Raw genomic sequence first — 57,671 nt, 5'->3', positions numbered from 1 at the left:
TGCGGCAAAGTTCACTCTCGTCGTCCACTCGGTTTGGTATCGAGAGTAACTCATACCCAGTATAAGGATGAGCACTAACAGTAAGTGAGAGAGGAATAGGGTTTGCTTTATCGAGAGTCTTTGTAACATCGTCTTCACTAATCTTAGTTGCTACTGTCGGACTGATAGATAGAGAGAACAGGCTCTGCGCAGGTGCCGTTAATGCAGACATCCTTGTAGGTGTCATGGCAGCGTTGGCAAAACTCTGCTTCAAGAGTGGGGTGCATGCCGCTGATATCTTGCCCTTCTCGGTTATAGCTTCCGTAAATCGGTAAGCCGCCAAAATGTTCTGTCACCCATATGATCCCTTGTACTTCAGACACACCGACGGCAGTAGGGCCATCCGTATATGGGCCGTGGGTTTTGTACTGTTCGAGTTTATCTGGGTTGACGCGAATGGTAAGTGGAGAGCCTTCGCCATTATTTATCCAAGAGTAGGCATCTACCGTCTCTTGGATAAACAATGTGGTGTCGGAGGGCAGAATGGTATTTGAAGGTAAGCTGACTGTTTCTTTGACGACGGGCCAGTTTTCCCAGCCTTCAGGGTAACTAGCAATGGATTCGGACGCACTTTGCGTACTAACGAAAGTTAGAGATGATATGAGATAAAATGAATAATAACGTTTCATATGGTGGTCCTAATTATTGAAGCGCAGAAATAATAATTAAGCGCTATCTATGTATCATAATTGCTACTTATTTTTTATAAATAATAAACATATCAATAATTGGGATTAAATCTATTTGTTAGATCGATGTTGTTATTTTCAATTATCGGGTTTGAATAATGGATGTTTTGTTCTATGGGTTTTTTATTGGTGGGATTTTTTCAATTAAAACAAAGTGTTTGGCTGGGTGTAATATTTTCATTGTTTGGGTCTTAATATTGATACAGCTCCACGTATCTGTGCTTTAATAATTTATAATATTCTTATAAAACGTGTGGAATAGGTTATTTTAAAACAATAAAAAAGCCTGTTCTACTGAACAGGCCATGACATTTATTTACTTCGCGACCTTGCCTACTTCGCGACTTTGCCGAGCTTAGTCCAGGTATCCACTACGGTATCGGGGTTCAGCGATACAGAACTAATGCCTTGTGCCATCAACCACTCCGCCAAATCATCATGATCTGACGGGCCTTGACCACAAATACCGACGTATTTGCCTGCGCGTGTTGCTGCGTCAATCGCCATTTTCAGCATGGCTTTCACTGCGGGGTTGCGCTCGTCAAACAAGTGCGCCACATCGCCTGAATCGCGATCCAAGCCCAGCGTTAGCTGTGTCATGTCGTTCGAACCAATCGAGAAACCGTCAAAGTACTTTAAGAAATCATCCGCAAGCACGGCGTTTGATGGCAATTCACACATCATGATGACTTTCAGACCTTGTTCGCCACGGCGGAGATCGAACTTCGCCAGCAAGTCATTCACTTCTGCCGCTTCACCTGTGGTGCGAACGAATGGGATCATGATTTCAACGTTCTTGAGCCCCATCTCATTGCGCACGCGCTTAATGGCTTGTGTTTCCAATTCGAAGCAATCTTCAAATACCGGAGAGATGTAACGCGATGCGCCGCGGAAGCCCAACATTGGGTTTTCTTCATGCGGTTCGAATTCGCTACCACCAATCAGGTTACTGTATTCGTTCGATTTGAAATCCGACATACGCACGATAACGCGCTTCGGCCAGAACGCGGCTGCGATGGTGGCAATCCCTTCTGTCAGTTTGCTCACGTAGAAATCGACAGGGTCTTTATAGCCACGAATACGCGTGTTGATTTGTGCTTTCAGCTCGTCGCTCTGCGCGTCAAAGTTCAAGAGGGCTTTCGGGTGAATGCCGATCATCTTATTGATGATGAACTCTAAGCGTGCAAGGCCAACGCCTTCGTTTGGAATTTGTGCGAAATCGAACGCGCGGTCAGGGTTGCCGACATTCATCATTACTTTGGTGGGCAGCAAGGGCAGTTCATCAACCGCAGACTGGCGCACCACGAAATCGAGTTTGCCGTCATAGACATAGCCGGTTTCGCCTTCTGCACACGAAATGGTGACGTCTGCGCCGTCGCTCAGTTTGCTGGTGGCATCACCACAACCCACGATGGCGGGAATGCCCAGTTCGCGGGCAATGATGGCGGCGTGGCACGTTCGGCCGCCGCGATTGGTGACAATCGCTGCCGCTTTCTTCATCACAGGTTCCCAATCAGGGTCTGTCATGTCGGTGACAAGTACGTCGCCTTCTTGCACTAACGACATTTCATCCAGCGAAGCGACAACGCGCACGCTGCCACTGCCGATGCGTTGGCCAATGGCGCGGCCTTCAACCAGCACACCGGCTTTGTCGTTCAATTCATAGCGTTCGATGATGTTGCCGTTCTTCTGCGAACACACGGTTTCTGGGCGCGCTTGCACAATGTAAAGCTTGCCGTCGATCCCGTCTTTCGCCCACTCAATGTCCATCGCACGTTGGTAGTGCTTTTCGATGATCATGGCTTGTTTTGCCAATTCTGCGATTTCATCGTCAGTGAGTGAGAATTGGTTTTGTTCTTCTGGAGAGGTATCAACGATCTCGACCTGTTTGCCAATCACTTGGCTGTCGGCATAGATCATCTTGATAAGTTTTGAGCCAAAGGTGCGCTTAACCACGGCGGGCGTGCCTGCTTCAAGCAGCGGCTTGTGCACATAGAACTCATCAGGGTTAACCGCCCCTTGCACAACCATTTCACCCAGACCCCAAGAAGAGGTAATGAACACCACTTGGTCGAAGCCAGATTCGGTATCCAGTGTGAACATCACACCAGAAGACGCTTTGTCTGAACGCACCATGCGCTGAATACCCGCTGAAAGCGAGATACCACGGTGATCAAACCCTTGGTGAACGCGGTAAGAAATGGCGCGGTCGTTAAAGAGTGACGCGAAAACATGTTTGGTGGCTTCAATGACCGCATCAATGCCTTTCACATTGAGGAAGGTTTCTTGTTGGCCTGCAAACGACGCATCGGGTAAATCTTCCGCGGTCGCAGAGGAACGCACAGCGACGGAAAGCTCAGAATTGCCGTCAACTAACGTTTCATAGTTATCTCGAATGTCTTGTTCAAGATCAGCAGGGAAGGGGGCATCTAAAACCCATTGGCGGATCGTAGAGCCAGCTTGGCGAAGGGCGTCTACGTCTTCAACATCAAGTTCATCAAGTATCTGATGAATGCGCTCGTCCAGCCCTTCAAAATCAAGGAATTGGTTAAACGCATACGAGGTGGTTGCATACCCATTTGGCACGGATACGCCCGCATTGGCGAGGTTTGACACCATCTCGCCGAGGGACGCATTCTTGCCGCCGACTTTGTCGACATCATCCATTGATAGGGAATCGAACCACAGGGTGTTCTTTTGCATTTCTTTCTCCAGAAATAGTGCAGCAATTGGGATTTTGTTGGCAACCTTGGTCTTGGGCGAATAAAACTACAATGAGTTTCAAAAGCTGTAGAAAGACACATGGCTTACCGGGCGTTGTTATTGTTATGTTTATATCCTATGAAAATTTTGCGAGAAGATTAACCATCTATGCATAAAGATATTCAAAGACGAGACGTCTTCTATGTTTCGGATGGGACAGCCATCACATGTGAGACGTTAGGACATGTCGTACTGGGACAATTTGCGTTCGACGTGAATGAGAAAACCTTTCCGTTCGTCGAGACGGAAGACAAAGTCTGCGAGCTGATAAAACACATTCAGCATGCGTATGAACGTGATGGCGTGAAGCCCTTGGTTTTCTTTTCGATGGTGGTGCCAGGCATTCGCGAACGCTTGTTGGAAGCGCCTGCGTTTTTCTACGATGTGTTGGAAAGTGTGGTGCAACGGGTCGCGGAAGATACGTTGATGAAACCCAAACCAAAACTGCAGCGCTCACGCAGTGTCGGTAAAGATTCAGATACCTATTTTGACCGCATTTCGGCCATCGAATACACGCTGGCGCATGATGACGGCGTCTCGCTAAAAGGCTTAGAGCACGCGGACATCATTTTGTTGGGCGTATCACGCAGCGGCAAAACCCCCACCAGTTTGTACATGGCGATGCAGTTTGGCTTACGTGTGGTGAACTATCCATTTATTGCCGAAGACATGAAGATGCTTCGCTTGTTGCCGGAGTTTGAGTTTCATCGTCATAAGCTGTTTGGCCTGACGATTGATCCTGAACGCCTCACGCAAATCCGTGAAAATCGTCTGTCAGGCAGTGAATACGCCAGCACAGAACAGTGCGAACAGGAAGTGAACACGATTGAATCGCTGTTCCGCAGAGAAGCCATCTCCTACATCAACACCACCGCGCTGTCTGTGGAAGAAATCACGACGCGTGTACTGGAAAAAACAGGGCTGAAACGCCGTTTGTTCTAACAGTCTTACTGTCTGAAAAGCGCCGTGGTCTGAACGGGCTCTTATTCAGCGCAGAAACCGATTCAGCGCAAGGCGCGAGAAATCTCAAGGCCCATTTGTGTTTTTGACGCGCAGGTGGGCGTTTTGTTTTTAGGGCGCAAAGGGTTTGTGTTTGCCGTTCACGTCTGCGGAAATCAGTCATGTCGGCGAATGCCTGCCCTACCCGCGAACTTGCTTTACTAGCGAAACCCAGCGATGGGTGCATAAATTCCGCGTGCGTTTAGGGGAAATTGCACATAACCCTCATGACATTGCGCAAGAATAGAGAAATGACGCACGATCTCTCAGTACACTTTCTAGTATCAAGCGCGACCTGATTTCGCCTTATACGGTAAACAGGTCTGCGTATTACAGATAGGAAAAGGATTTTAATTAACATGCTGAAACTATCAGGGTCTCTTACCCATTTCTCAAATCCTCTTGCGTCTGCCGAGCACGTTTACAGTGCAGAGCAACGCTCGGTGTTAAATGTTGAACATGCGCAAACCGCGATTCGAGACATTACTCGTTGGCCGGGATATGCGCCCACACCGCTGCATGATTTGAGTACTACGGCCAAAACGGCGAAGTTGGGTAAACTCTGGTACAAAGACGAATCTCTGCGTTTCGGTTTGAAAAGCTTCAAGGCGTTAGGCGGCGCGTATGCGGTAGCCAAACAGCTTCAGCTTGTGCTGCAAGCGCGTCATGGCGAAATGCCCACCATGGACGATTTACTGGCGGGGAAGTGGCAGAAAGAAGCCGCAGATGTCGTCGTGAGTTGTGCGACGGATGGCAATCATGGGCGCTCAGTGTCTTGGGGCGCACAAATGTTCGGCTGTCAGTGCATTATTTATGTTCATCGTGATGTGTCAGAAGGCCGCAAACAAGCGATGGAGTCGTTTGGTGCGCAGGTAATTCGCATCACGGGTAACTATGATGAGTCGGTGCGAACCGCTGATACTGAAGCAAAAAAGCACGGCCGCGTTATCGTGTCGGACACGTCCTACGAAGGGTACATGGAGATCCCGAAAGACGTGGCATTAGGTTACACCGTCATGTTGTCTGAAATCGTCGAACAACTGGATGGTGAGATCCCAACGCATGTGTTTGTGCAAGGTGGCGTAGGGGGCTTGGCCTCTGCGGTGTGTGGCTATTTCTGGGATATCTGGGGAGAAGCACGTCCTCGATTCGTTGTTGTTGAACCAGAAGAAGCGAATTGCCTTCAACAAAGTGCCCAAGCAGGGAAACCCGTGGCTGTATTGGGTGACTTAGAGACCTTAATGGCAGGGCTCGCCTGTGGTGAAGTCTCTAGCTTAGCGTGGACGATCCTCTCTAATGGCGCTGATGATTTTATGACCATCAGCGAAGAAGCCATTCCTCAAGCGATGAGAATATTGGCAAAGGGCCGAGAAGCCGAACCTGCGATCGAAGCGGGCGAATCGGCGGTGCCTGGGTATGCCGCGGCAATCATCGCAAACCATTCACCTGAGTATGCAAACAAACTGGGTTTAGACAGCACCAGCCGTGTGCTGGTGTTAGGCACTGAAGGTGCAACAGATCCTGAGCTTTACCGAGAACTTGTTGGCTAAGGGTTAGCCAAATAATGACGAGACATTCACGTCAAAAAGCGGCGCGTTTTCGCGCCGCTTTCTTTTAAAAAACAGGAAAATGCTTACTCTGCGTGCTCATCAATCGGCACGGATAGACCCACTTTGACAGGGTCCATCACCACATTGGTTTGAAAGCTTTTGATGTTCGCGTTATCAAAGAAGGCTTCTCGGGTGAAAGTGTCGTATCCTGCCATATCTGCCGCGGTCACAATCAGAATAAAATCCGAACTTCCCGTCACGTAATAGCATTGCTGCACCGAGCGATTGGCTTTCATTTCCTTTTTAAAATTGTGCATCAAATCTACACGCTCTCTTTCGAGCGTGACTTGCACAACAAAGGTCATGGCATAACCCAAGGCTCTAGGGTCAACCACTGACACATCCGCTTGAATGATCTTCTGCTCTCTTAGCCGCTTTAAGCGGCGTTGTACTGCGGCGGGTGAAAGCCCCACTTGGTCGGCTATGTAGTCAGATGTTGCACGATTCGACACTTGAACAATGTTCAGTATTTTTCGATCAAAGCTATCTATCGCTGTGGTGGAAGAGTGCGCCATACCCGTTCGTCCTTTGAAAATAGGTGTTAATCATGGAAGCGTTTTATGCCCGTTTTTGAGACGAAAAGTGGTTGCTAACCCCTTGTTAACGCCTTTATTTCTTATTGGTACTAAAAAACCACTATAGCGCATAAAAAATGCGGATTTTCTTCATTCAATGACATCTTTATTAGGAAATTCTTCAAACTCTTCGGGAGATTATTGCACTTGTGAAAAAAATGTAACGAACAAACCGGCGTGCAGATTGAAAGAAGTGGATGAGATGAAGGTTGAAACCTTAGTACCTGCGTATGCATTGGAGCACCTTGCACCATTAGGGCGGATCGGCGTGATTGCGCTCGCGACAGATTTCAATATCGAGCAAGACCTTAATCGCTTGTACCCGAACGATGTTCGCGCCTTCACCAGCCGAGTGAGAAACGTCAACCCGCTCACGGTTGAAAACCTCCGCACCATGGCGCCAGGCATCAGTGCGGCGGCAGACGCGATTCTTCCTAATACTGATTTGGACGTGATCATCTATGCCTGCACGTCAGGCACGGTGGCGATTGGCAATGAACGTGTCACGGCGCTTGTGCATCAGACGCGCCCAGACGTTGCGGTTACTAACCCTGTGACTGCCGCATTGAATGCATTTGATGTCTTGGGGGCGAAAAAGTTATCCATATTGACGCCCTACACTGACGCCGTTAACCGCGAGATGGCCGCTCTATTTTCAGCGCAGGGGTATGAGGTGCTCAACATTGCGGGGTTTGGCTTTGAAGATGACACCGCCATGACCTACATCTCGCCGGAAGACATTGCGCAGGCGGCCATTTCACGCTGCGACCCCGAGGCGGATTTACTCTTTATCTCATGCACCGCTTTACGTGCTACTTCAGTGTTAGCGCGTGTTGAAGTGGCACTTGATAAGCCCGTGGTGACCAGTAATCAAGCGTTGGTCTGGGATTCATTGCGTTTACTGAAATACCCAAAGCCGATTGAAGGCTTTGGCGTGTTGCTTGAACAGCATCTCGCGCAATAGCGCATCTGTTTCTATTGTCTGAAATAAGGATGTTTTTTTAATGACGGAATACGGAGCGCACACCATGTCATCGTCTTCTTCTGAATCACCTTCTTTGAGTTCAGCGTCGTCTTTGTCGCCGCAGTTGATTGCGGACATGACGACATGGCGTCAGCACCTGCACCAATTTCCAGAATGTGGGTTTGATGTGAACCTTACGGCGGATTTCATTGCTGAAAAACTCGAAAGCTTTGGCATTCAGGTCGAGCGAAATATCGGGAAAACGGGGCTGGTGGGCATACTTAAATGTGGTAACAGTAACGCCAGTATTGGTCTTCGTGCTGACATGGATGCGCTGCACATTCACGAACAAAACACCTTTTCACACTGCTCTAAACACGATGGAAAAATGCATGCGTGTGGTCATGATGGGCATTCAGCCATGTTACTTGGTGCGGCGAGTTATCTCGCGCAAAACCCGCAGTTCAACGGCACAGTGTATTTCATTTTTCAACCTGACGAAGAGCATGGCTGTGGGGCGCAAGCCATGATTGATGATGGCCTGTTTACGCGCTTTTCGATTGATGAAGTGTACGGCATTCATAATTTCCCCGGTCTTGCGGAAGGCGAACTCATGGTGCGCCCAGGGTCACTCATGGCAAGTGAAAGCAGTTTTGAAATCACCATTAAAGGTATTGGCGGCCACGCTGCATTGCCGCATCAAGGCATCGACCCAATGGTTGTCGGTGCGCAAGTTATCCTCGGGCTGCAAACCATTGTGTCCCGAAATCTCAGTGCAATCAGCGACACTGCTGTGGTGTCTGCGACCGAATTTATTACAGATGGCACCGTCAATGTCATTCCCACCCAAGTGACCATCAAAGGGGATTGTCGATGCTTCACAGAAGCGACGTTAGCCCGTATTGAAGAAAGCATGGCGCGGATAGTGGCAGGGATATGTCAGGCGGCGGGGGCAAGCCAAGCATTTACGTTCACCAACACGTTTTACCCCACCGTGAATGCGAAAGCGCAAACCGTTTATGCCATAGAAGCTGCGCAGAAAGTGCTGGGGGCTGACAAGGTGAATGCCGAGTGTGAGCCGCTGACCATCTCAGAAGATTTTTCTAGCATGCTGCGTGTTAAGCCTGGCTGCTATGTGTTGTTGGGCAATGGCGTGAACTCTGTTGGCGGCTGTGCGCTTCATAACCCTAAGTATGATTTCAACGACCGTATCCTTCCCCTAGGTGCGCGTTATTGGATCCAACTGGTCAACGATCGTTTGAGTACTGCCATGGTCGATTGAATCAGTCCCATGCTGCGATAAAACGCAGCCATTAGCTAACCACCTACATCACGATGTCTTCAAGTGACATGTCTCCAAGTGGCCTCTTCCACTTGGGTGCATCAGTGCGGCGAAAATTCGGTGAAGGTGATTTTTGGATAGCGAAAAAGAAGGAAGAAAGGATGAAGCGATTTGGCGTAGCTCTACTGAGTTTAGGCATGATGTTCAGCGCACAAGCTGAAACATGGAAGTTTGCCTCAGAAGAAGACAAAACCGATGTGCAGGACATTTACGCGCAGAAATTTGCCGAGGTAATGAAGAAAGAATCGGACGGTGATATTCGTGTTCGTATTTATTACTACGGCCAGCTGGGCACTGAAAATGACATCGTTGAGCTTGCAGCAAAAGGCACCATTCAGTTTGTGTCTGTTGGCTCGGGGCATTTGGGCTCGTACGTGCCAGAAGTGCAAGCGGTGAGCCTGCCGTATGTGCTGGGTACGGACGAAGAAGTGACGCACAAGGTGCTGACGACCAGCCCAACCATTTACAACGAACTCGCGCCGAAATTTGAGAGCGTGAATTTGAAACTACTTTCCATGATGTCTGAAGGCGAAATGGTCTGGGGTGCAAACAAAGCCGTGCGTTCACCAGAAGATTTTGCCGATCAGAAAATCCGCACCTTTACCTCAACCATTCCCGTTGAAACGTACAAAACGTTTGGCGCGACACCAACCCCTTTGTCTTGGGGTGAAGTGTACGGTTCGCTTCAGCTCAAAACCATTGATGGCATGGTGAACCCGATTTACTTCATCTACAACGCCAAATGGCATGAGGTGCAGGACTTCCTGATGTTCCCTGGTCAGCAACCTTATGTGAGCACAGTGTCGACCAACAGCAAGTGGTTCAGCGGTTTGTCTGAAGAGAAACAAGCCATGATCCGAAAAGCGATTAAGGCGGCAGACAAAGCGGCGTATGACTACCAAATCCGCATTAACAGCGAAAACATGGAGAAAATCCTGAAAGAGCGCCCTGACATGCAAGTGGTGGTGTTAACGGAAGAAGAGCGCAATCGCTTCAAAGCGTTGAGCGAAAACCTCCACGGCACATACTACGATGTGGTCGCGAACGCGTATCCGGATGATCAAAAAGCAGCCGCGCGTGCAGGCGCTCAAAACATCCTTCAACGCTTACTGAGTGAAGTCGACGCGGCGTCAGGCGGGAAATAACCGCCAGCCTTTGTCTTCGGTGATGCGTCGGACATTCCTGTATGGAAGGTGGCGCATTTACCTGTTGAGTCAATAACATCAAACGTGGTCGGCAATCGGCCAAGCACAGCTTTTTGTGAATGGCTGGAATGTATTGCCGATACGCGTGTAGGACGTGTTATGAAAAACTTGTTGAAGAAGATAAGCATCATGACGGAGAAGCTAGAACGCTTTCTGATCATGGCAGGCATTCTCGTGATGATGGCAAATTCGACGGCGAATGCCATTGGTCGCTACGCGTTTAACAAAAGCATCTTCTTCTCTGAAGAGCTCAATCAGTTCCTCATTGTTGGTGTGACCTTTGTTGGCTTTGCGTATGCGGTGCGAAAAGGGCGGAACATTCGCATGACCGCTGTGTATGACTCGCTCAGCCAGCGCGCCAAAAAAATCCTCACAACAGTGATTGCACTCACTACCTCGTTGCTGTTGTTTTATCTCGCCTATTTGTCGGTGTTTTATGTGTTAGAGCTCAAGAGCATCAACCGTTTAAGTCCTGCGCTGCAAATGCCGGTTTACTACATTTACGCCATTATCCCTGTTGGCTTTGCCATGGCGGGATTGCAGTACGCCATGAGTTTTGTGATGAACCTGCTACACAAGGAAATCTATGTGTCTTTTGATGTCACGGAAGATAAAACCGACAAAGGGAGCGCATTGTAATGAGCGATGTAATGCAGTTTTTTGGCGACATTATCGCCGGTGAACTCGATATCTACGTGATCACATTTACGCTTGTTTCTGTGATGATAGTGCTGCTCTTTTTGAGCTTTCCGATGGTGGTTCCGCTCGCAGTTGGGGCACTGATTGGCTTGATTCATTTCTCGCAAGTTGACCCTGAAGTGTTGATTCAGCAAATGGTCACGGGCATTTCTCCGAATGCGCTGATTGCGGTGCCCATGTTTATTTTGGCCGCAGACATTATGACGCGCGGACACACGGCGCATAACCTACTTGGTTTGATTCAAGCGTTTGTTGGGCACTTGCGCGGCGGCTTACCGATCACGACGTGTATCAGCTGTACCTTATTTGGCTCGGTGTCTGGTTCCACACAAGCGACCGTTGTGTCGGTGGGGCAGATCATGCGCCCTAAGCTGTTACAGGCGGGCTATAAAGACAGCTTTGTGATGGCGTTGATCATCAATGCTAGTGACATCGCTTTTCTTATTCCCCCGAGTATTGGCTTGATTTTGTATGGCACGTTAGCCAATGCCAGTGTGGGTGAGCTGTTCATTGCAGGTATTGGTCCTGGCATCGTGTTAACGGGTTTCTTCGCGATTTATAGCTATCTCTACAGCGCCAAGCATGCGGATTCCATCAGCTTGGTGGAAGAAACCAATACCGCAGAAAAAATCGAAGCCATCAAAAAAGCCATTTTACCTTTGGGTTTTCCTGCGCTCATCATCGGCGGGATTTACTCAGGCGTGGTAACACCGACGGAAGCGGCATCTTTTGCGGTGCTTTATGCCATTATCGTCGAATGTGTTTTCTATCGAACGCTGGGTGTGAAAGACATCTGCGACGCTGCATTGAGCACAGGCTTGATCACGGCGGTCGTGTTTGTATTGGTGGGTGTTGGACAAGCGTTTTCTTGGTACATCTCGTTTGAGCAAATCCCTCAAGAATTACTCGCGCCACTGGATTTAAGCAGTGCATCCCCTGAGTACATTCTATTTGTTATTGCCTTGGCGTTTTTCGTCGGCTGTATGTTTGTCGATTCGCTAGTGGTGCTGTTGATCCTAACGCCTATCTTCATGCCGATCGTCAATGCGGCGGGGCTGGATCCCATCCTTGTAGGGGTGTTGATTACCCTGCAAATGGCGATCGGTTCGGCGACGCCACCCTTTGGTTGTGACATTTTCACGGCAATCGCGATATTTGAGCGTCCATATCTGGAGGTTATTCGCGGGACATTGCCGTTCTTTCTAATTCTTTTACTCATGTCTGCATTGTTGATTTTCTTCCCGAGCATCGCATTACTGCCAAGGGACATATTATTCAGTTAGACCATACTTAATGACGTATCAATAGAAGGATAGGGACATGCCAACATCGCCCTTAGTGGCGCCGCTTCGCGGCTTCGCATTGGTTGAATATGAAAATAGAACATTGCAATTGCAGATGCGCATGTGCGAACAGCAAATCGATGCGGCGTTCTTCACAACGGAAGCTGAGTTTCGATATTTCAGTGGCTTCAAATCCCAGTTTTGGGAGAGCCCTACGCGTCCCTGGTTTCTGGTGGTGCCCGCGGATGGTAAGCCTATTGCGGTGGTGCCAGAAATTGGTGTGTCGGGTTTCGACCAAACATGGATTGATGATGTAAGAAGCTGGCCTTCGCCACAGCCGGAAGATGACGGTGTCTCTTTGTTGGCGACAACCTTGGCTGAGGTCAGCAGTCGCTTTCGTCGCGTGGGCGCCATGTTAGGGCCTGAAACCCATCTCCGTATGCCTGCGCATAACTTTGCTGCATTACAGCAGATTCTGGCACATCACGAACTGGTCGATGTGTCGACCAGTGTTCGAGATATTCGCAGCATCAAATCACTGGCTGAGATTGAAAAAGTCCGCTTTGCCTGCAATGTTGCTGCCGCGGGCTTTGAGTATCTTCGTGGACACCTTTCTACAGGTATGACAGAACGAGAAGCATGCAAAGCCATGCATCTTGAAATGTTGCGTTTAGGGGCTGACAACTGCCCGTATTTGATTTCAGCATCGGGGCTGGGTGGGTATGACAACATCATAATGGGGCCCACCGATCGCGTGCTGAATGACGGCGATGTTTTGATCATCGACACGGGCGCGAATTTTGATGGCTATTTCTGTGATTTTGACAGGAACTTTGGCTTTGGAGAGGTAGAGCCCGATCCCCTCCGTGCGTATGACACCGTCTATGCCGCCACGGAAGCGGGACTGAATATAGCAGCGCCGGGACGTACCACGGGCGATGTGTGGCAAGCCATGTGGGCAGAACTCGAAAGGGGGGGCGCACTGAGCAACAACGTGGGCCGAATGGGGCATGGGCTGGGTATGCAGCTTACCGAGTGGCCTTCGCATGTGCCGAATGGCGACGTGGAATTGAAACCCGGTATGGTGTTGACGCTTGAGCCGGGAATGGCGTTTGCGCCCAACAAGATGATGGTGCATGAAGACAATATTGTGATCACCGAAACGGGCTGCGAATTGCTGCATGAAAGAACGTGGCAAAGCATGCCGATTATTAGACAGTGATTGTGCGGTTGACGCGATTTGATGTCGACATTAAATGCCTCTCTGTCTTGTCATCTGCGCAAACGTCGTGAAATTGGCTTCCTATACTGGCTAGATTGTTTTCTTTCATAACAGCCAACTCTTGAACATACACCTTCAAATGTGGAGCCGCTTGGTATCGAGTTGGCGATACCTTCGCCACTTTCTCGTTGCTGTGGCCGTTTTCTTTAACGGCCTACTTATTCTGCGCTCTGTATGGGGGCAGCCGATTGATCTTATCGAACTGTTCAACATCAAGAGCTTCACCAACATCAATTGGGCGGATGCCGTTAATGGCCCGTGGTTGCTGCTCGGTGTATTCCTCATGTTCAATGCGATCGGTTTGCTTTACCGAGCCCGTATTGCTTGGGCTGTTAGCATTATTTTGCTGGCCATCGTGTTTACCTTTACATGGCATTTTTTTCCGCAATTGACACGGCATTTGTACTGGAGCGGTGGCGCTATTTTACTCTTGATGGTGATGGGGAAAGATTTCAATCACTCCAGTGCTACCGCAGGGGGAATTGCCTCTTTTATCAGTTTTGCTGTGTTGTTGTTTTATGCCACTTATGGGGCGCTGTATTTCGGTGCAGGTTTTCAACCTGTCATCCATGATTTGATGACGGCGTTTTACTTCGCCATGGTCACCATGACCACCGTGGGTTATGGCGACATTATTCCTCACAGTGAGCCTGCTCGTCTGTTTACCATTTCCGTCATCATTGCGGGTATTACCGTGTTTGCCACTTCTGTGACCACGGTGTTTGGGCCTGTGATCCGTGGTGGTTTGAATAAGCTTGTGAAAGGAGTTCAAAAACCCATGAATCGAAAGAACCATTTTATTGTTTGCGGCACATCAGTACTGGCAACCAGTACCATTGCTCAGTTGAAAAAGCGTGGGTTCGATGTGACGGTGCTGACCTCGGAGGATGAAGAGAAATTTCCGGCGATTGAACAGCGCATTGGTAGCAAACTGGATATTCTCTCTGGTGACACAACCGACAATACCTTGCTGAAAGAAGCCGGCGCAGAACAATGCAAAGCCGTGCTCGCGCTAACGACTGATGATGCAACGAATGCGTTTATCGTGCTGTCAGTGAAAGAACTGTCTGCAGACATCAAAACCGTGATTGCGGTAAATGATGCAAAGAACATGAACAAAGTGAAACAAGTAAAAGCAGATGTGTTGCTGTCGCCGCAACTGTTCGGCAGTGTGGTGCTGGCGAGTGTGTTATCAGGTGAGCCGCTCAGCCATGATGATCTACTGAATATGCTGCTCACCTCTGGGGATGGGTTGTTCGATAAATCAGAAGAGTGATCGGCAAGGGACGCCTTGATCATAACACCAGTAAAGTGCGTTTAATCCTGCATCTTCAGGTTGCTAGAGCATATACGAAACACGGGGGAATGCATGCAATCACCTAGAGTCTGTCTTTTTGTATGAAGGTTGTGAGGTTTACACTTCGCTTCTCAAACTTGGCATTGCCTTGTTATTGCGCTATCAAGAAAGAGGTGTTGTGATTAACAACACTCGTCTCACAAAAGTCACCACACCAACAGGATGTAATCTATGGGCGCCGCTTCTAAAACGTTTGAACTCGATAGCCTCATTGAAGCCTGCCAACACGCATTAACGACAGACACTCCCCAAGAGGCAATTAGGAATATTGTTTCTGACATGATTCAGGACCATCACCAGGTCCGACAGGCGTTAGGGCAACAAAACGTGGCGAGTGTCGAAAAGTTATATGCATCCGAAACACTCTCTATTGTTAACTTCGTTTGGGCACCACACATGACCATGCCAGCACACAATCATAATATGTGGGCTGTGGTGGGGGTGTATGAGGGGCGAGAAGACCATATATTCTGGCGTCGCAAGAAAGATGCGGGCGAAGGGGAAATTGAAGCGGCTGGGGCGGCATCTATTTCTTCGGGGGAAGTGATCTGCATGAATATCGATGCCATCCATTCTGTTACGAACCCCACCAATTTGTTCACGCGAGCTATTCATATCTATGCGGGTGATTTCTTTGAAATCGAACGCAGCGAGTGGGAAACCTTGTCGTTGACGGAAAACCTGTTCGACCCCGAGAAGAACCGGGAAAGGTTTGAGTCTGAAAACAGGAAGTATCAAGCCATAAAGGGGCGTTGAATATCAAACATGGTGTTCATGACAGTATCACTGATACCTGAATAACTTGCTCGAGACTTCAGTGAGATGGGCAAACTGTCTCGCCATTTCTCGGTTTAACCACAGATACCCAAAGTAACTGATGTCACTGTCGTCATCACGCAGTTCGTCATGGCCTTTTGGGATGAGCTGCAACAACGAAATGTCTTCCAACAACACTGCATTTACTGATTTGTTGGCGACCTGTTCGGCGAGTTGTTGAAACTGCAGCGCGAGGGCTTCTTTTGTCTCCATCAACCCCGGCATATCACTGATTTTATCTTTGCCTTGTTGTGCATCCCAATGTGTACTGATGAGTGCTTCTAAATCCGCATATAAACGCTTTTCAATCAGCAAGATATTGGTGTAGAGATTGCTGTGTGCTTGCGTTTCTTTCTGCACATGAGGCAGCAAATTTTGTTGTTGATCTATGAGTGCGGAAAGTTTGTCTGCGTGCAATGGTTCAAAGGGTGTAGACGGGTCAGGGTTGCCGTTCGGATGCATGTATTGATTATGCTGGTGATAGTATTTGGCACTTTGTTGCAGGAATTGTTCGAGCATATACAGAAAGTGCGTTGTTGCTCGTGAAGGAAAGATAAACACGCTTGATAACACACTGAATACCGCCGCCCAGGCGACGTTTAAAATACGCCACGTTGCCGCATCAAAATCAGCCGGCCCACCACCAGCGACAACCACAATGGTGATCGCAACCATTAACGCAGCATAGGCGTATTTCTCTTGGGTGAAATACATTGCCACCAGCAAGGCTCCAAGAAAAAGCACATGGTGTGTCCAATGATATTGCTCGGGAACGAGAAACAACGCGAGCCCAACAGCACCCCCAATGACGGTACCCCATACTCGCTGATTGGCTTTTGTCAGCACGCCCCCGATGAATGGGATTGTACCAAGAATGGTGACGGCGGTGATTAAAGCCCAATAGCCATAGGGTAACTCAAACACGCGCACGATCAGCAAAATAGCGGTCATCACAAAGGAAATGCGGATCATGTAAAACAGACGGGTGTGCTGAATGGCAAAAGCTCGGTATTGGCTCATGAGTCACTTTGATATCAAACGTGGAGTGCTAGAAGCTTATGAAACGTGCGGGAAACATTTGGATGTGAACGAAACAAATCCAGAGAACTTGTCTCGTTTTCTCATAAACGGCAGGTGTGTCTATTTCGTATAACGCGAAGAGAATGCAGGCAGAGTAGTCTGTTTAATGGTGTGCAATGACGGTGTTGCGCTCAACCACCGTGGGTTCAAGCTCCACGACTTTTTTCTCGCTGTCGCTATCGCCAATTCGTGCAATCAAGGCATCCACCGCGGCTTTGCCGAGTCGATATTTCGGTTGGTGAACCGTGGTGAGTGACGGGGTCATGAACTTGGCGATGTGGATGTCATCGTAACCGATGATCGACAGGTCCTCTGGCACCTTGATGCCTTGTTCGTGGGCGCTGTTCAACACACCCATCGCCATCATGTCGTTACAGACAAAGATAGCGCTCGGTTGATGCGCGTGTTGCTGCATCTGTACAAAGGCATTTGCGCCGCCTTCACATTCGAAGTCTGATTCAATGACCCACGCCGGATTGATCGGCAACTTGGCTTCTTGCATGGCGCGTTTGAAGCCTTCAAAACGGGTCTGAGCTTGGCTTTTTACCAACGGCCCTGTGATACAGCCAATCTCGGTGTGGCCGTTATCAATCAGGTGTTTGGTGGCGAGATACCCGCCGTGCAGCGAGTTATCTTGGATTTTGTCGCACGCAAACGAGGTTGGGCCCCAATCCATGATCACTACGGGAAGATTGCCCATGCGATCGTAGATTTCATCTTGCTCACCTTCGAGCGTTGAACACATCAATATCAGCCCATCGACACGTTTTTGCATCAGGGTTTCAATAGAGGCTTTCATGCGGGTCGCATCGCCTTCTGTGTTGCAAAGAATCAGGTTATAGCCAAGGTGGTAGCAACTGCGCTCGACGCCTTTGACCACTTCGCCGAAGAAGGGGTTGGTGGAGGTGGTCACTAGCATGCCAATGGTGTTGGTGCGATTGATTTTTAGGCTACGCGCCAGGGCGGAAGGGGCATAATAGTGCAGCTCTTTGGCTGCACCATTTACGCGTTCTGCAATTTCGTCACTGACAAATCGGGTTTTGTTGATCACATGGCTAACGGTGGAGGTGGAGACCCCCGCAAGCTTTGCAATGTCTTTCATTGTCGCCATGTGATGCTCCGATTATTGCTGGTCTGCCAAAAAGGTATCAACCTCTGCGCGGCTTGGAATAGACGTTTGTGCACCGAAGCGTGTCACCGAAATGGCAGCAGCAGCGTGGGCAAACTTAATCGCTGATTCTAAAGGCATTGCTTCCAATAGACCAGTGACGAGTGCGCCATTAAAGGTATCGCCAGCGGCTGTCGTGTCAGTTGCTTCCACGCGGAAACCGGGAATGATTTGCCCTTTCTCTTCGTTTTTCTGACTCACCCACACACCCTTCGCTCCGAGGGTGATCATCACGGTTTCAATGCCTTTTTCGTGCATTACAGTCGCTGCTTGCTGGGCGCTAGCATCGTCGGCAACTGCAATGCCCGTCAGCAGTTCGGCTTCGGTTTCATTCGGGGTGATCATGTCCACGCGCGCCAGCAGTTCATCGGATAATGGGAGGGCAGGGGCAGGGTTGAGGATCACTTTGGTGTTGCTTTCTTTGGCGACTAACGCCGCGCGTTCAATGCCGTCCATTGGGGTTTCAAGCTGCATGAGTAAGTAGCTTGCTTGGCGAATCGCCTCAAGATCAGACTCAATGGCGTCTGCGGTTAACTTGGCGTTGGCTTCAGCCGAAATACAAATGCTGTTCTCGCCGCTATCTGCCACTTGGATCATGGCGATACCTGTCGGCGTGCCAGCCTCAATTTTCACCCCATCAACGGCGATGCCGTCTTCTTTGAAGCTCTCGCGAATGTTGATGCCAAACGCATCGTCACCCACACAGGCAATAAAACCGATGTCTGCGCCTAAACGCGCCGCTGCCACTGCCTGGTTTGCGCCTTTACCGCCTGGAATCACTTGGTAATTGCGGCCATGCAAGGTTTCACCCGGACGCGGGAAAGAAGGCACCTGAAGGACATGGTCTGCGTTAACACTACCAAGGACGACTAACTGATTCATTGTTTGTTCTCCGACGCTCAAGCGCCTATTCGTTATTTTTCGTCACGCGACACCAATGCGTTTGCTACGGTGACGTAATCAGATAAAAAAAGAGCATTGGGCTTTCGTGGGCCACGCGCTAATCCCTGCCCATTTTTCTTCTTGAAAAGTGGAGGGGACTAAAAGCACAGTGCTGTTTTTTCTCTTGTTTTCTCTATTCTTATTTCCGGCAACATCGTTACGCTTTTTCTCAAATCTCAAATCTCAAATCTCAAATCTCAAATCTCAAATCTCAAATCTCTAATCTCTAATCCATTCCCTCCACCGTTCAGTAAAGGGAATAGATTATGCTGTCCCTGCGTTTATTCCTGCGTAATCACTTTCAGTGGCACAGGAATAGAGGCCTCAACGTTTTCACCTTTCAATACCTTGGCAGCAGTTTCAACACCGATAGCGCCGATCATATCAGGTTGTTGTGCAATGGTTGCGCCAAGCTTTCCGCGTTTGACCGCCGCGATGCCATCATCTGTACCATCAAAACCAACAATCAGCACGTCTTTACCTGATGCTTGAACAGCGCGAAGGGCACCCAGTGCCATTTCATCGTTTTGTGCGAACACAGCTTGCACATCAGGGTTTGCCGCCAGCATGTTTTCCATGACGTTCAGACCTTTAGTGCGGTCGAAATCCGCAGGTTGGCTTGCCAGCAACTCCATGTCGCTGTTGTTCACGGTATTCATGAAACCTTCACCACGCTCGCGGGCTGCAGATGTTCCCGCAATGCCTTCAAGCTGAATGACTTTCGCCGTTTCGCCCACTTTTTCTTGGATGTAGCGACCTGCCATTTCACCGCCAGCCACGTTATCAGAAGCAATGTGGCTCACCACGTCGCCGCGTGCTGCACCACGGTCAAGCGTCAGCACAGGAATGTTTGAACGGTTAGCGATACGAATCGCGTTCGAAACCGCGGTGGAGTCGGTCGGGTTGATCAGGATGGCTTTGACACCACGCACGGTTAAATCTTCCACGTTTGACAGTTCTTTGCTTGGGTCATTTTGAGAATCAAGCACGATCAAGTCGTAACCCAGTTCTTGTGCCTTGGCTTCGGCGCCGTCTTTCATGGTGACGAAAAATGGGTTGTTCAGGGTCGACAGGACAATCGCCATGGTGTCTTGCGCGTGCACCGCCATTGACGCAGTGGAGGACAGCAGGGCAGCAGAGATGAGCATTGAGAGTTTTTTCATGTCACTTTCCTTTAGTTTTGTTTGCGCGTCTTGCCGCGGGGACGGCAAGCGCGCTTTCTACACGTTTTTGGATTGGTTTTCGTCTTGCAATGAAAATGGGTATTTCGGTTTACTTGTTTTTGTTATCTACCATGACGGCCAGCAGAATCACGACGGCTTTGGCAATCATTTGGTAGTAAGAGGACACATCAAGCAGGTTCAGGGCGTTGTTCAAGAAGCCGATGATCAGCGCACCAATTAAGGTACCCATGATGCGGCCTTTACCGCCCATCAAGCTGGTGCCGCCCAGCACGACCGCGGCGATAGCATCAAGCTCGTAGCCCATGCCTGCGGTTGGCTGTGCAGAAGAAAGACGAGAGGTCACGATGATGCCCGCCAGTGCCGCCAACAGGCCACAGATGGCGTACGCGCCGATTTTGACTTTGTCGACATCGATTCCTGAAAGGCGAGTGGCTGATTCGTTGCCGCCTAATGCATAGATGTAGCGACCGAAGCGGGTGTGGTTAAGCAAGTACCACACAGCCGCGAACACAATCACCATCAACCAGACAGGAACAGGAATACCCAGCGCGTAGCCTGTACCGAACCAAGCGAACGCATCGGCAGTGTCCGTAAAGCCCGTTGAGATAGGGCGGCCTTCGGTGTACACCATGGTTACACCGCGCAGTAAGGTCATGGTGACAAGGGTGGCGATGAAGGCTTGCACCTTGCCTTTAGCGATGATGATGCCGCTGATCGCGCCCAATACAGCACCTGCAAACAGGGCGGTTGGCACGGCAATCAGTACCGGGACTTCCATTGCAATCAAGCTGGCAGCAAAGGCACCACACAAAGCGAGTACTGAGCCGACGCTCAAATCAATGCCAGCCGTCAGGATGACCAAGGTCATGCCGACAGCAATGATGGCGTTAATCGAGGTTTGACGCAGGATGTTGAGAATGTTGTCGACGGTAAAAAAGTTCGGGCTTAAAAACGACACAACAACAATCAGAAACAGTAAGGCAATCAGCGATTTTTGTTCAATCAACCATGCTTTGCTAAACAGCTTTTTGCTGTTGTCGTGGGGGGTTGGTTGGGCGATTGGGTTGCTACTCATGCTGCATCCTTCTTAACGTATTTACCTACAGCGCAGGCTAGTAATGTTTCTTGGTCGGCGTCTTTGGCATCGAACTCGCCAGTGATGCGACCTTGGTGCATCACCATGATGCGATCGCTCATGCCGAGCACTTCTGGCATATCAGAAGAAACAAGGATGATGCTCATGCCATCGGCTTTGAATTTATTGATTAATTGGTAGATTTCTTTCTTCGCCCCAACGTCTACGCCGCGGGTGGGTTCATCCAAAATCAGAACATGTGGCTTGGTCATTAAGCCTTTGGCGATGGCGACTTTCTGTTGGTTACCGCCAGAAAGATTGCCGATTAACTGTTCGCGCGTTGGCGTTTTGATGTTGAATAATTTGATGAAGTCATCGACGGCAATCACTTCGTCGCCGTGACGGATTTGCATGCCGTTGCTCAGTGTGTCTAGGGTGCATAACGACATGTTTTCTTTGACGGAAAGGCCGAGGATTAAGCCGTCGCCTTTGCGGTCTTCAGAGATATACGCAATGCCGTTGGCAAGGCCGTCACGAGGGCTGATAGGGTTAATGGCTTTGCCGTTCAATTTGATATCACCGCTGTGCAAAGGTTGCGCGCCATAAATGGTTTTCATGAGTTCGGTGCGACCCGCCCCCATCAAGCCCGAAACGCCGAGAATTTCACCGCGTTTGAGCGTGAAGTTCACGTCGTTAATTCCAACGCCAGAGACATTGATGACCTCTAAGCTTGTCTCGCCATGGGTGGCTGCTATGCGCGGGTATTGTTCATCGAGTTTTCTGCCCACCATCATTTCGATGAGCTGATCTTCGTCGATGTCTGCCACTTGGCATTCGCCAATGAAGCGGCCATCGCGCAATACCGTGACATCGTCACAAATGGTGAAGATTTCTTTTAAACGGTGAGAAATGTAAACAATCCCGCAGCCTTGATCGCGAAGTTCATTGATCACGTTAAACAGCGATTCGGTTTCGGTGTCCGTCAGCGCATCAGTCGGTTCGTCCATGATGATCACATTGGAATCGAACGACAGCGCTTTCGCGATTTCGACCATTTGCTGTTCGCCCAACGACAAATCACCGAGCAAGGTTTTCGCACTGTGCTTTACGTTTAATCGGGCAAGGAGTTTATCCGCCTCGGCATACATCTTGTCCCATTCAACACGCCCAAATTTGCTGGTAAATTCGCGGCCAAGAAAGATGTTCTCGGCAATGGTCAATTGTGGGATCAAGTTCAGCTCTTGGTGGATGATGCTGATACCCGCGAGCTGAGAATCGCGCGGGCCTTTAAATGCCACGGGCTGACCTTGGTAATGAATGCTGCCGCCATCCAAAGCATGGATACCCGTCAACGCTTTCATCAGCGTGGATTTGCCTGCGCCATTCTCGCCCATCAATGCCATAACGCGACCGGGATAGACATTCAAACTTGCCTTATCCAAGGCTTTTACGCCGGGGAAGGCTTTTTCTATCTCGTTCAGCTGCAAGATTGCTTGAGTCATATTTGGTCCTCAGAACGTTGGATTAAAACACCACACCCGTTTGGAAAATCACATTGGCGTAAGGGGTGCATTCGCCAGTGCGGATCACGGCGCGACTGTTGTCGGTGCGCTGTTTAAATGCTTCATGGGAAACGTATTGGATGGAGAAGGTTTTGCCGCAGCGTTGTTCTTCCTGCTTGAGTGCTTCTAGCAAGGCTTGGTGGCACTCTGGGCTGACAGTGGCGAACTCTTCGGCCATGATCACGCCTTCAATCTGTGAATCGGTCAAGTAAACACGCACGGTGTCTAGGAAGCTCGGAACGCCGCGGGTAAGCGCCAAATCAATACGCTGAACATGTTCAGGGATCGGCAAACCAGCATCGCAAATGGTGACTTCATCGGTATGACCAAGGGTGCCAGTGAGGTAGGCAATGTCGGCGTTCAGTAGGGTGCTTTTTTTCATTTATTAACCTTGTTATGTCGGTTATTCGTGATGACGTGTCGTCTTTCTTCTTGGGTAAAGACATCAAGTCACAGCGTCATTTGGGTGTCATCGAAACGTTTCGCTAACGATAATCGAAACGTTTCGATGAATCTTGTTTCGTGTTTATGGTTGTGATTTTGATCGGCTATTTGGGGCGATGTTGCATGCTGAATTTGAGCTAATTCACTAACTACTCATTAATAGAAAGAGCAAAAGGCGTGCGTTTAGGGAAATGATGGATGCGTGAGGTGCTTGATATGCACGATGAGAGGCAACAGCAGAAGGTGGAGTGAAGCTGAAGTAAATGAAAAGCCCGTGGTCGTCACGGGCTTTAAAAATCAGAGAGGGCTAGCCTGTTGCGGTGTGTCCTTTTGTGTCATTTGACGTGCGAGTTCGTGGAAGGTAGCAGACTCGTGTCCGTCATTCGTGCTGTACGCTTGGCACTCAAGAATGAGCTGATGAAGGCTTGTCCATTGCAGGTTTGCTTGTGCGGCGATTTTTTCGGGTAGTTCACGCATGAGCTGTGCGACGCCGTCTTCATTGGCGGGTAAACCTAACGAGATTAAACACTCCATACGTTCTTTGGATGTACGGCGCAGTTGTTGAAGAAGGGGCGCTTGAAGGCGAATGTTCGCTTCAATCGCTTTGCCGTCGCGCTCGGTATAAAGGCTTTTTTGTTGTTTCAATAGAGACAGCAGTTTGTTGTAGGCTTTAACGTCGTTACTCATTGAACGAAGAAAATACTGAATGCGTTGAGGTGCGGCTGATTCCATGGTTGTTCCTTATGCTCAGTGCCTGTTTAGCTCATTTAGCGTCATACACAATGACGGTCGTCAGAGAGGTTAGGCCTGAGACGTTGCGCAGCAAAACAGTCTTGCTTGCGAGTAGTGGCGCGAATCCATCGCGTTGAGAGGCGTCCAATGTATTGCGGGTGCTCTGTTATATATTTAAGTATAGACCCAGAGTTGTACTCGAACTATCAATATAAATTCGAGGGGAAAAAACCAGAAATGCCAACTTGCATCAATAAATCATGATATTAGGGTCTGTTGACCCTAGAGCGTTTTAAGATACTGACGAGGTGTAAGGCCGAATTCTTGTTTGAATCGGCTGGAAAATCGTGCTTCAGATTGGTAGCCGCACGTGAGTGCGACATCCAATTGCGATCGGGATGACTGCATCAAACTCAGGGCGTAATTCATTCTTACATGCGTGAGAACCTGACGGAACGAGGTGCTTTCAGCATTCAGCCGACGCACCATGGTCGCGCGACTCATCGAAAAGTGGTTGGCGACGGTTTCGATGTGATGTGCGTCGCCAGGATTGATGCTGAGATAACTGGCCAAACGCTCCCGCACACTTTTCCTTTCCCCTGGGAACAATAAATGCAATGCACCCACATGCTTAAGTTCGGCATAGAAACCCAATAAAAACTGCCGTTGTGTATCGTGTGAGAGGGCTTTCTCTGACATATCAAACAAGGCGTTGAAGCAATAATCCAATTGCGGTGTGACCTGTACGCGCGGTTCCGCGTGAAGTGCCTTTTCTGCCGACTCTTGAATCCATTCTGACGGAGGCGCTTCATGAAATGTCATGGTGCGCGAAAAAAACTGGGTTTGGTCGGGTTCGTTCACAAAGGTCAGGTAATGACTGGCTGGCACAACCAGCCAGTCTGACGGTGTATAACGGTGGGGTGCATCATGCCACCACAATTGCTTGTGACCGCGATGCACCCAAACAATGGTGGGAGCATGAATCAGCACATTCCGAAGGGGTTGGCGTTGTGTGCCTCGAAATTGGCCAGTCTGCACCAAAAGTTTCGTCATACGTGTTCGTCTCGTTACCTGTTTTCGTTCTTGGTCGGTTTATTCAGTGACAAACGTTGCCGTGAGCGTGGCTTTTTCGAGTGCCGAACTATTTAGCATATAGCCGATGAGCGCGTTCGACGGCTTTTCTGGCAGACCTAGCGTTTCAGTTGGCAGCGCCCATACAGTGAACTGGTAACGGTGCATGCCATGTCCTTTGGGTGGGCATGCGCCGCCAAAACCTGTCGCGCCATAATCGTTACTCATTTCTTTCGCACCTTTAATATCGCCTGATGCACCGCGCTTTACGCTGTGTGTGGATGCAGGAACATCTAATGCGACCCAGTGCCACCAACCGCTGCCCGTTGGTGCATCAGGGTCAAATGCGGTGATGGCAAAGCTCTTTGTGCCTTCGGGTGCATCGTTCCAGCTTAACTGCGGGGAAAGGTTGTCTCCCGTGCAGCCAAAACCGTTATAGGCAAACGTATTTGCCATGCGCGAGCCTTCTTGAATATCTTGGCTAGTGAGTGTCATCGCGGAACTTGTAAAAGACGTCGCTGCAAGCAGTGCAACCAATAGTGTTGTTTTCATTATGCTTCTCCTCAGTAAGTGAACGAGAACCAGTGTATGAAGAAGCTATACGTTCAAATGAACATAGAGACTCAATGTTGATATTATACTGGCTTATTTGAGCCTTATGGTTATTTCTCTAAGTGCTGACCGACATTTATCTTCGGTGAGAGTGATTTTTCTCATGCGGTTTTTCGTTAAGCCCTTGGCAGATTCTGCATGATAGTGCGGTAAATAGGCTTGAAACACGCACTTAATTCATCGTTTCTGGTATGGTTTTTTCAGGCTCGTACAGCATTGAAATTAGAAGGAAAGGGATGACCTACAACAGGGAAGGGTTTTCGATCAGCAATGATGAAAGTAAGGTTGATGTTTTACGGTTGAAGGCACTGCTCGCAGGATCTTACTGGGCACATGATCGCGATATCGACACCATTACGCGGTCTATTAAGCATTCTGAATGTTTTTCTCTGTGTGATAACGACTACTTTGTGGGCTTTGCTCGTGTCGTAACGGATTACAGCACCTTTGCGTATGTGGCGGATGTGATTGTTGACCCGGATTATCGAGGTAAAGGATTAGGAAAATGGTTGGTTGATACCGTAGTGAATGACGCGCGTTGGAAAGGGCAGCTCATGATGCTTGCTACTGACGACGCCCATGCTTTGTATGAGAGACATGGGTTCTCTACCAGCCAAAAATTCATGGGCATTAACTGTCGATAACAGAAAAACGAAAGAGAAGGGCAAGCCAATGTTAGACCGCGAAAACACAGGCCTGATTGTCGTAGATGTACAAGGCAAGCTAGCACGATTGGTGCATGACAGCGACGTACTGATCGCCAACACCGTTAAACTGGTAAAAGGCGCCCAAGCCTTGGGTTTGCCGATTGTTTTGGTCGAGCAGAACCCTGAGCGACTTGGTTCGACAGTTGATGAGCTTCAAGCGCTGTTAACGGGTAACCCCGCCATTCCTAAATTCACCTTTGACGCCTGCAAAGCCCCAGCTTTTCTTGAAGCGATAAAACACGCCAATGTGACCACTTGGCTCATTTGCGGCATTGAAGCGCACATCTGCGTTTACCAAACCGCTCAACATCTTCACCAACTTGGCTGCACGGTCGAACTCGTTCAAGATTGCGTTTCTTCTCGCGCCCCAGAAAATACGTGCCTCGCTATCTCAAAGCTTTCCTCGAAAGGTATAGGCATCACAGGCCTTGAAATGTGCCTTTATGAGCTGGTGGAAGATTGCCGTGCTGATGGATTCAAAACAGTGCTTGGTTTAGTGAAGTAAGTGGTTTAACCAAGGCTAAGATCTATCGATCAGCAAATGAAAAAGGGCCGAGAAATTCGGTTCTTTTTCATTGTTATGCGAAAGCGACAGGCATATTTGCTTTTCTCTGCCTATTTTTCGTCAGAGCGCAGCACCAATTCAACGCGTCGGTTTTGCTTTTTCCCCTCGTCGGTGAGGTTGTTCCCAACCGGAGAGTATTCGCCCACACCTTTTGGGGTGAGCTGATGTGCGGGAATTGTGTGTTTTTCAGTGAGTATGTTCACCACGCGTTTTGCACGTTTTTCAGCAAGGTTTTGGTTGTACGCTTGGCTGCCTTGATCGTCTGTGTGACCGACGATGTAGAAGCGTCGATTGGGTTTGCTTTTCAAATAGGTCGCGAGCGTTTCTACCACCACATGAGCTTCGGGAAGTAAGGTGTCGCGGTCGAACTCAAACAAAAGACCATCAAGGGCGACGTGTCCAGATTGCTCAATTTTGTTGGTTAAGCCTTCTAGGTCAATCACTAACCTTTCATCGTTTAACGCTGTTTCTTCAATGACACGAAGCTCCACCCATAGGCCACCTTTGAAGCCAGTAATATAAACCATGGCATGGATAGCGCCTTCGGGGCGGTCTAGTCGGTAGAGTGAATAAAATTGATTTTCGTCGGAACCAACACTGATCAGCGAGTCGAGAGCTCTTTGTACTTTGTCATCTTTCCCACATTTCAGGCCCACACAGCTAAACATCTTCGTAAAGCCAAGTTTGCGCAATGCGGAGGCATAATTGGCGTTTACTTCATATTCTGAATAGGTCCTCGGTAAGCGATAGGCGATGTCCGTGATGCGGCCCTCAAGATTGCGTGCGATGAGGTTTTTCTTTTCATCAATATTTATCATTACATCGCTTTGGCCGAAGTCATGTTGTTGATATTTTTGAATGTAAGCGCCAGGTAGTCGCTTAACCATGGGGTGGTCAGACGTGTTTTTAATGTCTTTTTTTGACATATCTTTAAACACTTTAGGGACACGTTCTTCGCTAAGGTAGTTTGGGTTTACAACGACTAAATCTAAGGGTTCTGGGATTTCTTCGAGGATATCAAGCTGCAGTCCGCCTCCATTTTTCCAGCGGGATGAATACACGGAAATGAAGAGCGTCTTATTTTCAGTTTGGATTTTTGCGGTAAGCATCGACGTTAGATCTTTGGAAATATGGTCTTCAGGCCGAACCACGTTGATCAGGGCTTTAATATCCCCACAGGCTTCCTTTTCGCACTCAAATACGATCTCGCCACCTAGCTTTTCAATTTGTGCTTTGTAGTTGTTTACCGCGAATGACGGTTCGTAGTTGCTAGGTAATTTGTAGCCAAAACGATCAAGTTTTCCGCCAACATCCTGAGTTGTGATGCCCTCTTTATTTATGCTCACAACCAAGGGGTAGTAGGTGAAGTGACGATCATCTCGTTTGGGCTTTTTAGTTTCTGGAAGCGCGGAGAAAAGCGCTGTGCTTTCTGCGACTGCAAATCCACAGAAGAAGAGAGACATGATGGTCAAAGTGACTATGTGTAACCATTCTATTAATGGTTTTCGGTGGTGATAAACGTACATGCTACATATTCCTTTATATCGCCAAACTGAGTCTCACTCACGTATTCGGTATGGGTTCGTGAGCGTGTTCTGTTTTATCTTCCTTTGACTGAACTAGGATGCTAGAAAGTCGCTTGAATGCTGTCAATGGAGTGTGTGACTCGAATGTTGGCAGTCTTATATTCAATGAAGTTTCAGGGGCTCTCATCACCGTTGTATATACCCAAACAACCTCAAGGTGCTTGTTCAGCGAGAGTTTGTTGGCTGGCAGGCGCGGCGCTCAATTGAAAACATAGTTGTTCTACGTTAAAAAGCAGCAACAAAGCATGGCCGGCAGCAAAACTCGCCCTTTGGGAGCCTCTCATTTCACTCACTTTTTTGTCAAAAAACCTCGAAATGGCTCACCATTACTGTGGTTTTTTTCCTCAAATTGAACGAAATGAGAAGCTCTGAATCCTGCATCTTGAGGTTATTTGGTATACACGCTCATTCTCCCTCTTTGCACTCCACTCTCAAGCCTCAGACAGATTTTATCCGCCTAGTTGAATAGAGTACGCAGATACACATGCTTCGCGCTTTGTTGCCCAATCGAGTTTACCCACTTGGACGGCAATGGTGCGCGATGTAGTCAGCTTCGATTCGCATCTAGGTTTATTGGTTATGGATATAAAAAAGCCGAGGCTTGGCGAGCCTGCACCATGGTTTGAATGCCGCTCTCCGCAAAGCCCTAAATTCAAATTTCATACGGTTGCAGGGCGCTATATTGTTCTGCATTTTTTCGGTTCTCTCACACAGGACATGTGCCGAAAAACCGTGGATGCCTTTTTTCAGTTTGAAGATACGTTCGATGCCTTTTCGTGTTCATTCTTTGGCGTAACAACCGACCAGAATGACGGTTCGGAGCCTCATTTCGATGGGCGCACTTTGGGTGTGCATCTGTTTCAAGATTTCAATAAGTTGGTGAGTGCGAAGTATGGTGCGGTGAGCGCACAAGGAACGCCATTGCCACAGACTTACGTGTTGGATGAACGCCTTCGTATAGTTGCGAACATTACGGTGACATCGACGCAGTTTGGCGAAATGCATGTTGCTAAGGTCCTCTCGGTGTTGTCGAGCTTACCGACGATGAAGCCTAGCACCATCGCTGATATTCCAGCCCCCGTGCTGATTGTTCCTCGCGTTTTTGAGCCTGCCTTTTGCCGAGAGTTAATCAAATTCTACGATGAGAGAGGTGGTAAAGAGTCTGGTTACATGCAGGAGATCGGCGGCAAGACAGTTTACGTTGAAAACCATAAACACAAGCGACGAAGTGATGAGGTGATCGACGATAAACAACTGCGAGAAGCGTGCATGATGCGGATGAAATTTCGTTTATTACCTGAGATTCAAAAAGCCTTTCAGTTTAATACCACACGAATCGAGCGATATATCGTTGCTTGCTATGACAGCGCGACTTCTGGGCATTTTCGCGCCCACCGCGACAACACAACCAAAGGCACGGCACATCGACGCTTTGCGGTATCGATAAACCTCAATACGGATGAATACGAAGGTGGCGAACTCAGCTTTCCCGAGTTTGGTCGCCAGCGGTATGTTGTGCCAGCAGGGGGGGCATGCGTGTTCTCTTGCTCGCTACTGCATGAAGCAAAGAAGGTCACAAAAGGCTCGCGGTATGCGTTTCTTCCGTTTTTGTATGATGATGCCGCCGCGGCTATTCGTGAAGAGAATAGGCAATTTATTGAAACAAACGATGCGTAGTTTTTTGTGGCAGCGTTACTTGTGCATTCACAACCACCCCTTCCGCTTGAAATACAGCAACGGTGCGATGCCTGATGCCACCATTAAGCAGAGGGCAAAAGGGTATCCGTAGTGCCACGACAGCAGCGGCATGTTTTCAAAGTTCATGCCGTAGATACTGGCGATAACCGTGGGTGGAAGAAAGACGACAGCGGCGATGGAGAAGATTTTGATGATCTGGTTTTGTTCGATGTTGATGAAGCCTTGTGTGGAGTCCATCAAGAAATTGATTTTGTCGAACAAGAAAGTGGTGTGAGAGAGCAGGGCGTCAATGTCGCGCACGATTTCGTTCAGATCTTCTCTGTGTTCGCTGCGAGATTGAAGGTGGCGCAGCAAGAATGAAATGGCGCGCTGCGTATCCATCAAGCACAACCGAACCTTGCCGTTGCTATCTTCTTGTCGCGCTAGTTGGCTGATGCATTCTTCGAGATCGGAGTCGTCATCTTCCAACACAGCATGACTGATTTTCTCTAGCTGGCGATGCAAATCCTCCAACATGTCTGCGTGGTTTTCGACCTTTTGTTCCAAGATCGTTAGCAACAGCGTTTCTATGTCTTTGCAGCGAATCTGCCCTCGACGTGCACGCAGTCTCATCAAGCGAAAATCCGCAATATCCCCGTCGCGGATCGTGATGAGTCGCTTGCTTTGTAAAATGCAGGCGACCGACACCGTATTGTGTTTGCCTTCGCTTTTTGCGAGAAACAGAGAGTGTACGTGAAGGCCACGTTTATCGAGGAAGAAACGTGCAGAGGATTCGATTTCATCAACATCGTCAGATTCGGGCAATTCAATGCTGAGGAGTGAGCTAATAACCTCTCTTTCGTGCTCGCTGGGATCGTGGGCGTCAATCCAGGCTGCTTTTTCGACGAGCAGATTCATGTCGTCGTAATCATAGGCATGTATTTCAGTGATGAGCCCGGCATCAATGGTAAAAAAACGCAGCATGTCGCCTCCCTTGTTTGGATTGGATCGGCTTGGTCTGGCGTGACGTGGCTTTCAATCGAGAAGTGCTCACTAACAGTGTGGTAGTGAATATAGAAAACCTTCAAGTCACTGGGTGGCTTATTGTCGAATATTTGAAGAAGTAGTGTGAAAGTGGGTTAAGAGGGAATCATCCTCCCCGTGAGGCTGGGGAGGATGTGCGCTTTGTATACTTTGCACAGCTTTGTGCGGCTTTGTGCAGTTAGTGCGAACTTACTTGAGAGAGTTCTTCTGCATAAGTTCTTCAGCAACACCTTTAAGCACCATTTCATCCATGACGAAATTCACGGTGTTGAGTAAACGCTGTTCGCCTTTTGGTATGAGATAACCGAATTGACTGCGGGTGAAGGGTTCGTCACAACGTGCGGCTTCTAAACGCGCGTCAGTCACTTGATAGAACAGGCCTTCTGGCGTTTCAGTCACCATGACATCAACATCACCCGCTGCCACGGCTTTTGGCACATCAAGGTTGTTTTCGTAGCGGGTAAATGTCGCGTTAGGCAGGTTTTTGTCTGCGAACTTTTCATTGGTGCCACCAATGTTGACGCCAACGCGTACCGACGCTTTGTTCACTTCTTCTAGCGAATTGAACTTCTCAACGTTGCCTTTTGCCACCAAGAAGCATTTGCCAAACACCATGTAGCCTTTAGTTTGCTCTGCTGCCAATTGGCGAGACATACGGCGTGTAATGCCGCCCATGGCGATGTCGTACTTGTCTTCTTGAAGGTTACTCACCAAGCCTTTCCATGTGGTTTGAACCAGCTCAAGTTTCACGCCAAGCTGGTCGGCAAGGTGCTGTGCCACATCAATGTCATAACCTGAAAACGTTTTGCCGTCATAAAATGAAAACGGTTTGTAATCACCCGTGGTTCCTACACGGATAACGCCTGCTTCTTGAATGTCTTCCAACTGATCTGCGTTCGCAATGCTAGAAAGGCCTAATCCAACTAGACCCATCGCCGCGATAAGGAGTGTTTTTTTCATTGTTCGTCCCTTTTGTTTTCGCACAAGTTTGCTTGTGCTTGCATCCAATTTTCATCGTATCAGCAAGGTTGAACGAAAAGGGTCAAACAATTGAGAAGAGGTTTAGATCATACGCTGTCATTTTCGGCTTGAACGACGCGTGTTTTTGGATCTTTTCACCGACTGTGATGTTCAATTTCCCTTTCCAGTGGAATAATGGCGGCCGCTTTTCCTTCCCTATTTGATGTGGTGTGTAATGTTGTCTGAAAGACGTGCGTCTTTGGTTTTGCTGATTGTGACCGTGTTGGCCGCGTGGGGATGGATTTTCTCTAAAGAGGCGATACAGGGTTTGCCTCCGTTTGGCTTTATCGGCCTCCGCTTTTTGTTGGCGTCTGTCTGTTTACTGCCGTTTTGTATTGGCAGTTTGAAGCGTGTTGATAGGGGCGACTTAGTGCGTGCATCGGGCGTTGGCAGTTTATTGTCTGGGGCGTTGCTGTTCTGGATTTTCGCCATGTCGGTCAGTACATCGCTGGGGGAGGGGGCATTCATCATGAGCCTTTCAATGCTGATCGTGCCTTTGGTGGCATGGGGGCTATTTAAGCAAACACCGCCGCGAATTTTCTGGGTATCCATGCCGATTGCGGTTGCTGGTTTGGCGTTATTGTCGCTGGGCGGCGTGGGTTGGCAATTATCGCCTAGTCAGATTTGGTTCCTGCTGGCCGCTGTTTTTCTAGCTATCCACTTTAACGTGAACAGCCGCTATGCCAAGCGCATTCCAACCTTGGTGCTTACGTGTGTTCAACTGTTTACGACGGGCGTGATTGCTTCATTGGTGTCGCTGTGTGTCGAAACCTGGCCTGACGCAGTACCTCCTGTGATTTGGGGTTGGTTCACCTTGAGTGTGGTTGTGGCGACGAGCTTGCGCTATTTGCTGCAAACCTTTGGGCAAAAAGGCGCGAATGCGGCAAATGCGGCCATTATCATGATCTTAGAGCCCGTCTGGACCGTGGTGCTGAGCGTGGTGTGGTATCACGAAGCCATGCCTGCTCATAAGATAGCGGGTTGTTCGCTGATTTTGCTGTCCTTGCTTATCTACCGCGGTAGTCAGCCACTGAGAACATTTCTCCGTAAAAGAATGAGTTAAGTCCGGCTATGGCGTACTAACGCTGCGTGCGGCATTGCGTAGGGCACTGAATTTGGGTGTTCTACGCATATTGCGCCTTTAAGAAATCAAGCATTACGCGGCATTTTCGTGGCAAGTAGGCTTGTTTTCGATAGTAGGCAAACAAGCGAAAGGGACGGCTTATACCCACATCAGGCAACACAGCGATCAGTGCTTTTTCATCGACTTCGTTTTGAATGATTAAGCGCGGTATATAGACGATGCCTTGGTGTTGAATGGCGGCCTGAATCAATACCTCTGTGCTGTCAGAGCGTATCGAGGAGGTGATCTTGACGGACGCTCCCTGTTCGAATGTCCATTCGCTTCCCATTTTTCCTTCGGTACTCTGCTTGCCATTTCCTACGCCGTAAGTGAGGCATTGATGCTGTTCTAGTTCGGCAAGGCTATTGGGTGTGCCGTGAGTTTCAAGGTAAAGCGGCGATGCAAATAGGCCGTTCTGGAACGTCATTAATGGCACCCCAACAAACATTGCTGCATCGAGGTGTTCGACTTCTCTTGCGATAGAAATATCAGCGCCTTGCACCGGAATCTCGTCATAGTTTGTATTGGTCAGGTTGAGTGAGATGTCTGGAAACTGCTGTCTGAATATGTCGAGTTGAGGCATAAGCACTCGGCTAAGCACAAGACTGGGTGACGCCAGAGAAAGAACGCCCGTTGGTTGCGCTTTTCGGTGTTTGGTTTCGGCGAGTAATTCTTCCCAATCTGTGCCGATTTGGCAGAAGGTTTGATAAAAATGCGCACCATCTTCGGTGACCGTCACATTGCGGGTCGTGCGCGCCAATAATTGCACCCCAAGGCTCGCTTCGAGCTCTGCAATCTGCTTACTCACCACGGAAGGGGTGATGTTCATGACTTTTGCAGCAGAGGCCATTGAGCCTTGTTCGACGACGTGTTTAAACAAAAGGGCATGTTTGAAATTGGTCACGGCAGTATTCGTTCATTTTTGGAAACTGATACTTCTAATATTTAGTGATTATCTCAATATGGGCAACAGCTAGAGTGTCTCGATATTCATCAAAGAGGGAAAAGAAGCCAATGAATTTGAAGGACTATGTGGTTGAAACCGTTACGTGGCAGGCCAAGCAGGGCGTGAGTACGGAAGACATGTCAGCAGCCATTGATGACATGCTGGTGGATCTGAAAACGCTCCCTGGTTTTTTGCATGAGTCGCTTTGCCAAGCCAGCAATGGGGATTGGATGCAGCTTTATTATTGGGAAACGGAACACGATGCGCAGCAATCAAGTGCCTTGATGGCAGAAAAAACGTCATTTTTGCAGTTGCTGTCTTTGATTGCCCCAGACTCTGTTGCGATAAAAGTGTACACGCCTGTGCAGGCATCATCTGAGATTGCTTTTACTTAACGGGAAACAAGAAAGGTGGATTGCGGAGAGGTAAAGGTTGGAGCGTGCAGCGGGAATCGAACCCGCATCATCAGCTTGGAAGGCTGAGGTAATAGCCATTATACGATGCACGCGCTTGGGATTAATGTAGATCGGCGGGGTGTTCCCTGCAAGATATTGCTTTTTGATCAATGCATTAATGTGAAGGTGAAGGGTAAATGGTCAGGCTTTGAACAATCATTGGCGCTGTTACGCGCCAATGCCGATCAGTTCTTTGACGTTTTTCAGATAGCGACGACTGATTGGGACAGTATGTTTGCTCAGCGTGACGATTTCCGCTAATCCATTCTCAAGCAATTTAATTTCGCTGATATGGTGGATGCTCACCAAATACTGGCGGTGGCAACGCACCAAGGTGGTTTTGTCTTCCAGTGTTTTCAACGTCAGTTGCGTACTGGCAGATTGGCGATCGGAGCGCACATGCACACCGCTCAGATCACTGTATACGCATTCGACCTGTTCGATGGGAATAAGAAGGATGCGGTGGTGGCCTACGCAAGGAATATGTATGAGCTGCTCGGGAGCAATGGCGGCGTAGTGCGGTTTCGGCGCGCTTTTCTCGGTTTGCTTATTGAGGCGCTGCAAGGTTTTCTGCAGGCGTTTGGGTTCAACCGGCTTGAGCAAATAATCGAAGGCATTGTCTTCAAAGGCCTGAATGGCGTATTGATCGTAAGCGGTCACAAACACCACCTGCGGCATGGTGTCTGGATCTAACATGCTCAAGAGTTCGATGCCGGTGACTTGTGGCATTTGAATATCAAGAAAGACCACGTCGGGCTTCAATGCATTGATTTTCTTTAGTCCAATAATGGCATTGGACGCATCACCAATCACCTCAATCAGCCCGCTTTCTAACAACTGTTCTGCCAGTTCCTCACGAGCAAACTGCTCATCGTCAATTACCAGCGCTGTTAACATTGCCTTATGCACCTTTACGCATTCATGAAGCGGGGATAATAAACGTCATTCTCGTAAAGGTGTTTGGCTCTCTCGTGATTTTTAGCGATGCGTCACGCCCAAATTGATGCGAGAGGCGTTTTGAAACGATATCCAACCCCAATCCCACATGTTCTTCATCAGGCGCTTGGTAACACCCTGCATTGTCTTCAACGGTGATGGCGGTATGTCCGTGGATGGTTTCGCTATAGATTCGCACTGTGCCCCCTTCAAGCAAGGTGGATATGCCGTGTTTAATGGCATTTTCAACCAAAGGCTGCAAGGTGAAGCTCGGCAGTGTTGTCTCAAGCAGGGCGCTGTCAATTTCCACGCTGACTGAGAGCCTGTCAGTGAAACGGGCTTTTTCAATGCTGAGGTAAGCATCGACATGGGCGAGTTCTTCGCGAAGTGTCACGGTGTTGATGTTCTGTTTTAAATTGCTTCGGAAAAACTGTGACAGATTTTGGATCAACTGTCGGGCTTTATCGGGGTCACGGCGAATGATGGCGCTGATGGTGTTTAATGCATTAAACAAAAAGTGCGGGTTCACTTGCGCATGCAGCAGCTTGATTTCTGATTGGGTCAGCAGGGACTTTTGTTCAAGGTAACCACTAAACAGAATTTGGCTGGATAACAACTGCGCAATGCCTTCTGCCATCGACATATTGATCGTCGAAAAGAGCTTGTGCTTTCGCTCATACAATTTGATGGTGCCGACCACCTCATCACCCGTGCGAAGCGGGATAATGAGCGCTGAGCCGAGCTTGCAGTCGGAGGACAAGCTGCATTGATACGGGCGTTCAGCACCATCAAGGTAAATGATGCTGTTCTTTGCCATGGCATCGAGCGTGCTCTGAGAGGAGATGAGTGTGTTCGGTTTATGGTGATTATCTCCAATGCCGACGAAGGCGAGTATTTTGTTTTTGTCGGTGATTGCGACTGCGCCTACCTTGGTTTCTTCGTAAATAATGCGGGCGATTTTCTCGGCATTGGCGCTGTTAAAACCACTGTGCAGAATGCCAACACAACGATCGGCAATCGTTAATGCTCGACGGGAAAAGGTGGCGGAATATTTCTCGAAGATGGTTTTTCTGTCTTGCAAGATACTCATGAACAAGGCCGCGCCAAAGGCGTTTGCAATGATCATGGGGGCAGCAATGGCTGAGACCAGATTGTAAGCTTGGTCAAAGGGCTTAGCGACAATCAAGAGAATGAGCATTTGCACCGCCTCTGCCACAAAGGTAATGCCGAACACCACAAACGGGTTAAACAACTGTGCGCCACGGTTTCGTTTGATCAAGTACACATGTAAAAAGCCACCAATTAAGCCTTCTGCAGTGGTGGAGATGGCACAGGCAACATCGGTGAACCCACCCAAGGTATAACGATGAATTCCCCCAGTTAACCCCACCAGAAATCCGACAACAGGCCCACCAAACAAGCCGCCCATGACGGCACCAATAGCGCGGGTGTTGGCGATGGCATCATCAATTTGTAGGCCAAAATAGGTACCGAGAATACAAAAGCCAGAAAACAACACGTAGCAAATGAGTTTGTTGCTCAAGCGGGAAGAGATGTTCAGCAGGGAAAGAATAATGGGTGTCTTGCTGAGCATATAGGCCAACACGAGGAACACACACATTTGCTGAAGGAGCGAGAGTATCAATTCCATGTTGTGCCTTTAATGGGCAATGCCCACGCTATTGAAAACTGTCATGGTAGAAAGTAGGGGCATTTTAACGTTCAAAAATCTATAAACAACAAGAGCCTGCGGAAGCAGACTCTTCATGTTGCGCTTTCTAGTGTCCACTGATCTTGGTGTCTACGCCGTTTTGGTTTCGACCTGTGGTTTTTCATCATCCGGGAGTGCATCTTCACCTTTCCCTTTTGATGTTTTAATCACGTAGCCTGTCGCGGTGAGTGCGAACAGAATACCTGCGACGGTGGATACGTTCATTGGTAAACCAAAACCAAGTGTGCTGCTGTTCAAGATGAACGTGACACACACGGTTGTCATGAACATCGCTGGAATCGTGGTGACCCAGTGCAGTTTGTTATGACGGAGCAGGTACGCCGAGGCAGTCCACAACATCATGACGGCGGTTGCTTGGTTAGCAAAACCGAAGTAGCGCCAAATGATACCGAAGTCGACTTGGGTAAGAATGCCACCAATAACAAATAGCGGCATTGCCATCAGTAGGCGGTTACGTAAGGTCTTTTGTTCCATGTTGAAGTACTCAGCAAGAATCAAGCGGCTAGAGCGGAACGCGGTGTCTCCAGAGGTGATAGGCAGGATCACCACACCGAGGAAGGCAATCACACCACCGAACACGCCGAGTAAACCAAAGGATGCGCCGTAAACCACATTACCTGGGCCACCGTTAGCCACTGCATCGTGCAGGCCTTCCAGTGTGCCGAAGAATGACAACGCAATTGCACACCAAATCAGGGCGATAATGCCTTCGCCGATCATCGCACCATAAAACACGAAGCGACCGTTCTTTTCGTTTTCCATGCAACGCGCCATCAGTGGCGACTGGGTTGCGTGGAAGCCAGAGATGGCACCACAGGCGATGGTAATGAACAGTGCTGGCCACAATGGCATGTCATTTGGGTTCATGTTGGTGAACATGTCGCTGAATGCAAAGCCACCCATGACGGTGTGTTCGCTTGATAGGCCAATGGCTGTCATCAGGCCCACGGACATGAAAATCAAGAGTGCGCCAAAGAATGGGTAGAAGCGCCCGATAATTTTGTCGACAGGCACAATGGTCGCGAGGATGTAGTAAGCAAAAATCACCACCACCATAAAGGTCATGCTGATATCAAAACTCGTTTGTTCGTTCACCAGTGTGGTGATCATGCCGGCAGGCGCAGAGACAAACACCACGCCAACGAGCAGCAGAAGCACAATGGCAAAGATGTTCATAAAGTGTTTTGCGCCATTGCCAAGGTATCGGCCTGTGATCGTAGGAACGGATGCGCCGCCATTGCGGATCGATAACATGCCGGAGAAGTAATCGTGAACGGCACCCGCGAAGATACAACCAACCACAATCCATAACATGGCTGCTGGGCCGTACAAGGCACCCATGATTGGGCCGAAAATAGGACCCACACCGGCAATGTTCAGTAGCTGAACCAAATACACTTTCTTGGTCGACATGGGCACAAAGTCCACGCCGTCAGTTTTAGTGTGTGCAGGTGTCGGGCGATTTTCATTGATGCCAAAAATCTTCTCAATGAACGCCCCGTAGAGTAAGTAGCCGCCAATCAGAGCAGCGACACAGGTAAGAAACCACAGCATTGCAATCGTCCTTATTGAATGAAATCACAACGCGACTATATGGCGAAGGCGGAGTGTTGGCGCGGACAAACTCGGTGAGTGGACGAATAGCGTGTTAAGCGGCAAAAAGAGGGGGTCGGAGGTGGCCTCTAGATGTTTGGTGGTGGTTTTTCCGTTAAGCGGTAATTACGTGAGGCATCACCACAGTGCAGCATATTCTCGCACTGTGGTGATTAATGAAAAATGCAGATCTAACGGCTACAGCGGTTCTTACTGGCTTCTTTCGCGCGGTACATAGCTTGGTCTGCATGATGGATGAGCGATGCAGCGTCACGTCCGTCTTCAGGGTAAATCGCAATGCCCAAACTGAGCGTCACTTCTACCGTGCTGCTTACGACACTCAATCCAGCTTTGGTTGACGACACCAGCTTGTTCGCCATCGCCATAACAGCATCATCATCTTCAACGTTGGTCAGCAGAATAATAAATTCATCGCCGCCGATGCGGGCAACAAAATTACTCTCAGTGACCACATCTTCAAAAATTCTTGCGGCGGTTTTTATCACTTCGTCACCAATGTTATGCCCCAAGGTGTCATTGACGGCTTTGAAGTTATCAAGGTCTGCAAACATCACGGCGAATGACAAGTTTCCCTGCTGAGATTCCACCGTGATGTCAGACAGTCTCTCCATGATGAGTTGACGGGTTGGAAGACCCGTCAGCAAATCGTGGTGCGCAAGGTGAGTCAGTTCTTTCTGTAGTTTGTCTCGTTCAATGGCGTTGGCTTTGAACACCTCTAAGGTGCTTGCCATCGTTCCCAGCTCATCTTGTCGTTCCGACACAGAGATATTGGTGGTGAGATCGTTGTTAGCGAGCTTGTTCATGATTTTTGTCATCGAGACGATGGGGTCTGCAATGTTCGATGCCAATTGAAAACCCGCAGCAAAGATGAAGATAAGCACCGCGCCGCCAGCAAGAAGTAAAAAGGTCGTCATTTTGTGGAGCGAGGCGAGGATCTCGTCTTGTTCAATCTCCGCGATGGCTGCCCACTTTAGTCCCATAAATTCAATCGGTGTGAAGGCGGTGAAAACGGGAATACCTCGGTAATCGTCTTCGACAAAAATGCCTGTCATGCCCTTTAAGGCAAAGTCAGCGGATTGGGTATCGACTCGGGTGTTAAGTATGCTGTTTGCGCCATAGAAGCGGGAGTCACTCCGCATGAGCTTATCTTGGCCAACGAGGAAGGTTTCACCGGTTAACCCCATGCCCGCAGAGACGTGCATGACGGAGTTGAGCACATCAATGGGCATTTGGAAGATCAATACACCGATGTATTGTCCCAAATCTGTGTGAATGGGCGCGGAGATAAAGCTGGCGGGTTTGTTGTTGCTAGTAGGGTGTCGACGATAATCGGTGATAAAAGAAACTCCCCGTGCAGGGTTTCGATTCACCAGTGTAAATGCTTCAGCAAGGTTGCTGTTTTTTAGCGTGCCCGTTAGTAGGTTTAATCCGAAGTCATTATCTTTTTTGACTGTGTAGATAATATTCCCTTGGGGATCTACTAACAAAATATCGTAATAGCCTCGGGTCGCGGCCAAATTTCTAAAATAATGGTGATACTGCTTGTGGCCCTCACTGTAGGAGGAACCATCTTCTGCGTAGAGTAGCGATTCTTTTTGACCTTGAACGTAAGGATTATTAAAAATGTACAGGTCTTGAATGGTTTCTTGTTTTGGGTCTGGGAGTTCTTTCCATGAGGCGGATAGCGACGTCATGGCATTTTTTGTGAGTGGGTTTTGAGAGTGAAATTGCACATCTTGATTAATCACCTCGAAATGAAAAAGTAAGGACTCTTTTCTCGACTCCAAGAGCGCTGTTAGCTTGGACTCGGCAGCTTCTATCAACTGGTTTGCTGCATAGTAGTGGGATACCGTCCCGATGAGTGCGGCTGAAATCAGGCCAAATGAAATCATGATCAGCGGCAATTTCTTCTTAATCTTTATATTCTCAAGCATTCGCAGCCCCATTCTTCCATGTATTAAATATGAAACAGTACACATTCAATTATAGGTGTGGATAATGCGGTTTGATGGTCGTACATCGAATTGTTTTGATGAATCATTTTATTAGTTGATTCTCATCCCAAATTAATAAATAAAGATCAAAAACCAACGTCAATTTAATGGCGGTTTTTTTGGTTTGAAAATTGAAATTTAAATATGAAAGGTGAGAAGTAAATACCCTAATAGTCTATTTACGTTAATAAGGTCTGAGAGTGGAAGGTTGGATTTAAATGCGGCTGAGTTATGTCCCCTTTCCTGGGGAGGTCAATAATTTGACGTAGTAATGAAGGGAATTCCGTATTATTGGGTGAGTTTGAGCTCGAAGAACGACCATTAAGACGTCACGAAAAAGAAAAAACCCACCAGTGGAACTGGCGGGCTTTAGGGTTTCATTCACTCTCGTGGTTCACTGACACAGTGATCACCTGTGAGAGAGTAGATTATTTCTCCAATTGAATGTTTCTCACGCTGTAACTGATACCTGCTTGAGAGGCATTCCATTCACCCAAGGTTGCGAATGGCTTGTTTACTTTGGTGATGTCCAGCGCGCCTGTGTTTAAGTCAGACACAGGAATGGATACCTGATGCCACATACCGGTTGAAAGGCCACCAAGGAAATAGTCATCACCTGTGCCTTTGGTCGATTCCATCTTCACAACAATGTCGGTGCTTGGGTTTTCACCCGGGTTCGCAATCTCGCCATAGCTGTCGATGTAAATCTCAAAGTTCAATGTACCGCTGTCGGTAAATTGGGTGAGGTTCTGCGTGGTACCTTCAAGCGTGACGATGCCTTTATAGTGCTCAGGGCTGTTTGCATCATACGTGACGGTAAACTCACGGGTTGCGTCAGATGCATCCGGTTCCGTCGCGGTGACGTGGCCGCTGATGTTCGTCCAATCATCGGTACGTACTTGCCAAGAACCCAGTACTGGATCCCACGTGTTCCATACGTCAACTACATCGTCCGTCAATGGCGGCAGGCTTGGTTCAGTAAACACGCTACATGCAATGGCATCATCGGCTGGGTCAACACTGTTCGGAACGAAACGCACTTCACCTAAGTTGAACTCTACAGCATCATCGGTATAGATGAGAAAAGGTGTGTTCAAGATAGAGAATGCCATGCCTTGGTCTGCGAAACATTGCAGTGGGATCTTAATGGTTGTCCACTTGGTTTCATTCGCGCCTGATGGCGCAGGAAGCACCTTGTTAATGGCAACTTGACCTAAACATGGCCACTCACAGTGCATCGCCAATACCATGCTTTCTGGTGCGGCTGATTTCATGTCGATATCGAACTGCAGCGTTGCGTCAGCATTGAGGTAAGACTGTTTGTCAGTCACGGCTTGATCCAGCGTTTGCATGTAAACTTGCGCTGGCGAATCACCGTTGAATTTCACGTTAATGGCATCTTGCTGGTGGAGGTAATCCATTGGCGTTGTGGTCACTGAACCAATGGTGGTAGGTGTACCGTTAGACACGCTCTCACCGACCCAACCATTTGCAGAGCCCGCGATGCGAGGAACAAATTCACCTTCAGCGCTTCGGCCATAAACTTCTAGGTTTGTGGTTGCGATGCCATTGTCTGGTGCATCTTGACCACAACCGTAGTCGCGAGGGTCAAGTTCCAGGTTATTCAGATCGGCATCCACGCCCATGAGGTCGCTTTTCTTCGCATTGTAAGAAAGGCCATATCCATACGGGAACAAGGGGGCATGTTCGCCTTCAATGTCTTGTTCCATGTCTGGGGTGACATAGTCTTTCAAGTTTGGTGCTTTGCGGTTGATGGTGGTGGAACATTTCATGCCAGGCCAAGAGTATGACAAACGGCCTCGGAAGTTTTTCCCTTTTTCCCGGAACAACACATCGGTAATACCGCCAGCTTCCGTGCCTGGTAACCAAGCTGCGACAAACGCATCTGAGTGATTGATTTCTTCATTGACGTAAAGTGGACGGCCAGAGAAGAACACGGTCACGACGGTGAAGCCACGATCTTTCAGTGATTTAATCAGTTCAAGATCGGCCGCATACGTGGATTTGAGTGATGCGTATTCAAGTGTTTTGGTGGCGTTGATGTCGCCAAACATTTCCGCATAAGCATCTTCACCTATCACGACAACGGCAATCGCGTCGTCTGGTGCAGTATCCACTTCGGTAAAGACGTTGTCTGTACCCACTTGATCGCGCATTGCCATCAACATGGTGGTTGCACCGGGGAAATCACGCTCTAGGGTGTTTTCAGTGCCTTGCCATGTGAGTGACCAGCCGCCTGTTTGCTTCTGAATGTCATTCGCTGCGCTACCTAACACAAGATAGTGTTCATCTGATGAAAGGGGCAGTGCTTCGTTTTTATTCTTTAACAAAACCAAAGATTGGCTGGTTGCCTTACGCGCCAGCTTGCGGTGTTTGTCTGAACCAAGAATATCTTGCTGGCCCGCGAGTTGACGTTGTGATGGTTGCGGTTTTTTCCAAAGGTTTGCACGCATTTTCACGCGAAGAATACGCGTGACGGCATCATCAATACGTGACATTGGAATGGTGCCATCATTCACTTGGTCGATGACATTTTGATAGAACACGGTCCAGTCTTTACGCGCTGTGACCATGAACACGTCGTTACCCGCTAGCACGGCCTGTGGACAGTTCGATGCGGTACAGCCATTGATTTCACCATGACCGTTCCAGTCAGTGACAACAATGCCGTCAAACCCCATTTTGTCTTTCAGTACATCGGTCACGAGGTACTTACTGCCATGGAGTTTCTTGTTGTATTCGTCGGTGTTCATCACATCGTAGTTTTCATCATTGTGCCACGAGTTAAATGATGTCATGACCACTTGCGCGCCTGCGTCTAGGCCCGAGAAGTAACCTGTCGCGTGAATGTTGCGCAGGTATTCTTCTGAGTAGTGGTTTTCGCCGCGGTCGACACCTTTGTTGGTACCGCCGTCACCGACCCAGTGCTTCACGTTAGAGATAACATGGCGCTGGCTTTTTAGGCCTTTAGTACCACCTTGCAAGCCTTCAACCATTTGGCCTGCGTATTGATAGATGATTTCGGGATCTTCTGAGTAGCCTTCATAAACACGACCCCAGCGGTAATCGCGAGGCGAAGCAACGGTAGGTGCGAATGTCCAATCCAAACCTGTTGCGGAGATTTCACGAGCTGTGGCTTTACCGATTTGCTTAATGAGTTTGGGGTTGTTGGCGGCACCTAGGCCGATGTTATGAGGGAAAACCGTGGCGCGAAATACGTTGTTATGGCCGTGTACTGCATCTGTCGCCCACATAAAGGGAATACGAAAACCACGATCGGCATAGGCTTCTTCAACGGCGAGATAATATTTGTCGGCCTCTTCTGCCCAGTCTAATGCAGTGGCGTATTTGTTTTCGTCAGGCCAAGAACCACCGCCATTCAATAATGAGCCTAATTTGTATTGTTTTGCCTCTTCTGGCGTAACGCCACGAAGATCGGGTTGGATCATCTGACCCACTTTTTCTTCAAGTGTCATCTGCGCCAAAATATCCGAGACCTTGGCTTCAATGTCGGGATCTTTTGGTACGGCGCTCTTTATTTCCGGCCAATCCGGAAAGTAGGGCACTTTCGATTCTTCCATACAGCCCGCAAGTAACACGAGCGACGCCATTCCTGACACAACTAACTTTCCTTTGAGCATACTGCCCCCTTTGAGGGTTATTTCTTTTTAAGATTGGTCACTCACCACAAGCATATGAACTAGAAAGCGCTTTCTTCGTCAGAGTGTTTGTGTCCCTCGAGCGGAAGATTGACGTGAATGTTCTCGACAACATTTCGCCAAAATTCTGGACAATCTTAGGGGCTGTTTTGGTGGTTTCAATAAGTACACATAAGGCAATCTTATCTTATTTAGTGTTCGACACACTTTCTTATTATAGAGAGCTCGCCGTAAAAACCCAGGTTAAAAAAATATGTTTGTCTTATTACTAATACTAAGTAAGTAGACAGATTTTTCTACACTTTAGGGGCGATTATGAAAAACAAGGCTCAACCGGTTGATAAGGATAAAACACATGAAGAAAACAGCAGTTTTGGTCGTTGGCGCGCTCATGCTTTCTGGGTGTGCACAACAAACATTTGTGGTGAATGACAAACAGGGAAACTTAGAAGAAGAAACCATGCAGAGCTTTTTCGTTTCAGGTATTGGTCAAAAGAAAACCATTGATGCCGCCAGTGTTTGTAGCGGTGCAGAAAATGTCGCAAAGGTGGAAGTGCAACAGACGTTCCTTGATGGCTTCTTAGGGTTTGTAACGTTCGGCATTTACACCCCGCGTGATGCGCGCGTGTATTGTCGCTAACTCTGTATAGCTGATATGCAAGCGTTTGAATTGTTGATGGTTTGAAAGGCATCGAACAGGTGCATGCCCTTAAGTTAACGCCTGTTTCAAACTCTGCACATCGCCAATAAAGAAAAAGCCTGACAACGAATACGTGGTCAGGCTTTTGTCTTATTTACCGGTGATTACGTTAGTTATACGCACGCGCAAACTTGCCGTTGGATGAAGCAAAGTATTCACCGACGTATGCAGGAATAAAGACAGATTCGCCTTTCTCCAGTGTCACGCTGTTTCCTTCCGCATCTTCTACGGTCAGTGTTGCATCAACGGCTAGCAAAATCTCAGCGCTGTTGGTGTGCAGCGATTCTTTTGCTGTTGCGTTGTAAACACTGAATTTGAAGTCAGGCACAGGAATAGGGTAATGCTCAGCATTGCCGACTTTTTCTGGTGCCAAACGGATAACGTCTTTAGCCATTGGTATACAACGTGTACACGCAGTTAGCTCTTGCACGTCCATGTGTTTAGGTGTGAGTCCTGCGCGCAGTACATTGTCGGAGTTCGCCATGATCTCAAGGCCTGTGCCTTTGATGTATGCATGGGGGGTACATGCATCCAAGAACATGGCTTCACCTGGCACTAATGTCAGCGTATTGAGGATAAGCGGCGAGAATAGGCCGATATCACCCGGGTATTGCTCAGATAACGTCAGCAGTAATGCAAACAATTCATCTGATTGGTTCTCTGTCGCAAATGCCAAGAGTTCAGCAACTGCTGTGTCTTTGTCTTCGCCTTCAAGAGAGAGCAGTGCTTCAAAGAATGCACTTAGCCCTTGCTCGTTTTGGTTGGCATCAAGGTTGGCAACCAGTGTGGAAAGCACATCAATATTGAGCTGGTGGAAGAAGGCAAGAATCTCTGAATAATCACGGAAACCATTCATCGCGGTGTATGGCGTCAGTGCGTAAACCAGTTCTGGTTTGTGGTTTGGATCTTTGTAGTTACGAAAGCTCGCAGACAGCGGAATACCAGCAGCTTCTTCTTTCGCATAGCCTGCTTCTGCTTGCGCTTTGCTAGGGTGTACTTGCACTGAAAGTGCATTGGCTGCACACAGTACCTTGAACAAGTACGGCAGTTCGCCGAACGTTTCTTGTGTTTGTTGACCAATCACATTGGCCATGTCGCGGCCGATAAAATCAGAGAGCAGCATTTGCTCACCGTTTACATCAATTTTTGAACAACCATTTGGGTGTGCGCCCATCCAGATCTCAGCTTGAGGCGTGTTGTCTGGGTTTGGCATATCGAAAAGCTCACCCAGTGCGGTGTGGCTTCCCCAAGCATAATCTTGGATAACGTTGGTCAGCGGGAAAAAATGTTGGGTTGTCGAGGTCATAATGTTCTTCATTCTTGCGCCAATTGGCGTGCTTTATTCTGTGTAAGTCAGCGTGACGCGTTGTCAGATTTCTGTGCTGACTGACGCGAGCAAAGTGTACCAGATGTTGTTTTCATTGCATTGACACGGTGGCGAAAAATCGCTCCCATTTGTTCTAAAAACATTGCTGTTCTATTCACGCTGGGAGCGATATTGGTCTGTCTTTTAACTTATGCCGCTGCGGTTTCTGATGCTGCCACTTTTGATTGGCGCATTTTCTTCAGTGATACCGCAACCAGTGCTGTCACAATCGCACCTGCCGCCATACATGCCAGTGCTAGTACAGGTTTGTTCATCGCACCTAGCAGTGCAACCACAGGGCCACCGTGAGCGACGCTGTTGGTGATGCCGAATGAGAAGGCCATAACAGCGGCAACCATTGAGCCGATTACGTTCGCTGGAATCACAGACATTGGGTCTTGTGCCGCAAATGGAATTGCACCTTCAGAGATACCGACTAGGCCCATTGCACCTGACGCTTTACCTGCTTCAATTTCAGATTCTTCGAAGATGTTGAACTTGCGACCGATAACCGTTGCCAGTGACATACCCAGTGGAGCAACAGGGATGGCACATGCCATAGCACCCATGAATTGCGTTTGGCCGCTTGCGATCATGCCAACAGAGAACAGGAAGGCCACTTTGTTGAATGGACCACCCATGTCGAAGCCAGCCATGCCACCAAGCACAATACCCAAAAGGATAACGTTACCCGTGCTCATGTTGGTTAGCATGGTGTTCAAGCCTTCCATCAATCCTGCAATCGGCGCGCCGATAACGAAGATGAACAGACCCGCAATGAACAAGCTACCTGTGATTGGCGCGATCATGATTGGCACGAGCGGTTGAATGAACTTGTGGTAGTTGCGTGTCGCAATCCACTTCACAAAGTAACCGACCAACAGACCCGCAACGATAGCACCGATGAAACCAGTACCCGCATCCGCGCCGTAGAATGAGCCGTTGTTGGCAATCCAACCACCTATAAGACCCGGCGCCAGACCCGGACGGTCTGCAATCGCGTAAGCAATGTAACCAGAAAGGATTGGGATCATTAGGGTGAAGGCAACCACACCCACATCCAGCACTTTGTTCCACAGGCTACCAGGAGGAATCGCCATGCCCGCTTCTGAGGGTTGACCACCAATCGCCAGTGCTAAAGCAATCAACAGACCACCGGTTACAACGAACGGGATCATGTGTGATACGCCGTTCATGAGGTAGCGGTACAAATCTGAACGCGCTTGTGCTGATTTGCTTTCAGTGCTCTCGCTTGCCGCCTCATCAGAAGATGCCGCGTATGCTGGCGCGTCAAGTGCTTGGGCAATCAGGCCTTTCGCATCTTTGATAGGTGCTTTTACGCCTGTTTTGATCAAACGTTTACCCGCAAAACGCGCCATATCAACTTGTTTGTCGCAACTCACGATGATGGCTTCTGCGCGTGCAATTTCTTCTGCGGTTGGGCTGTTTTTCACGCCGATAGAACCGTTGGTTTCTACCTTCATTTCATAGCCCATTGCCGCCGCGCCTTTTTCAAGGGCTTCAGCCGCGAGATAAGTGTGTGCGATACCCGCAGGGCAACCTGTTACGCCAATCAGCAACCCTTTGTTCGCTTCAACGGCTTGTTCGTCGGCTTTCTTTTCCATCAGAAGTGCTAGTGCATCTGATGCAGAGGTTGCTTGCATGAATTGTTCAATGAAGCCGTCTTCAATCAATTTTGACGACAATTCAGCAAGCACTTCGATATGGTGGTTTGCGCCGCCATCTGGTGAAGCAATCATGAAAAAGAGTGTTGAAGGCTGACCGTCTTCGGCACCGTATTCAATGCCATTGCGACTGATACCGATCGCGACTGCAGGGTTCGATACCGCCGCACTTTTTGCGTGAGGTAGTGCAACACCGTCTTCGAAACCTGTGTTACCCAGCGCTTCACGTGCATGGATGTCGGCGAGGAATTGGGTTTTATCACAGACTCGACCTTGAGCGTGAAGCAGTTCAATCATTTCGACGAACACGTCTTCTTTCGTGGTCGCTTTTAGGTCTAAGCAAATCAGCGATTCGTTGATTAACGTATTAATCATGAGTTTTACCTCTGAATGTTGTTCTTATTGTATGAGCATATTTTCCCGTGACAGGGCGCGACTCGAAAGAGGAAAAGAAAGGCTTTTACTAGAAAAATGTAACATTGATTTGTTGGTGTGATCTGTTTCTCACTGGCGGTTATGTGAAGATAATATCGAATAAAAAATATAAATAGCTTATATACAATGGGTTAAAGGGTATTTTTGTCGTTATGATTACATGATAGAAAAGACGACTTATTTCTTTTGACTAGAAATTCGTAACCGAAAGGTGGGGTTTGTATTCTCATTTTATTGAGCAAGGTCACGAATTTGCAGCGGTTTGTTCTGAAGTGCTCGGCAGTCGCCAAAATGGGGAAGATAATGCGCGCCATGTTTTCGCGTAAGAATAGATGTTATGAGTCAGGTCTTTTCGCTGTTGCTCGACAACCTTTTGGGGGAAAGAGAGCATTTCAATCGCATTTGGTTTGCGAGCGACCAAGTCACACCACCCACCTTCAGCTATCAAGTCAACTTTCCGCGCCTTGAATTGGTGATCAGCGGTGAATATCCCAACCAAATAGAAAACGCCGATAAGTCGATCAGCGAAGTGACCTTGTTTGCGGGCGATGCGCTTTATGTGCCACCCAATAGTTGGAATAAACCCAACTGGGAAACAGATTGCTCCGTGCTGAGTTTGTTGTTTGGTAAGCGACAACTTGGGCTTAGCTTGGTGGGGAAGGCGAAAGCCCAGCCGAATTTTTATGACGTACAAAAACACAGTATTCAAACCCGTACTGGCCATGCCATCGACCACATTCTTAGTGCATTAAACAGTTTGGCGAAAGAGCCTGTTCAGTCACCGATGGACAGCCACCTGCTGCACGCCTTACTAAGCTACAGCCAGCAAATGTTGCTTGCGCCAGAAGCGGGGCGTCGCAATCGCGTTGAAGATTTGTATCAAGGGATTTGTATCTATATTCAAGAGAATTTCCACCGCGACATCAGCAGAGAGTCTATTGCTTCGCGCTTCAGTATTACACCCAATCACTTGTCCCGGTTATTTCGCCAACAAGGCCACATGCGAATGGCGGATTACATCACCTGGGTACGTGTTGATCGGGCGAAATTCATGTTGAAGCGATATGATTTTCGATTAAGCGAAGTGGCAACGCGATGTGGCTTTCAAGATGTGAACTATTTCTATCGTGTGTTTAAAGCAAAAACAGGGTTAACGCCGTCTGAGTATCGTGGTAGCAACTATGCCCAATCTTCCTGAGGATAACGCTCAACGTTGTCGCTTTAGTGGTTAGTTAATGCGGTTTCCAGTGAATGAAGCACGATAGTTTCGACAATGTCTAACGAGGTGTTTTCCTCAAGGTAACGGCAAAACGTCTTGTCGAGAAGCTGCTGTGAAAACGTTGAGAAGGCCACGATATGCTCTCGAACGGGTGGCTTGGGCAACATCACACCAATAACACGCGTTACCTCACCGCGTTTTGACAGCCAATCGAGCGGTTGTGCCGTTGAGGCAATAAACACGTGAATCTGGCTAACCAAAGGTGTCATTACATGGGGAAGCGCAACCCCATTGCCCATGCAGGTTGATGAAACGTTTTCTCGCGTGTACAAAGCATTAAACAACGCTTCTTGGGTGGTGTCTTCGCGATTCTCATTGTCGGCGACGCGCAAGGCAAATTCAGCCAGTAGCGCGTGTTTATCAAGGTTCGATTGAGGGGCTTGGTAAACCTGATAAGGAAAAGGCAGTGAGATAAAGGCGCTGGTGGGTGTTGCTTTAGCACGTTTACCACCACAGACCAAGGTGCCGTGCTCGGCGGCGAAATCGGTTAACACCATGGCCGCAAGTTCGGCATCATTGCCTTCTATCAATAATTGGCAAAGGTCATTGGGGCGCGAGCTAAGACTAAGAATACGGATAGGCTGTTCCGCGTTCGCGGCATTGCGCTGAGACAGGTTGCAAAATACGGTGACTGAGCGGAATAATCCCGCCAATGTTTTTAATCGATTCAGCTTCCATGCTGGTAAACCTTCTTCGCCGATCAGAAAGGTGATGCGCCGGCTGATGGTGGGCATTGTCATAACGCTTTGCAGCGTTCCAACACTCTGACTGGGTCTGTCAGTACTTCCTCAATAGTGACACAGTGGATTTTGCTGCCAGAGAAACGGGCTCTGTCTTCAATCTCAATGTCAGACGCAATCAGCACAACGTCAGCCTGTGCAATGTCACGAATACTTAATGGGTTTTCGATGCCCATCGCCCCTTGGGTTTCGACGTTAATGTGAATGTTTGTTTGTACCGCCGCTTTTTTCAATTCAGCAGCGGCCATGTAGGTATGCGCAATGCCTGTCGGACAAGCGGTTACAGCGACAATTTTCATAGTGCTATCTTTTCGATTAAGAAGTAAATCCTGCACGGCGTGCGTGCTAGAGGGCGCGCATTGTCTACGAAGACTTGCGCTACGTCAGTGACTTAGCCCACGTTGTTGAAACGTGATGTGTCGCTTTTGCCATAGGGACAGTGGCGGCATCCATTTCCACAGCAGGTTCCGCGCTTCAAGTGATACCACGCAGAGAACACCATAAAGCCATTTTCCATGGTGTAATCCAGCCCTTCAATAAGTTCAGGGCTGTTTGCATAGGGTTTAGCTAAGCGTATCAAGTCACTGACGCTGTATTCTTGATATAGCACGTCTAATTCTTGGTTAATGCGCTTTGCTAAACACCTTGGGCACAAGCATGCCAAATTGTTCTTATCGGCAACGGGCAATATGTGTGGATATTGCATGCACCAACACGCGCCAGTATCGGCGGTGCAGGTGAGTGGTGCGTTGCACTGAGGGCATGATGTCATCGTTGTATCTTCGTGTTATTGAGCAAAGCCTTTCACCGATAAGCCTGTCGGCGAAGTATGAAGCACGCATTCTACCTAATTTTATACCTTTCCTTCACCCTCGGATTAATCGGATGTCCGTCATGCTCCAGTGAAACCCAAGCCAAATCCAAGTGAAACCTTTCACACTTGGGGGGCCCTCGTGCGATCCACCTCTCTAATTTATGCCTTACACTTTACTGATAAACGAAATGATAATAATTTGCATTCAGTTTATTTTTGGAGTGAATACAAATGGAACATGAACAGGCTTTTCATCATGACCCTCTGCTCAGAGTCCGAGATCTGTGTGTTGACTACATCATGGATGATGGTCACTTCCGAGCCGTAAACACCGTAAGTTTTGATATTGGTCGCGGCGAGATATTTGGTTTAGCGGGTGAATCTGGGTGCGGAAAAAGCACCATCGCTTTCTCTGTGAACAGCTTGCACAAACCGCCTGCGTTTATCTCTGGTGGCGAGATTTGGCTTGAAGACCGTAATCTTCGTGAATTGGCGGAAAAAGATCTCAACATGGTTCGATGGAGTGAAATAGCTATGGTGTTTCAAAGCGCCATGAACTCCTTGAACCCCGTGTTGACGGTGCAAGAACAGTTCGTTGATGTGATCCAATGGCACAAAGGCTGGAGCAAAGAAGAAGCGATTGACCGTGCGATGAAAATGATGGATTTAGTGAACATCCCACGTGAGCGCATTTTAGATTACCCCCATCAGTTCAGCGGTGGCATGCGTCAGCGTTTGGTGATTGCGATAGCGCTGAGCCTTAGCCCGAAACTGATCATCATGGATGAGCCAACGACAGCGCTGGATGTGGTGGTACAGCGTGAAATTCTTCAGCAGATCTTCTCATTAAAAGAAGAATTTGGTTTCTCAGTGCTTTTCATCACACACGACTTGGCGTTAATGACCCAGCTAAGCGATCGCATTGCCATCATGCGACACGGTGAAATTGTCGAGGTGAATACCTCGAGCCGTATTCGCAATCAGCCTGAGCACCCTTATACACAACAACTTTGGGCATCGTTCCCCAATATTCATGACCGCGACGCCAGTAAAGAGAAATTTGAGCAAGGAGAGCCTGCATGACGCTGCCATTAACTCAAGAGAAACCGATCATTCAATTGAAGAATGTCTCTAAGAACTTTGCTGTCGGTGGCGGGTTTTCAAAACAAGATGTGTTTCAGGCCCTGCGTGGCGTGAGTTTCGACCTTCACAAAGGTAAAACCCTCGCTCTGGTAGGAGAATCAGGGTGCGGAAAAAGTACCGTCGCGCGTTTAATTACCAAAGTGCACGATGTGTCTTCTGGAGAGATCTTATTCAAAGGACAGAATATCAACGACATCCGTTCTGGTAAGTCACTCCGTGATTATCGCAGTAATGTCCAAATGGTGTTTCAAGACCCCTTTGGTTCGCTAAACCCTGCCCACACGATTGATCATCACATAGCTCGCCCGTTGAAAATTCACAATGCGATCGCCAGTAAAGCGCAATTAAAAGCGCGTCAGCACGAACTGATGGAAATGGTGGAATTAGATCCTGCATGTTTATCTAAATTTCCACACCAACTCAGTGGCGGGCAACGCCAACGCGTCAACCTTGCAAGAGCATTGGGTGTCGGCGCAGAAATCATTCTGGCTGATGAGCCTACTTCCATGCTGGATGTGTCTATTCGTCTCGGCGTGTTGAATCTTATGCAGCGCATGAAAAAAGAGATGGGAATAGGTTTTCTGTATATCACCCATGATCTTGCTACGGCGCACTATATTGCAGAGGAAACGGCAGTGATGTACCGCGGTCAAATTGTGGAGTGGGGTGATACGCAGTCTATTCTCTCGAATCCTCAGCACCCTTACACCCAATTGCTGATTTCTGCGGTGCCTGATCCTGATACGCCGTTCAGTGAACTGATTAAGCAAACGGATAATTATTCGGCGAATGCCGATGAAATTCGTGCGCTCAGTGAAAAGCTTCAGCCTGTGATCAATCAGGTGAGTGATAATCACTTTGTACGTTGTTGGGAGTCCGCAGCATGACGAATACAACTGAACCTGAAATGACGGTGAATGAATGGCTGTCGTTGGCACAGCAATGGTACTGCAATCAGAACATCAATGAGATCTGCTGTTTAGAAGAATTGGTCAAACATGTGCCAGCAGCATTGTATGACCCACACATTGATGAAGCGAAAAGTTTAGCTATCGGATATTGGATGGATGCGTGTATGCGCATTCATCATCACTCTGCTTCTCTTGGCGAGGTGGACACAGCTTATGGATTTCTTCAGTTTAGCTACAGCAAGATGCAAGAAATGGCGAGTGATATTCGACATGAATTAGAGGTTAAGAAGTGGTGTTTGCAGCGCATGGACACACTTATTGTGGTGTTACTGGAGTTTTGTCAGAGCCAGTGCGCAGAATACTGGCAAAAAGAAGCTAACACCTTGATAGAAGCCCATGTTTCCTTCATGACTGCGCAACATCATCTCAATTTGTCTCAAGAGGTCATTTCAGCTTAAATATGCTCACAGGCTGCATTAATACTGCATATCAAATGGTTGTTAATGATTTGTTGCATTTTGGCGGGTGTTGTGGTTTTGATTATTTGAGGCATAAATTAATTTAAAGGCTCATTTTAGAGACGAACAGGAAGTGCGAATCAAGATATATCTATGGCACGTCACACCTGAAATATCTTGAATCGGTTTTGTTCGTCGGCTAAATAACTACCATCTAAATTCAATTTTACATACCTCAGTACCTTTATTGGCTCAAAGGTGAGGTCACACAATTTTTAGAGGAAAGCGCTTCCAAAGCGCAGTTTTGCTATTGGCAATCTGAAACAAGGTCTTTCATGACGGGAAACACTACTTTAGTCATGGAGGCAATATGAGTAATGCAGCATCAAACGGTGAAGGGAAGATGAGCCTCACCGCCAAGGTGATTGTCGGGTTAGTCGCCGGTATTCTTCTTGGTTTAACCATTAACATTTTGGGTTTAAACCCAGCAGGTGGCTTTGTTGACACCTACATCACAAATGGCTTGTTCCACGTCGTGGGCAAGATGTTTGTTAACGCGCTGAAAATGCTCGTTGTCCCCCTCGTACTGTTCTCATTGATATGCGGTGTCTGTGGCATCGGTGATATCAAAATGTTGGGAAGAGTTGGTTCGAAATCTTTCGGTCTCTATATCCTTACTACAGCCATTGCGATTGCTGTGGCGATCACTGTTGCTGTTATCTCTGGTATCGGCAGTGGTATGGACATGGCGACAGAATCTGCGTTCTCTGGACGTGAAGCACCACCGCTGTCTCAAGTTCTGATCGACATCATTCCAAACAACCCAATCAACGCACTGTCTGAAGGTGAAATGCTACAAATCATCTTCTTCGCGATTTTGATGGGTGTTTGTATCTTGATGGTTGGTAAGCCAGCCAAGAAATTGGTTGAGCTGATTGAAGTGCTTAACGAAGTGATGATGAAAATGGTTACTGTCATCATGGAAATTGCACCGTATGCCGTTTTCTGTTTGATCGCGAAAGCCATGGCAAACCTTGGTCTTGCGTTGTTCGCGCAGTTGATTGGCTACGTTGTGGTTCTGATCGCTGTGTTGATGCTACACCTGTTTGTTGTGATTCCATTTATCCTCAAACTCTTCTCTAGTCTAAGTGTTACGACCTTCTTGAAGAAAGCACGTAACATGCAAGTGTTCGCGTTCAGTACTGCAAGCTCGAATGCGACCATTCCTGTTACGCTACGTACTGTGACTGAGCGTTTAGGCGTTCGTAACTCTGTGGGTTCATTCACTGTTCCGTTCGGCGCAACCATCAACATGGATGGTACGGCGATCATGCAGGGTGTGGCGACAGTATTTATCGCAAACATCTACGGTGTTGATCTAGGTCTGGCTGGTTATGTCACTGTGATCATGATGGCTGTACTTGCTTCTATCGGTACTGCGGGCGTGCCAGGTGTTGGTTTGATCATGTTGTCGATGGTATTCGCTCAGGTTGGTCTGCCACTTGAAGGCATCGGTCTGATCCTGGGTGTTGACCGTCTGCTTGATATGGTTCGTACTGCAGTCAACGTTACTGGTGATGCTGCGGTTAGCTGTATTGTTGCGAAGAGTGAAGGCAAATTGGACGAATCCATCTTTAACGATCCGAAAGCGGGTGTCGTTGCTGGTGTTGATATCGACCATGATGCAGAAAAAGAACTGGCAGACGTTGCGAAAGGTTAATCTTTTGCAGCAATGCTAAATGTGAAAGAGGCACCTAGCGGTGCCTCTTTTTGATCGTGTTGATTGAACCGTTAGTTTGCCGAAGGCGCGCTTGAGGTGAGGGACAAACGCGGTGTGATTACTACTAGCCACACACTCAATGCGATGGCGACACTGGCGTGTGCAATCAGAATTTCTATGCTGGATGTCGACCACTGACCAACCCCAAATGCCATGCCTGCTAATACCACCAATCCTGCAAGCGACCACATAAACCCGCGTTTCCCCAATGGCGTATCTCCATGAGTAACGGCGTGTTTTGAAACACACAATGACAAGGCAAATGCGAACGCCAAGAGCATGCAATAAAGGAAACTCGGCTGAATTTGAGTGGCTGCGAATGGTGCGATGAAAAGGGCAACCGCGAACCATAATCTCGCTTTAAGAATAAGCGGGGTGCCACGGTGTGCTACCCGAGAAAAATAGAGAACAATCGCTAAAGACAATGCGCCGACGACCGCGCCAGCAAGCACGTCAGTCACATAATGCACGCCCAAGTAAACACGGCTGAGTGCGACTAAGGTAGCGGGAGCAAGCCATACCCACAGTGCATTTTTCCCAGTTTGCTTCACCCAGCTATAAACCAAGCCCCACACTGCAAACGCCGTTGCTGTGTGACCACTTGGAAAGGCAAAGCCAGATGCTAGATCCCGTTGTAGATCGGGAAACACGTAAAAAGGGCGGGGTACAGCAAAGTGCAGTTTCCCAAAATGGGTGATAACCGTAACCAAGACAGCAACCAAGGCGACACTCGCAGTGCGTTTTAAGCCTCCTGTCGCCATTGCGACAGGGAGCAGCAAAAAGAATAACGCGCCATTCCCGAGTGCTGAGGCGGCAAAGAGCCCTTGCGATACAAGGCTTGATAGGAATGGTGGCAGACCTTCAATGAACTGCTGAACGTGTCGGTTTAGCCCGGCATTCCACACGGTAAATGCGGATGCTTTGTGCGAAAAATTCGGTGAGATATCGAGTGTGCTAGGTGTGGCTGATAATAGCAGCTCTGGGAACATGGCGACTTGCTTTGGAAAGCGGGCGTCTTTCAACATGGTGTCGTTTGGCTTCATCATGAACACGGCACGCACTTCACGACCAAAATGTTCGGCGTTCCAAGCGGCAACAGCAGCTTGTTGAATCTCGTAATCTTGGGAGGCAGTGTCATGAACGGGAATGGGTGACAAGGCAACACAGTCATAAATAATGGCGTTGTCCTGCCTAACGAGCTCTCCTAGGGCTTTAACGGCAATACCGGTTTCTTCAAGTGTTTCTCGAACGGCTGCGTCGCTTGGGGTATCCGTATCGACATATCCACCAGGAATTGAGATGCGGTTATTGAGAATATCGCGCGTAACTAAAACTCGGCCTTGGGCGTCAGAGACGAAGCAAGCAGCGCCTTTTATCTGTTGGGCATCGTTTGTTGCAGAAAGTGTCAATAAAGAGATAAATGACAGGAATAGAAAGAGAAGGGTGTTACGCATCATGCTGGCTCGAATCTGAATGTTGGCTGCATTGTAGCTGACTTACCCCTGAGATGCCTGAATGCTGACAATGAAAGTGAAATCTTCTTTATAGATATTAAATTCACATCATTAAGGTGTTGGTTTTTCGTGTTATTTGACTCATTGATAAGCCATTCTGGTGTCTTTTTGAACGCTTGAACAAAATAACGCAAAAAAGGTATTTACAGGTTCGCGGTAGGCCTATAATATTCGCCGCACCACGGAGAGATGGCTGAGTGGTTTAAAGCACCGGTCTTGAAAACCGGCGAGGGTTTATAGCCCTCCTAGGGTTCAAATCCCTATTTCTCCGCCA

Annotated in this window: 50 protein-coding genes and 2 tRNA genes (1 of these 52 only partly in view); 22 read left to right on the top strand and 30 right to left on the bottom strand. The window is 48.4% G+C overall.

The features are described 5' to 3' along the window. The 3 genes from BM082_RS06375 to ppsA form a co-directional block, all read right to left on the bottom strand. A protein-coding gene (locus BM082_RS06375) for a GGDEF domain-containing protein (RefSeq protein WP_244275952.1) crosses the window boundary here: on the bottom strand, positions 1–129 show its beginning. 1,356 nt of this gene lie to the left of the window's left edge; only the first 129 of its 1,485 coding nucleotides appear in the window; its start codon is at positions 127–129; the stop codon falls past the left edge of the window. Between the two features lie 14 nt (positions 130–143). After that, entirely contained in the window at positions 144–668 is a 525-nt protein-coding gene (locus tag BM082_RS06370) for a hypothetical protein (protein ID WP_017010093.1), read from the bottom strand. Positions 669–1,061: 393 nt separating this feature from the next. Further along, a complete protein-coding gene (gene ppsA / locus BM082_RS06365) occupies positions 1,062–3,431 on the bottom strand; it encodes a phosphoenolpyruvate synthase (protein WP_017012897.1) in 2,370 nt (789 codons plus the stop codon). 168 nt (positions 3,432–3,599) lie between these two features. On the opposite strand from ppsA, the gene ppsR reads away from it, so the two are divergent. Both ppsR and BM082_RS06355 read left to right on the top strand, forming a co-directional pair. Further along, positions 3,600–4,433, top strand: a complete 834-nt coding sequence (ppsR, locus tag BM082_RS06360) for a posphoenolpyruvate synthetase regulatory kinase/phosphorylase PpsR (RefSeq protein ID WP_017010095.1) — start codon at positions 3,600–3,602, stop codon at positions 4,431–4,433. Between the two features lie 416 nt (positions 4,434–4,849). Continuing rightward, positions 4,850–6,040, top strand: coding sequence for a diaminopropionate ammonia-lyase (locus tag BM082_RS06355; RefSeq protein ID WP_017010096.1), 1,191 nt, complete (start codon positions 4,850–4,852; stop codon positions 6,038–6,040). An 83-nt stretch (positions 6,041–6,123) separates the two neighbouring features. Here the strand turns inward: BM082_RS06355 and BM082_RS06350 are convergent, their stop codons facing one another. Next, positions 6,124–6,615, bottom strand: a complete 492-nt coding sequence (locus tag BM082_RS06350) for an Lrp/AsnC family transcriptional regulator (protein ID WP_017010097.1) — start codon at positions 6,613–6,615, stop codon at positions 6,124–6,126. Between the two features lie 262 nt (positions 6,616–6,877). On the opposite strand from BM082_RS06350, the gene BM082_RS06345 reads away from it, so the two are divergent. The 8 genes from BM082_RS06345 to BM082_RS06310 all read left to right on the top strand — a co-directional run bounded on the left by BM082_RS06345 (position 6,878) and on the right by BM082_RS06310 (position 15,563). Continuing rightward, the gene (locus BM082_RS06345; RefSeq protein WP_074925966.1) at positions 6,878–7,639 is read left to right on the top strand and encodes a maleate cis-trans isomerase family protein; all 762 of its coding nucleotides are present in this window, start codon (positions 6,878–6,880) and stop codon (positions 7,637–7,639) included. A gap of 64 nt (positions 7,640–7,703) precedes the next feature. Then, complete coding sequence (locus tag BM082_RS06340; RefSeq protein WP_208862518.1) at positions 7,704–8,921, top strand: M20 aminoacylase family protein; 1,218 nt, start codon at positions 7,704–7,706, stop codon at positions 8,919–8,921. Positions 8,922–9,082: 161 nt separating this feature from the next. Next, positions 9,083–10,126 (top strand): TRAP transporter substrate-binding protein, encoded by a 1,044-nt coding sequence (locus BM082_RS06335; RefSeq protein WP_074925957.1) that lies wholly within the window; start codon positions 9,083–9,085, stop codon positions 10,124–10,126. Positions 10,127–10,285: 159 nt separating this feature from the next. Next, positions 10,286–10,825: a TRAP transporter small permease gene (locus BM082_RS06330; RefSeq protein WP_074925952.1), complete on the top strand. Its 540-nt coding sequence runs from the start codon at positions 10,286–10,288 to the stop codon at positions 10,823–10,825. Then, on the top strand, positions 10,825–12,168 hold the full coding sequence (locus tag BM082_RS06325; RefSeq protein WP_017010102.1) for a TRAP transporter large permease: 1,344 nt from the start codon (positions 10,825–10,827) through the stop codon (positions 12,166–12,168). The genes BM082_RS06330 and BM082_RS06325 overlap by 1 nt, the downstream gene beginning before the upstream one ends. Positions 12,169–12,205: 37 nt before the next feature. After that, positions 12,206–13,390: a M24 family metallopeptidase gene (locus tag BM082_RS06320; RefSeq protein WP_074925947.1), complete on the top strand. Its 1,185-nt coding sequence runs from the start codon at positions 12,206–12,208 to the stop codon at positions 13,388–13,390. Between the two features lie 139 nt (positions 13,391–13,529). After that, a complete protein-coding gene (gene kch / locus BM082_RS06315; protein WP_074925941.1) occupies positions 13,530–14,726 on the top strand; it encodes a voltage-gated potassium channel protein in 1,197 nt (398 codons plus the stop codon). Positions 14,727–14,978: 252 nt separating this feature from the next. Then, a complete protein-coding gene (locus BM082_RS06310) occupies positions 14,979–15,563 on the top strand; it encodes a hypothetical protein (protein ID WP_017012904.1) in 585 nt (194 codons plus the stop codon). A 27-nt stretch (positions 15,564–15,590) separates the two neighbouring features. On the opposite strand, the gene BM082_RS06305 is transcribed toward BM082_RS06310, so the two are convergent. The 10 genes from BM082_RS06305 to BM082_RS06260 form a co-directional block, all read right to left on the bottom strand. Beyond that, positions 15,591–16,643 (bottom strand): FUSC family protein, encoded by a 1,053-nt coding sequence (locus tag BM082_RS06305; protein WP_017010106.1) that lies wholly within the window; start codon positions 16,641–16,643, stop codon positions 15,591–15,593. A gap of 163 nt (positions 16,644–16,806) precedes the next feature. Then, entirely contained in the window at positions 16,807–17,814 is a 1,008-nt protein-coding gene (locus tag BM082_RS06300; RefSeq protein WP_017010107.1) for a substrate-binding domain-containing protein, read from the bottom strand. Positions 17,815–17,826: 12 nt separating this feature from the next. Then, positions 17,827–18,753: a ribokinase gene (gene rbsK, locus BM082_RS06295; RefSeq protein ID WP_074925935.1), complete on the bottom strand. Its 927-nt coding sequence runs from the start codon at positions 18,751–18,753 to the stop codon at positions 17,827–17,829. A 341-nt stretch (positions 18,754–19,094) separates the two neighbouring features. Continuing rightward, on the bottom strand, positions 19,095–19,976 hold the full coding sequence (gene rbsB, locus BM082_RS06290; RefSeq protein WP_074925932.1) for a ribose ABC transporter substrate-binding protein RbsB: 882 nt from the start codon (positions 19,974–19,976) through the stop codon (positions 19,095–19,097). 109 nt (positions 19,977–20,085) lie between these two features. After that, positions 20,086–21,072 carry a ribose ABC transporter permease gene (gene rbsC / locus BM082_RS06285; protein ID WP_074925928.1) on the bottom strand — a complete coding sequence of 329 codons (987 nt, stop codon included), beginning with the start codon at positions 21,070–21,072 and terminating at the stop codon, positions 20,086–20,088. Next, positions 21,069–22,574, bottom strand: coding sequence for a ribose ABC transporter ATP-binding protein RbsA (gene rbsA, locus BM082_RS06280; RefSeq protein WP_074925924.1), 1,506 nt, complete (start codon positions 22,572–22,574; stop codon positions 21,069–21,071). Before rbsA ends, rbsC begins: the two co-directional genes overlap by 4 nt. 22 nt (positions 22,575–22,596) lie before the next feature. Beyond that, entirely contained in the window at positions 22,597–23,016 is a 420-nt protein-coding gene (gene rbsD / locus BM082_RS06275) for a D-ribose pyranase (RefSeq protein ID WP_074925921.1), read from the bottom strand. Positions 23,017–23,375: 359 nt separating this feature from the next. Further along, positions 23,376–23,810 (bottom strand): flagellar protein FlgN, encoded by a 435-nt coding sequence (locus tag BM082_RS06270; RefSeq protein WP_074925918.1) that lies wholly within the window; start codon positions 23,808–23,810, stop codon positions 23,376–23,378. Between the two features lie 282 nt (positions 23,811–24,092). Then, positions 24,093–24,863, bottom strand: a complete 771-nt coding sequence (locus BM082_RS06265; protein ID WP_017012912.1) for a helix-turn-helix transcriptional regulator — start codon at positions 24,861–24,863, stop codon at positions 24,093–24,095. Between the two features lie 39 nt (positions 24,864–24,902). Beyond that, positions 24,903–25,433 carry a YbhB/YbcL family Raf kinase inhibitor-like protein gene (locus tag BM082_RS06260; protein ID WP_074925914.1) on the bottom strand — a complete coding sequence of 177 codons (531 nt, stop codon included), beginning with the start codon at positions 25,431–25,433 and terminating at the stop codon, positions 24,903–24,905. Between the two features lie 296 nt (positions 25,434–25,729). Here BM082_RS06260 and BM082_RS06255 point away from each other — a divergent pair, with 296 nt between their 5' ends. Next, complete coding sequence (locus BM082_RS06255) at positions 25,730–26,137, top strand: GNAT family N-acetyltransferase (protein ID WP_017012914.1); 408 nt, start codon at positions 25,730–25,732, stop codon at positions 26,135–26,137. Positions 26,138–26,165: 28 nt separating this feature from the next. Beyond that, positions 26,166–26,705, top strand: coding sequence for an isochorismatase family protein (locus BM082_RS06250; protein ID WP_017012915.1), 540 nt, complete (start codon positions 26,166–26,168; stop codon positions 26,703–26,705). 110 nt (positions 26,706–26,815) lie between these two features. Here the strand turns inward: BM082_RS06250 and BM082_RS06245 are convergent, their stop codons facing one another. Further along, positions 26,816–28,291, bottom strand: a complete 1,476-nt coding sequence (locus BM082_RS06245; RefSeq protein ID WP_074925910.1) for an OmpA family protein — start codon at positions 28,289–28,291, stop codon at positions 26,816–26,818. 639 nt (positions 28,292–28,930) lie between these two features. Here BM082_RS06245 and BM082_RS06240 point away from each other — a divergent pair. After that, the gene (locus tag BM082_RS06240) at positions 28,931–30,028 is read left to right on the top strand and encodes a redoxin domain-containing protein (protein ID WP_241810464.1); all 1,098 of its coding nucleotides are present in this window, start codon (positions 28,931–28,933) and stop codon (positions 30,026–30,028) included. 27 nt (positions 30,029–30,055) lie between these two features. On the opposite strand, the gene corA is transcribed toward BM082_RS06240, so the two are convergent. After that, positions 30,056–31,012, bottom strand: coding sequence for a magnesium/cobalt transporter CorA (corA, locus tag BM082_RS06235; RefSeq protein WP_017012918.1), 957 nt, complete (start codon positions 31,010–31,012; stop codon positions 30,056–30,058). 249 nt (positions 31,013–31,261) lie between these two features. Continuing rightward, on the bottom strand, positions 31,262–32,032 hold the full coding sequence (locus BM082_RS06230; RefSeq protein ID WP_017010123.1) for a transporter substrate-binding domain-containing protein: 771 nt from the start codon (positions 32,030–32,032) through the stop codon (positions 31,262–31,264). Positions 32,033–32,267: 235 nt separating this feature from the next. On the opposite strand from BM082_RS06230, the gene BM082_RS06220 reads away from it, so the two are divergent. Beyond that, a complete protein-coding gene (locus BM082_RS06220) occupies positions 32,268–33,155 on the top strand; it encodes a DMT family transporter (RefSeq protein WP_074925899.1) in 888 nt (295 codons plus the stop codon). Positions 33,156–33,216: 61 nt separating this feature from the next. Here the strand turns inward: BM082_RS06220 and BM082_RS06215 are convergent, their stop codons facing one another. Then, a complete protein-coding gene (locus BM082_RS06215) occupies positions 33,217–34,119 on the bottom strand; it encodes a LysR family transcriptional regulator (RefSeq protein ID WP_074925895.1) in 903 nt (300 codons plus the stop codon). Between the two features lie 110 nt (positions 34,120–34,229). On the opposite strand from BM082_RS06215, the gene BM082_RS06210 reads away from it, so the two are divergent. Then, positions 34,230–34,556 (top strand): hypothetical protein, encoded by a 327-nt coding sequence (locus BM082_RS06210; RefSeq protein WP_017010126.1) that lies wholly within the window; start codon positions 34,230–34,232, stop codon positions 34,554–34,556. A 38-nt stretch (positions 34,557–34,594) separates the two neighbouring features. On the opposite strand, the gene BM082_RS06205 is transcribed toward BM082_RS06210, so the two are convergent. The 6 genes from BM082_RS06205 to BM082_RS06180 all read right to left on the bottom strand — a co-directional run bounded on the left by BM082_RS06205 (position 34,595) and on the right by BM082_RS06180 (position 44,524). Further along, positions 34,595–34,669, bottom strand: a tRNA-Gly gene (locus BM082_RS06205). Between the two features lie 115 nt (positions 34,670–34,784). Then, the gene (gene btsR / locus BM082_RS06200; RefSeq protein WP_074925890.1) at positions 34,785–35,513 is read right to left on the bottom strand and encodes a two-component system response regulator BtsR; all 729 of its coding nucleotides are present in this window, start codon (positions 35,511–35,513) and stop codon (positions 34,785–34,787) included. Between the two features lie 22 nt (positions 35,514–35,535). Continuing rightward, positions 35,536–37,203 carry a sensor histidine kinase gene (locus BM082_RS06195; RefSeq protein WP_074925886.1) on the bottom strand — a complete coding sequence of 556 codons (1,668 nt, stop codon included), beginning with the start codon at positions 37,201–37,203 and terminating at the stop codon, positions 35,536–35,538. Between the two features lie 150 nt (positions 37,204–37,353). Continuing rightward, a complete protein-coding gene (locus BM082_RS06190) occupies positions 37,354–38,838 on the bottom strand; it encodes a carbon starvation CstA family protein (RefSeq protein WP_017017697.1) in 1,485 nt (494 codons plus the stop codon). Between the two features lie 230 nt (positions 38,839–39,068). Then, a complete protein-coding gene (locus tag BM082_RS06185) occupies positions 39,069–40,832 on the bottom strand; it encodes a sensor domain-containing diguanylate cyclase (RefSeq protein ID WP_017017698.1) in 1,764 nt (587 codons plus the stop codon). 488 nt (positions 40,833–41,320) lie between these two features. Next, positions 41,321–44,524: a glycoside hydrolase family 3 protein gene (locus BM082_RS06180; RefSeq protein ID WP_074925883.1), complete on the bottom strand. Its 3,204-nt coding sequence runs from the start codon at positions 44,522–44,524 to the stop codon at positions 41,321–41,323. Between the two features lie 403 nt (positions 44,525–44,927). Between BM082_RS06180 and BM082_RS06175 the strand changes: the two genes are divergently transcribed. Continuing rightward, positions 44,928–45,212: a Bor family protein gene (locus BM082_RS06175; RefSeq protein WP_074925879.1), complete on the top strand. Its 285-nt coding sequence runs from the start codon at positions 44,928–44,930 to the stop codon at positions 45,210–45,212. Between the two features lie 169 nt (positions 45,213–45,381). Here BM082_RS06175 and manA read toward each other — a convergent pair whose 3' ends face one another. Next, a complete protein-coding gene (gene manA / locus BM082_RS06170; protein ID WP_342028248.1) occupies positions 45,382–46,590 on the bottom strand; it encodes a mannose-6-phosphate isomerase, class I in 1,209 nt (402 codons plus the stop codon). Positions 46,591–46,787: 197 nt separating this feature from the next. Next, positions 46,788–48,698, bottom strand: a complete 1,911-nt coding sequence (locus BM082_RS06165) for a PTS fructose transporter subunit IIABC (protein ID WP_074925870.1) — start codon at positions 48,696–48,698, stop codon at positions 46,788–46,790. Between the two features lie 397 nt (positions 48,699–49,095). Between BM082_RS06165 and BM082_RS06160 the strand changes: the two genes are divergently transcribed. Then, entirely contained in the window at positions 49,096–49,956 is an 861-nt protein-coding gene (locus tag BM082_RS06160; protein ID WP_017011635.1) for an AraC family transcriptional regulator, read from the top strand. 23 nt (positions 49,957–49,979) lie between these two features. Here BM082_RS06160 and BM082_RS06155 read toward each other — a convergent pair whose 3' ends face one another. The 3 genes from BM082_RS06155 to BM082_RS06145 form a co-directional block, all read right to left on the bottom strand. Beyond that, the gene (locus BM082_RS06155) at positions 49,980–50,777 is read right to left on the bottom strand and encodes a PTS sugar transporter subunit IIA (protein ID WP_017011636.1); all 798 of its coding nucleotides are present in this window, start codon (positions 50,775–50,777) and stop codon (positions 49,980–49,982) included. Continuing rightward, the gene (locus BM082_RS06150) at positions 50,774–51,076 is read right to left on the bottom strand and encodes a PTS fructose transporter subunit IIB (RefSeq protein ID WP_017011637.1); all 303 of its coding nucleotides are present in this window, start codon (positions 51,074–51,076) and stop codon (positions 50,774–50,776) included. The genes BM082_RS06155 and BM082_RS06150 overlap by 4 nt, the downstream gene beginning before the upstream one ends. A gap of 92 nt (positions 51,077–51,168) precedes the next feature. Beyond that, on the bottom strand, positions 51,169–51,549 hold the full coding sequence (locus BM082_RS06145) for a cysteine-rich CWC family protein (protein WP_074925865.1): 381 nt from the start codon (positions 51,547–51,549) through the stop codon (positions 51,169–51,171). A gap of 273 nt (positions 51,550–51,822) precedes the next feature. Between BM082_RS06145 and BM082_RS06140 the strand changes: the two genes are divergently transcribed. The 4 genes from BM082_RS06140 (at position 51,823) to BM082_RS06125 (ending at position 55,823) form a co-directional block, all read left to right on the top strand. Then, complete coding sequence (locus BM082_RS06140; RefSeq protein ID WP_017011639.1) at positions 51,823–52,674, top strand: ABC transporter ATP-binding protein; 852 nt, start codon at positions 51,823–51,825, stop codon at positions 52,672–52,674. Next, complete coding sequence (locus BM082_RS06135; RefSeq protein ID WP_017011640.1) at positions 52,671–53,621, top strand: ATP-binding cassette domain-containing protein; 951 nt, start codon at positions 52,671–52,673, stop codon at positions 53,619–53,621. The genes BM082_RS06140 and BM082_RS06135 overlap by 4 nt, the downstream gene beginning before the upstream one ends. Next, entirely contained in the window at positions 53,618–54,103 is a 486-nt protein-coding gene (locus tag BM082_RS06130; RefSeq protein WP_017011641.1) for a hypothetical protein, read from the top strand. The genes BM082_RS06135 and BM082_RS06130 overlap by 4 nt, the downstream gene beginning before the upstream one ends. A gap of 370 nt (positions 54,104–54,473) precedes the next feature. Then, the gene (locus BM082_RS06125; RefSeq protein WP_074925861.1) at positions 54,474–55,823 is read left to right on the top strand and encodes a dicarboxylate/amino acid:cation symporter; all 1,350 of its coding nucleotides are present in this window, start codon (positions 54,474–54,476) and stop codon (positions 55,821–55,823) included. 71 nt (positions 55,824–55,894) lie between these two features. On the opposite strand, the gene BM082_RS06120 is transcribed toward BM082_RS06125, so the two are convergent. Further along, complete coding sequence (locus BM082_RS06120; RefSeq protein ID WP_074925857.1) at positions 55,895–57,340, bottom strand: bifunctional NUDIX hydrolase/phosphatase PAP2 family protein; 1,446 nt, start codon at positions 57,338–57,340, stop codon at positions 55,895–55,897. A gap of 240 nt (positions 57,341–57,580) precedes the next feature. On the opposite strand from BM082_RS06120, the gene BM082_RS06115 reads away from it, so the two are divergent. Further along, a tRNA-Ser gene (locus BM082_RS06115) sits at positions 57,581–57,671 on the top strand.

This window comes from Enterovibrio norvegicus DSM 15893 (assembly GCF_900115495.1).
Taxonomy (GTDB): domain Bacteria; phylum Pseudomonadota; class Gammaproteobacteria; order Enterobacterales; family Vibrionaceae; genus Enterovibrio; species Enterovibrio norvegicus.
This window is presented reverse-complemented; position numbering and strand designations above follow the sequence as displayed.

Excerpts from the sequence above, each read along its gene's own strand:
- ppsA (WP_017012897.1), bottom strand. The coding sequence starts at position 3,431 with ATGCAAAAGAACACCCTGTGGTTCGATTCCCTATCAATGGATGATGTC.
- BM082_RS06155 (WP_017011636.1), bottom strand. The coding sequence starts at position 50,777 with ATGACAATGCCCACCATCAGCCGGCGCATCACCTTTCTGATCGGCGAA.
- BM082_RS06350 (WP_017010097.1), bottom strand. The coding sequence starts at position 6,615 with ATGGCGCACTCTTCCACCACAGCGATAGATAGCTTTGATCGAAAAATA.
- BM082_RS06255 (WP_017012914.1), top strand. The coding sequence starts at position 25,730 with ATGACCTACAACAGGGAAGGGTTTTCGATCAGCAATGATGAAAGTAAG.
- BM082_RS06250 (WP_017012915.1), top strand. The coding sequence starts at position 26,166 with ATGTTAGACCGCGAAAACACAGGCCTGATTGTCGTAGATGTACAAGGC.
- BM082_RS06240 (WP_241810464.1), top strand. The coding sequence starts at position 28,931 with ATGGATATAAAAAAGCCGAGGCTTGGCGAGCCTGCACCATGGTTTGAA.
- corA (WP_017012918.1), bottom strand. The coding sequence starts at position 31,012 with ATGCTGCGTTTTTTTACCATTGATGCCGGGCTCATCACTGAAATACAT.
- BM082_RS06370 (WP_017010093.1), bottom strand. The coding sequence starts at position 668 with ATGAAACGTTATTATTCATTTTATCTCATATCATCTCTAACTTTCGTT.
- BM082_RS06185 (WP_017017698.1), bottom strand. The coding sequence starts at position 40,832 with ATGCTTGAGAATATAAAGATTAAGAAGAAATTGCCGCTGATCATGATT.
- rbsK (WP_074925935.1), bottom strand. The coding sequence starts at position 18,753 with ATGAATCAGTTAGTCGTCCTTGGTAGTGTTAACGCAGACCATGTCCTT.
- BM082_RS06260 (WP_074925914.1), bottom strand. The coding sequence starts at position 25,433 with ATGAAAACAACACTATTGGTTGCACTGCTTGCAGCGACGTCTTTTACA.
- BM082_RS06330 (WP_074925952.1), top strand. The coding sequence starts at position 10,286 with ATGAAAAACTTGTTGAAGAAGATAAGCATCATGACGGAGAAGCTAGAA.
- BM082_RS06140 (WP_017011639.1), top strand. The coding sequence starts at position 51,823 with ATGGAACATGAACAGGCTTTTCATCATGACCCTCTGCTCAGAGTCCGA.
- BM082_RS06210 (WP_017010126.1), top strand. The coding sequence starts at position 34,230 with ATGAATTTGAAGGACTATGTGGTTGAAACCGTTACGTGGCAGGCCAAG.
- BM082_RS06340 (WP_208862518.1), top strand. The coding sequence starts at position 7,704 with ATGTCATCGTCTTCTTCTGAATCACCTTCTTTGAGTTCAGCGTCGTCT.
- BM082_RS06335 (WP_074925957.1), top strand. The coding sequence starts at position 9,083 with ATGAAGCGATTTGGCGTAGCTCTACTGAGTTTAGGCATGATGTTCAGC.
- BM082_RS06125 (WP_074925861.1), top strand. The coding sequence starts at position 54,474 with ATGAGTAATGCAGCATCAAACGGTGAAGGGAAGATGAGCCTCACCGCC.
- rbsC (WP_074925928.1), bottom strand. The coding sequence starts at position 21,072 with ATGAGTAGCAACCCAATCGCCCAACCAACCCCCCACGACAACAGCAAA.
- BM082_RS06190 (WP_017017697.1), bottom strand. The coding sequence starts at position 38,838 with ATGCTGTGGTTTCTTACCTGTGTCGCTGCTCTGATTGGCGGCTACTTA.
- BM082_RS06265 (WP_017012912.1), bottom strand. The coding sequence starts at position 24,863 with ATGACGAAACTTTTGGTGCAGACTGGCCAATTTCGAGGCACACAACGC.
- BM082_RS06195 (WP_074925886.1), bottom strand. The coding sequence starts at position 37,203 with ATGGAATTGATACTCTCGCTCCTTCAGCAAATGTGTGTGTTCCTCGTG.
- BM082_RS06245 (WP_074925910.1), bottom strand. The coding sequence starts at position 28,291 with ATGTACGTTTATCACCACCGAAAACCATTAATAGAATGGTTACACATA.
- BM082_RS06130 (WP_017011641.1), top strand. The coding sequence starts at position 53,618 with ATGACGAATACAACTGAACCTGAAATGACGGTGAATGAATGGCTGTCG.
- BM082_RS06120 (WP_074925857.1), bottom strand. The coding sequence starts at position 57,340 with ATGATGCGTAACACCCTTCTCTTTCTATTCCTGTCATTTATCTCTTTA.
- btsR (WP_074925890.1), bottom strand. The coding sequence starts at position 35,513 with ATGTTAACAGCGCTGGTAATTGACGATGAGCAGTTTGCTCGTGAGGAA.
- BM082_RS06165 (WP_074925870.1), bottom strand. The coding sequence starts at position 48,698 with ATGATTAATACGTTAATCAACGAATCGCTGATTTGCTTAGACCTAAAA.
- BM082_RS06135 (WP_017011640.1), top strand. The coding sequence starts at position 52,671 with ATGACGCTGCCATTAACTCAAGAGAAACCGATCATTCAATTGAAGAAT.
- BM082_RS06160 (WP_017011635.1), top strand. The coding sequence starts at position 49,096 with ATGAGTCAGGTCTTTTCGCTGTTGCTCGACAACCTTTTGGGGGAAAGA.
- BM082_RS06300 (WP_017010107.1), bottom strand. The coding sequence starts at position 17,814 with ATGGCGACAATGAAAGACATTGCAAAGCTTGCGGGGGTCTCCACCTCC.
- BM082_RS06310 (WP_017012904.1), top strand. The coding sequence starts at position 14,979 with ATGGGCGCCGCTTCTAAAACGTTTGAACTCGATAGCCTCATTGAAGCC.
- BM082_RS06175 (WP_074925879.1), top strand. The coding sequence starts at position 44,928 with ATGAAGAAAACAGCAGTTTTGGTCGTTGGCGCGCTCATGCTTTCTGGG.
- BM082_RS06355 (WP_017010096.1), top strand. The coding sequence starts at position 4,850 with ATGCTGAAACTATCAGGGTCTCTTACCCATTTCTCAAATCCTCTTGCG.
- BM082_RS06345 (WP_074925966.1), top strand. The coding sequence starts at position 6,878 with ATGAAGGTTGAAACCTTAGTACCTGCGTATGCATTGGAGCACCTTGCA.
- rbsA (WP_074925924.1), bottom strand. The coding sequence starts at position 22,574 with ATGACTCAAGCAATCTTGCAGCTGAACGAGATAGAAAAAGCCTTCCCC.
- BM082_RS06270 (WP_074925918.1), bottom strand. The coding sequence starts at position 23,810 with ATGGAATCAGCCGCACCTCAACGCATTCAGTATTTTCTTCGTTCAATG.
- manA (WP_342028248.1), bottom strand. The coding sequence starts at position 46,590 with ATGAAGAACATTATGACCTCGACAACCCAACATTTTTTCCCGCTGACC.
- ppsR (WP_017010095.1), top strand. The coding sequence starts at position 3,600 with ATGCATAAAGATATTCAAAGACGAGACGTCTTCTATGTTTCGGATGGG.
- BM082_RS06180 (WP_074925883.1), bottom strand. The coding sequence starts at position 44,524 with ATGGCGTCGCTCGTGTTACTTGCGGGCTGTATGGAAGAATCGAAAGTG.
- rbsB (WP_074925932.1), bottom strand. The coding sequence starts at position 19,976 with ATGAAAAAACTCTCAATGCTCATCTCTGCTGCCCTGCTGTCCTCCACT.
- BM082_RS06230 (WP_017010123.1), bottom strand. The coding sequence starts at position 32,032 with ATGAAAAAAACACTCCTTATCGCGGCGATGGGTCTAGTTGGATTAGGC.
- rbsD (WP_074925921.1), bottom strand. The coding sequence starts at position 23,016 with ATGAAAAAAAGCACCCTACTGAACGCCGACATTGCCTACCTCACTGGC.
- BM082_RS06220 (WP_074925899.1), top strand. The coding sequence starts at position 32,268 with ATGTTGTCTGAAAGACGTGCGTCTTTGGTTTTGCTGATTGTGACCGTG.
- BM082_RS06325 (WP_017010102.1), top strand. The coding sequence starts at position 10,825 with ATGAGCGATGTAATGCAGTTTTTTGGCGACATTATCGCCGGTGAACTC.
- kch (WP_074925941.1), top strand. The coding sequence starts at position 13,530 with ATGTGGAGCCGCTTGGTATCGAGTTGGCGATACCTTCGCCACTTTCTC.
- BM082_RS06305 (WP_017010106.1), bottom strand. The coding sequence starts at position 16,643 with ATGAGCCAATACCGAGCTTTTGCCATTCAGCACACCCGTCTGTTTTAC.
- BM082_RS06145 (WP_074925865.1), bottom strand. The coding sequence starts at position 51,549 with ATGACATCATGCCCTCAGTGCAACGCACCACTCACCTGCACCGCCGAT.
- BM082_RS06150 (WP_017011637.1), bottom strand. The coding sequence starts at position 51,076 with ATGAAAATTGTCGCTGTAACCGCTTGTCCGACAGGCATTGCGCATACC.
- BM082_RS06320 (WP_074925947.1), top strand. The coding sequence starts at position 12,206 with ATGCCAACATCGCCCTTAGTGGCGCCGCTTCGCGGCTTCGCATTGGTT.